General features: G+C 65.1%; 52 protein-coding genes and 1 tRNA gene. 23 read left to right on the plus strand and 30 right to left on the minus strand.

Annotated elements, in window-relative coordinates:
• Window positions 1–185 precede the first annotated feature (185 nt).
• A complete protein-coding gene (locus tag AC1DQQ_RS17060; RefSeq protein WP_478045984.1) occupies window positions 186–965 on the plus strand; it encodes a helix-turn-helix domain-containing protein in 780 nt (259 codons plus the stop codon).
• Between the two features lie 46 nt (window positions 966–1,011).
• On the opposite strand, the gene AC1DQQ_RS17065 is transcribed toward AC1DQQ_RS17060, so the two are convergent.
• The gene (locus tag AC1DQQ_RS17065) at window positions 1,012–2,226 is read right to left on the minus strand and encodes a DUF1501 domain-containing protein (RefSeq protein ID WP_478045985.1); all 1,215 of its coding nucleotides are present in this window, start codon (window positions 2,224–2,226) and stop codon (window positions 1,012–1,014) included.
• An 18-nt stretch (window positions 2,227–2,244) separates the two neighbouring features.
• On the minus strand, window positions 2,245–3,861 hold the full coding sequence (locus AC1DQQ_RS17070) for a DUF1800 domain-containing protein (protein ID WP_478045987.1): 1,617 nt from the start codon (window positions 3,859–3,861) through the stop codon (window positions 2,245–2,247).
• Window positions 3,862–4,111: 250 nt separating this feature from the next.
• Between AC1DQQ_RS17070 and AC1DQQ_RS17075 the strand changes: the two genes are divergently transcribed.
• Genes AC1DQQ_RS17075 through AC1DQQ_RS17090 form a run of 4 tightly spaced genes read left to right on the plus strand, consistent with a single transcriptional unit; the run spans window position 4,112 to window position 5,136 of the window.
• Window positions 4,112–4,330 carry a hypothetical protein gene (locus AC1DQQ_RS17075; protein ID WP_478031943.1) on the plus strand — a complete coding sequence of 73 codons (219 nt, stop codon included), beginning with the start codon at window positions 4,112–4,114 and terminating at the stop codon, window positions 4,328–4,330.
• Between the two features lie 57 nt (window positions 4,331–4,387).
• A complete protein-coding gene (locus AC1DQQ_RS17080) occupies window positions 4,388–4,513 on the plus strand; it encodes a hypothetical protein (RefSeq protein ID WP_478031941.1) in 126 nt (41 codons plus the stop codon).
• The gene (locus tag AC1DQQ_RS17085) at window positions 4,513–4,824 is read left to right on the plus strand and encodes a hypothetical protein (protein WP_478045989.1); all 312 of its coding nucleotides are present in this window, start codon (window positions 4,513–4,515) and stop codon (window positions 4,822–4,824) included. The genes AC1DQQ_RS17080 and AC1DQQ_RS17085 overlap by 1 nt, the downstream gene beginning before the upstream one ends.
• A gap of 3 nt (window positions 4,825–4,827) precedes the next feature.
• Window positions 4,828–5,136, plus strand: a complete 309-nt coding sequence (locus tag AC1DQQ_RS17090) for a hypothetical protein (protein ID WP_478045991.1) — start codon at window positions 4,828–4,830, stop codon at window positions 5,134–5,136.
• Window positions 5,137–5,190: 54 nt separating this feature from the next.
• Here AC1DQQ_RS17090 and AC1DQQ_RS17095 read toward each other — a convergent pair whose 3' ends face one another.
• Window positions 5,191–5,916, minus strand: coding sequence for a DUF6629 family protein (locus AC1DQQ_RS17095; RefSeq protein WP_478045993.1), 726 nt, complete (start codon window positions 5,914–5,916; stop codon window positions 5,191–5,193).
• A 195-nt stretch (window positions 5,917–6,111) separates the two neighbouring features.
• On the opposite strand from AC1DQQ_RS17095, the gene AC1DQQ_RS17100 reads away from it, so the two are divergent.
• Complete coding sequence (locus AC1DQQ_RS17100; RefSeq protein WP_478031935.1) at window positions 6,112–7,908, plus strand: retropepsin-like aspartic protease; 1,797 nt, start codon at window positions 6,112–6,114, stop codon at window positions 7,906–7,908.
• A gap of 114 nt (window positions 7,909–8,022) precedes the next feature.
• On the opposite strand, the gene AC1DQQ_RS17105 is transcribed toward AC1DQQ_RS17100, so the two are convergent.
• The 8 genes from AC1DQQ_RS17105 to ptsP form a co-directional block, all read right to left on the minus strand.
• Window positions 8,023–8,823 (minus strand): DNA adenine methylase, encoded by an 801-nt coding sequence (locus AC1DQQ_RS17105; RefSeq protein WP_478045994.1) that lies wholly within the window; start codon window positions 8,821–8,823, stop codon window positions 8,023–8,025.
• A gap of 8 nt (window positions 8,824–8,831) precedes the next feature.
• Window positions 8,832–10,112 carry a hypothetical protein gene (locus AC1DQQ_RS17110; RefSeq protein WP_478045995.1) on the minus strand — a complete coding sequence of 427 codons (1,281 nt, stop codon included), beginning with the start codon at window positions 10,110–10,112 and terminating at the stop codon, window positions 8,832–8,834.
• A 1-nt stretch (window position 10,113) separates the two neighbouring features.
• Window positions 10,114–11,607 (minus strand): DGQHR domain-containing protein, encoded by a 1,494-nt coding sequence (locus tag AC1DQQ_RS17115; protein WP_478045997.1) that lies wholly within the window; start codon window positions 11,605–11,607, stop codon window positions 10,114–10,116.
• Between the two features lie 403 nt (window positions 11,608–12,010).
• Window positions 12,011–13,972, minus strand: a complete 1,962-nt coding sequence (ftsH, locus tag AC1DQQ_RS17120; RefSeq protein ID WP_478042708.1) for an ATP-dependent zinc metalloprotease FtsH — start codon at window positions 13,970–13,972, stop codon at window positions 12,011–12,013.
• A 69-nt stretch (window positions 13,973–14,041) separates the two neighbouring features.
• Entirely contained in the window at window positions 14,042–15,031 is a 990-nt protein-coding gene (gene tilS, locus AC1DQQ_RS17125; RefSeq protein ID WP_478045999.1) for a tRNA lysidine(34) synthetase TilS, read from the minus strand.
• A complete protein-coding gene (locus AC1DQQ_RS17130) occupies window positions 15,009–15,965 on the minus strand; it encodes a tetratricopeptide repeat protein (RefSeq protein ID WP_478046001.1) in 957 nt (318 codons plus the stop codon). The genes tilS and AC1DQQ_RS17130 overlap by 23 nt, the downstream gene beginning before the upstream one ends.
• 121 nt (window positions 15,966–16,086) lie before the next feature.
• Complete coding sequence (locus tag AC1DQQ_RS17135; protein WP_478046002.1) at window positions 16,087–17,073, minus strand: helix-turn-helix domain-containing protein; 987 nt, start codon at window positions 17,071–17,073, stop codon at window positions 16,087–16,089.
• A 113-nt stretch (window positions 17,074–17,186) separates the two neighbouring features.
• Window positions 17,187–19,463, minus strand: coding sequence for a phosphoenolpyruvate--protein phosphotransferase (ptsP, locus tag AC1DQQ_RS17140; protein ID WP_478046004.1), 2,277 nt, complete (start codon window positions 19,461–19,463; stop codon window positions 17,187–17,189).
• A 224-nt stretch (window positions 19,464–19,687) separates the two neighbouring features.
• Between ptsP and AC1DQQ_RS17145 the strand changes: the two genes are divergently transcribed.
• From AC1DQQ_RS17145 to xth, 3 genes are read left to right on the plus strand one after another with little or no spacing between them, the layout of a single operon-like run.
• On the plus strand, window positions 19,688–20,941 hold the full coding sequence (locus AC1DQQ_RS17145) for an NRAMP family divalent metal transporter (protein ID WP_478046005.1): 1,254 nt from the start codon (window positions 19,688–19,690) through the stop codon (window positions 20,939–20,941).
• Window positions 20,942–20,958: 17 nt separating this feature from the next.
• Entirely contained in the window at window positions 20,959–21,153 is a 195-nt protein-coding gene (locus AC1DQQ_RS17150; RefSeq protein WP_478031921.1) for a hypothetical protein, read from the plus strand.
• Window positions 21,153–21,929, plus strand: coding sequence for an exodeoxyribonuclease III (gene xth / locus AC1DQQ_RS17155; protein ID WP_478031919.1), 777 nt, complete (start codon window positions 21,153–21,155; stop codon window positions 21,927–21,929). The genes AC1DQQ_RS17150 and xth overlap by 1 nt, the downstream gene beginning before the upstream one ends.
• An 18-nt stretch (window positions 21,930–21,947) precedes the next feature.
• On the opposite strand, the gene AC1DQQ_RS17160 is transcribed toward xth, so the two are convergent.
• The 3 genes from AC1DQQ_RS17160 to hrpB are packed head-to-tail and all read right to left on the minus strand — an operon-like array spanning window position 21,948 to window position 25,175.
• Window positions 21,948–22,328, minus strand: a complete 381-nt coding sequence (locus AC1DQQ_RS17160; protein WP_478046006.1) for a nuclear transport factor 2 family protein — start codon at window positions 22,326–22,328, stop codon at window positions 21,948–21,950.
• Window positions 22,325–22,606, minus strand: a complete 282-nt coding sequence (locus AC1DQQ_RS17165; protein WP_478031917.1) for an NADH dehydrogenase ubiquinone Fe-S protein 4 — start codon at window positions 22,604–22,606, stop codon at window positions 22,325–22,327. The genes AC1DQQ_RS17160 and AC1DQQ_RS17165 overlap by 4 nt, the downstream gene beginning before the upstream one ends.
• Window positions 22,607–22,616: 10 nt before the next feature.
• Complete coding sequence (hrpB, locus tag AC1DQQ_RS17170) at window positions 22,617–25,175, minus strand: ATP-dependent helicase HrpB (protein WP_478046008.1); 2,559 nt, start codon at window positions 25,173–25,175, stop codon at window positions 22,617–22,619.
• A 90-nt stretch (window positions 25,176–25,265) separates the two neighbouring features.
• Here hrpB and AC1DQQ_RS17175 point away from each other — a divergent pair, with 90 nt between their 5' ends.
• A complete protein-coding gene (locus tag AC1DQQ_RS17175) occupies window positions 25,266–26,264 on the plus strand; it encodes a cation diffusion facilitator family transporter (protein ID WP_478046010.1) in 999 nt (332 codons plus the stop codon).
• A 211-nt stretch (window positions 26,265–26,475) separates the two neighbouring features.
• Here the strand turns inward: AC1DQQ_RS17175 and AC1DQQ_RS17180 are convergent, their stop codons facing one another.
• A complete protein-coding gene (locus AC1DQQ_RS17180; RefSeq protein ID WP_478031912.1) occupies window positions 26,476–26,748 on the minus strand; it encodes a hypothetical protein in 273 nt (90 codons plus the stop codon).
• 266 nt (window positions 26,749–27,014) lie between these two features.
• On the opposite strand from AC1DQQ_RS17180, the gene AC1DQQ_RS17185 reads away from it, so the two are divergent.
• Complete coding sequence (locus tag AC1DQQ_RS17185) at window positions 27,015–27,233, plus strand: hypothetical protein (RefSeq protein WP_478031911.1); 219 nt, start codon at window positions 27,015–27,017, stop codon at window positions 27,231–27,233.
• A 248-nt stretch (window positions 27,234–27,481) separates the two neighbouring features.
• Here AC1DQQ_RS17185 and AC1DQQ_RS17190 read toward each other — a convergent pair whose 3' ends face one another.
• Window positions 27,482–28,498, minus strand: a complete 1,017-nt coding sequence (locus tag AC1DQQ_RS17190) for a polyprenyl synthetase family protein (protein ID WP_478031910.1) — start codon at window positions 28,496–28,498, stop codon at window positions 27,482–27,484.
• Between the two features lie 102 nt (window positions 28,499–28,600).
• On the opposite strand from AC1DQQ_RS17190, the gene AC1DQQ_RS17195 reads away from it, so the two are divergent.
• Window positions 28,601–28,885: a chorismate mutase gene (locus AC1DQQ_RS17195; protein WP_478031909.1), complete on the plus strand. Its 285-nt coding sequence runs from the start codon at window positions 28,601–28,603 to the stop codon at window positions 28,883–28,885.
• 240 nt (window positions 28,886–29,125) lie between these two features.
• Here the strand turns inward: AC1DQQ_RS17195 and AC1DQQ_RS17200 are convergent, their stop codons facing one another.
• The 6 genes from AC1DQQ_RS17200 to AC1DQQ_RS17225 all read right to left on the minus strand — a co-directional run bounded on the left by AC1DQQ_RS17200 (window position 29,126) and on the right by AC1DQQ_RS17225 (window position 36,151).
• Window positions 29,126–30,133, minus strand: coding sequence for an aldo/keto reductase (locus AC1DQQ_RS17200; protein ID WP_478046012.1), 1,008 nt, complete (start codon window positions 30,131–30,133; stop codon window positions 29,126–29,128).
• Window positions 30,130–31,467, minus strand: a complete 1,338-nt coding sequence (locus tag AC1DQQ_RS17205; protein ID WP_478046014.1) for an MFS transporter — start codon at window positions 31,465–31,467, stop codon at window positions 30,130–30,132. The genes AC1DQQ_RS17200 and AC1DQQ_RS17205 overlap by 4 nt, the downstream gene beginning before the upstream one ends.
• Before the next feature lie 121 nt (window positions 31,468–31,588).
• The gene (locus AC1DQQ_RS17210) at window positions 31,589–31,984 is read right to left on the minus strand and encodes a Zn-ribbon domain-containing OB-fold protein (protein ID WP_478046016.1); all 396 of its coding nucleotides are present in this window, start codon (window positions 31,982–31,984) and stop codon (window positions 31,589–31,591) included.
• Window positions 31,984–33,138, minus strand: a complete 1,155-nt coding sequence (locus AC1DQQ_RS17215; RefSeq protein ID WP_478046018.1) for a thiolase domain-containing protein — start codon at window positions 33,136–33,138, stop codon at window positions 31,984–31,986. Before AC1DQQ_RS17215 ends, AC1DQQ_RS17210 begins: the two co-directional genes overlap by 1 nt.
• The gene (locus AC1DQQ_RS17220) at window positions 33,135–34,787 is read right to left on the minus strand and encodes an AMP-binding protein (protein ID WP_478046020.1); all 1,653 of its coding nucleotides are present in this window, start codon (window positions 34,785–34,787) and stop codon (window positions 33,135–33,137) included. The genes AC1DQQ_RS17215 and AC1DQQ_RS17220 overlap by 4 nt, the downstream gene beginning before the upstream one ends.
• A gap of 209 nt (window positions 34,788–34,996) precedes the next feature.
• The gene (locus AC1DQQ_RS17225; RefSeq protein WP_478042690.1) at window positions 34,997–36,151 is read right to left on the minus strand and encodes an acyl-CoA dehydrogenase family protein; all 1,155 of its coding nucleotides are present in this window, start codon (window positions 36,149–36,151) and stop codon (window positions 34,997–34,999) included.
• 168 nt (window positions 36,152–36,319) lie between these two features.
• On the opposite strand from AC1DQQ_RS17225, the gene AC1DQQ_RS17230 reads away from it, so the two are divergent.
• From AC1DQQ_RS17230 to AC1DQQ_RS17250, 5 genes are all read left to right on the plus strand, one after another.
• Window positions 36,320–37,321 (plus strand): fumarylacetoacetate hydrolase family protein, encoded by a 1,002-nt coding sequence (locus AC1DQQ_RS17230; RefSeq protein WP_478046022.1) that lies wholly within the window; start codon window positions 36,320–36,322, stop codon window positions 37,319–37,321.
• A gap of 285 nt (window positions 37,322–37,606) precedes the next feature.
• Window positions 37,607–38,893 (plus strand): thiamine pyrophosphate-dependent enzyme, encoded by a 1,287-nt coding sequence (locus AC1DQQ_RS17235; RefSeq protein ID WP_478046024.1) that lies wholly within the window; start codon window positions 37,607–37,609, stop codon window positions 38,891–38,893.
• Window positions 38,894–39,062: 169 nt separating this feature from the next.
• Window positions 39,063–40,067 carry an alpha-ketoacid dehydrogenase subunit beta gene (locus AC1DQQ_RS17240; RefSeq protein ID WP_478032034.1) on the plus strand — a complete coding sequence of 335 codons (1,005 nt, stop codon included), beginning with the start codon at window positions 39,063–39,065 and terminating at the stop codon, window positions 40,065–40,067.
• Window positions 40,068–40,072: 5 nt separating this feature from the next.
• Window positions 40,073–41,437 carry a dihydrolipoamide acetyltransferase family protein gene (locus AC1DQQ_RS17245; RefSeq protein WP_478042688.1) on the plus strand — a complete coding sequence of 455 codons (1,365 nt, stop codon included), beginning with the start codon at window positions 40,073–40,075 and terminating at the stop codon, window positions 41,435–41,437.
• 101 nt (window positions 41,438–41,538) lie between these two features.
• On the plus strand, window positions 41,539–42,375 hold the full coding sequence (locus AC1DQQ_RS17250) for an EF-hand domain-containing protein (RefSeq protein ID WP_478046026.1): 837 nt from the start codon (window positions 41,539–41,541) through the stop codon (window positions 42,373–42,375).
• An 18-nt stretch (window positions 42,376–42,393) separates the two neighbouring features.
• On the opposite strand, the gene AC1DQQ_RS17255 is transcribed toward AC1DQQ_RS17250, so the two are convergent.
• Window positions 42,394–43,368: a hypothetical protein gene (locus tag AC1DQQ_RS17255; RefSeq protein WP_478046027.1), complete on the minus strand. Its 975-nt coding sequence runs from the start codon at window positions 43,366–43,368 to the stop codon at window positions 42,394–42,396.
• Window positions 43,369–43,490: 122 nt separating this feature from the next.
• Here AC1DQQ_RS17255 and dapF point away from each other — a divergent pair, with 122 nt between their 5' ends.
• On the plus strand, window positions 43,491–44,450 hold the full coding sequence (gene dapF, locus AC1DQQ_RS17260) for a diaminopimelate epimerase (RefSeq protein ID WP_478046028.1): 960 nt from the start codon (window positions 43,491–43,493) through the stop codon (window positions 44,448–44,450).
• Window positions 44,451–44,468: 18 nt separating this feature from the next.
• Here dapF and AC1DQQ_RS17265 read toward each other — a convergent pair whose 3' ends face one another.
• Window positions 44,469–45,305 (minus strand): J domain-containing protein, encoded by an 837-nt coding sequence (locus AC1DQQ_RS17265; protein ID WP_478046030.1) that lies wholly within the window; start codon window positions 45,303–45,305, stop codon window positions 44,469–44,471.
• Between the two features lie 288 nt (window positions 45,306–45,593).
• Here AC1DQQ_RS17265 and AC1DQQ_RS17270 point away from each other — a divergent pair, with 288 nt between their 5' ends.
• Both AC1DQQ_RS17270 and AC1DQQ_RS17275 read left to right on the plus strand, forming a co-directional pair.
• On the plus strand, window positions 45,594–46,724 hold the full coding sequence (locus AC1DQQ_RS17270; protein ID WP_478031889.1) for an OmpA family protein: 1,131 nt from the start codon (window positions 45,594–45,596) through the stop codon (window positions 46,722–46,724).
• Window positions 46,725–47,158: 434 nt separating this feature from the next.
• Entirely contained in the window at window positions 47,159–48,460 is a 1,302-nt protein-coding gene (locus AC1DQQ_RS17275; protein ID WP_478031887.1) for a UDP-glucose dehydrogenase family protein, read from the plus strand.
• Window positions 48,461–48,510: 50 nt separating this feature from the next.
• On the opposite strand, the gene ygfZ is transcribed toward AC1DQQ_RS17275, so the two are convergent.
• Window positions 48,511–49,227 (minus strand): CAF17-like 4Fe-4S cluster assembly/insertion protein YgfZ, encoded by a 717-nt coding sequence (ygfZ, locus tag AC1DQQ_RS17280; RefSeq protein WP_478031885.1) that lies wholly within the window; start codon window positions 49,225–49,227, stop codon window positions 48,511–48,513.
• A 77-nt stretch (window positions 49,228–49,304) separates the two neighbouring features.
• Here ygfZ and pyrC point away from each other — a divergent pair, with 77 nt between their 5' ends.
• Window positions 49,305–50,330, plus strand: coding sequence for a dihydroorotase (pyrC, locus tag AC1DQQ_RS17285; RefSeq protein WP_478031884.1), 1,026 nt, complete (start codon window positions 49,305–49,307; stop codon window positions 50,328–50,330).
• A gap of 173 nt (window positions 50,331–50,503) precedes the next feature.
• Here pyrC and AC1DQQ_RS17290 read toward each other — a convergent pair whose 3' ends face one another.
• Window positions 50,504–51,247: a DUF1134 domain-containing protein gene (locus AC1DQQ_RS17290; RefSeq protein ID WP_478031883.1), complete on the minus strand. Its 744-nt coding sequence runs from the start codon at window positions 51,245–51,247 to the stop codon at window positions 50,504–50,506.
• 162 nt (window positions 51,248–51,409) lie between these two features.
• On the opposite strand from AC1DQQ_RS17290, the gene AC1DQQ_RS17295 reads away from it, so the two are divergent.
• Together AC1DQQ_RS17295 and AC1DQQ_RS17300 are read left to right on the plus strand one after the other, a co-directional pair.
• Window positions 51,410–51,499, plus strand: a tRNA-Ser gene (locus tag AC1DQQ_RS17295).
• A 169-nt stretch (window positions 51,500–51,668) separates the two neighbouring features.
• Entirely contained in the window at window positions 51,669–53,147 is a 1,479-nt protein-coding gene (locus tag AC1DQQ_RS17300) for a tyrosine-type recombinase/integrase (protein ID WP_478046032.1), read from the plus strand.
• Here AC1DQQ_RS17300 and AC1DQQ_RS17305 read toward each other — a convergent pair.
• Genes AC1DQQ_RS17305 through AC1DQQ_RS17320 form a run of 4 tightly spaced genes read right to left on the minus strand, consistent with a single transcriptional unit; the run spans window position 53,122 to window position 54,688 of the window.
• The gene (locus tag AC1DQQ_RS17305) at window positions 53,122–53,784 is read right to left on the minus strand and encodes a hypothetical protein (RefSeq protein WP_478046034.1); all 663 of its coding nucleotides are present in this window, start codon (window positions 53,782–53,784) and stop codon (window positions 53,122–53,124) included. The two genes, AC1DQQ_RS17300 and AC1DQQ_RS17305, sit on opposite strands and share 26 nt — an antisense overlap.
• On the minus strand, window positions 53,784–54,233 hold the full coding sequence (locus AC1DQQ_RS17310; RefSeq protein WP_478046035.1) for a hypothetical protein: 450 nt from the start codon (window positions 54,231–54,233) through the stop codon (window positions 53,784–53,786). Before AC1DQQ_RS17310 ends, AC1DQQ_RS17305 begins: the two co-directional genes overlap by 1 nt.
• Window positions 54,234–54,284: 51 nt before the next feature.
• Entirely contained in the window at window positions 54,285–54,491 is a 207-nt protein-coding gene (locus AC1DQQ_RS17315) for a helix-turn-helix transcriptional regulator (protein WP_478046036.1), read from the minus strand.
• An 8-nt stretch (window positions 54,492–54,499) separates the two neighbouring features.
• Window positions 54,500–54,688 carry a hypothetical protein gene (locus AC1DQQ_RS17320; protein ID WP_478046037.1) on the minus strand — a complete coding sequence of 63 codons (189 nt, stop codon included), beginning with the start codon at window positions 54,686–54,688 and terminating at the stop codon, window positions 54,500–54,502.
• Between the last annotated feature and the right edge of the window lie 15 nt (window positions 54,689–54,703).

The raw sequence follows: 54,703 nt of genomic DNA on the forward strand, positions 1-54,703 counted from the left end.
GCCCGCCCTCTCCCCCACCCGACCTCCCAATCAGGGTATTCTATGGGAGGCCGGGTGGGGGAGAGGGCCGGCACCGATTCAGCGAAGCTGAAAAAGGACTCTAGGCGATTGCCGGACTGGCGTCGCTGAAGGTACGAATTTTTCGGGGTAGCTGCGACCCTATACCCGGCTTAGGCCGGTGAGATATGAACATGGCGGTGAAAGACGGCTTTGGCGCCCTGACCGAGAAGGAAAAGCAGACCCTTCGCCTGATCGTCCGCGGTCACGACGCCAAATCGGTTGCGCGCAGCCTTGGCCTGTCGGTCCACACGATCAACGAACGACTACGCGACGCGCGCCGCAAGATGGCGGTGTCCAGCAGCCGCGAAGCCGCGCGCTTGTTGTTCGAATCCGAGGGCGGCGCGTCCGCCTCACCGACCCCCGATTTGTTGGGGGACGCAAGAATCGGGGAAGCCACGAGCCGCGTTGGCGTGGATCAGGAAGGGGCGCCGAACAGCGGCGCGGGGCGGGTCACCCGCCATCCCTGGATCGTCATCGGAGTGCTGCTCATGACCTTTGCTCTCGGACTATTGGCGTTTGTCGCTTTGCCTCAGGCCGCGTCGCCCCCGCTGGCGCCAATTGCCGCCGACACGAAGTCCAATGCGGACGTCATGGACGCGACGCGGCAATGGCTGGCGCTGGTCGATCAGGACCGCTGGGCCGACAGTTATCGGATAACCGGCGCCTCCTTCCGCAAGATGAACACCGTGCAAGTCTGGACCGACGTGTCCGAAAAGATGCGCGCCTCCCTCGGCGCGGTGATGTCGCGGACGTTTCTCAGCGAGGAGAATCTTCCCGCGCCACCTTATGGCTATGAGGTCGTGAAGTTCCGAGCCCGCTATGCGAACAAGGCCGACGCGGTGGAGACCGTCACACTCGTGCGCGAGGACGGCGCCTGGCACGTGGTGGGCATGATCATCGAGTGAGGGAGAGGCGGCGCCCAAAAGCCGCGCCGCCGAACCCGCCCCGATTTCAGATGAGCAGCAAGTCGACCGGTTTGGCCGCTGGAAACACCGTGCCGAGCCGGTCGCCGGCCAGGCCATATTGCCGCGCCGCGAGCCCGCCGATCATCGAGCGGTAATCGGTCAGGACGGGAAGGTCGCGGCCCTGGTTGAGTGTCGCTTGCGACAGCGCGACCTGGGGCCCCGCCATGCGCCCGCCATTCACGCCGCCGCCCATCACCCAATAGATGCTGCCATGACCGTGATCGGTGCCTTTATCGCCATTCTCGTGAAAGGTGCGGCCGAATTCGGATACGACCACGACCGTCGTGTTTCGCCAGGCATCGGGGCCAATCTCATCGGCAAAGCCGGCAAGGCCGCGCCCCAATTCGCCGATATGCGTCGCCAGATAGCCTTGTGCGCCGCCCTGATTGACATGCGTATCCCACCCGCCGACATCGACAAAGGCGAGGTTGAACTGGTCGCGCATCAGCCGCCCGATCCGCCGCGCCGACAATTCGAAGCCCTTGGGACTGACCGCGCCGCGGCTCGCCTGTTTCATTTCCTCGTCGACCGTCTTGAACACGGTGTCGCGCACCTGAAACCCCTCGGCGACCGAGCTGCCCAGGTCGTTCGTCCCGCTATGCTGGCCCTTGTACATCGCGGTGATCAAAGCGGCGTCCTTGGGCGGCACGGCGGGCCTCGATCCGACCGCCGCCAGGGCAACGTTCGGAATCACCGGCCCGCCGCGAAAGCATAATGGCAGTTGATCGGTGAACGAGATCGGCTTGTCCTGGCCGAGCGCCGAGGCGAGCCGCGCCATGAAGCCCGAATTATAGTTGCGATGGCCGCCGATCGGCTGGCCGAGCTCGATCGTGTCCTGGGTCTCGAAATGGCTGCGGCTCATATCGTCGGTGCCGACAAAGGGCACGAAGGCGATCTGCTTCTTTTGCCACAGCGGATAGATCGAGTCCTTGAGTGCCGGATGCAGGCTCCAATCGGCGTCGAGCGCGATCGGCGCGTTGGCGTCGGCCGGATCGGGCTTGCCGAGCGCGATCGTCGGGCGCGAGGCGTGATAGAAATCACTCCCGGTCGGCGCGATGACATTGGCGGCGTCATAGGCGCCGCGCAGGAACACGACGAGCATCCGGCTGCCGGCTTGCGGTGCGGCGAAAGCGCGCCCGGCGACGATCAACGGCGCCAGCGCGGCGGCACCGGCGATAAGGTCACGGCGATCGAGCAACATAAGCCTTCTCCGTTCGCGTCAGCGATGCATGAATTCGGGCGACGACAGGAACAGCGCATTCCATTCCTGCGGCGAACTTGCCTGGGTCAGCGCCGTCCTGGTCTGCCCGGCCAGCGCCGGTGCGATGGCGCTGTAATAAGCGGCGTTCTGCAGCTTGGGCAGCGCCGGTATCGAAACAGCCGGCGGCGCCGGCGGCGCCGGTGGAGCGGCGGCGGTCGGCGTCCCGGGCGCCATCATCTCCGATGCCATCGGACTGGCCATCGCTGGCGCCCCGCCCATCCCCACGGCAGCCACGGCGGCGGGCGGAGCGGGGGGCTTGAACAATCCCGCCGCGCCGCCGCCGATCTGGCGCGCGATCTCGAACCGCACCGACATCTGGCCGGGCCCGGTCCAGGCGGCCGAGGTCATCGGATAGCCATCGGGCGTTTCGCGCGCATACAGGCCCTGGCCCATGCGGTTGAGCCAGTTGATGATCGGCTGCGCGTTCACGATCACCTTGTCGCCGTACATCAGGCGCACCGACGAAATCGCATAATGGACCGGGTCCTTGAACACGGTGCCGAGCGATTGCCTGAATTCGGGCGCGCGGATCATCGTGCGCAGTACTTGCGCGATATCGCCATCGCTCTTTTGCCAGGTCGCGGTCATGCGGTCGACCACGGCAGCAGGCGGATTGTCGCCCATGAAATAGGTCGCGAGTTGCTCGGAGACATGGCGTGCGGTCGCCGGCGACCGCGCGATCAGGTCGAGCGCTTCCTCCACCTCGCCAAAACCGCTCCCTTTGATCGTGTGGCCAAGGAATTGCTTGTCGCCGAAATCGTGGCGATTGGGATTGAACTCGAACAGCCCGGCGCGGACGTAGAGCGGCTGGCGTTGCGGGCTGAGCTTGGGCGCATTGGGGCTGAGATCGACGCCGACGCCGGTCAGGATCCGCGCCAGTTCCTGCACGTCCTTTTGCGTATAGCCCGACCCCACGCCCATCGAGTGAAGCTCCATGATCTCGCGCGCATAATTCTCGTTGATATGGTTGGCTGCGTTCTGATCGTTGTCGAGATAGCGCAACATCGCCGGATGCTTCAGCGTCGCCTCCAGCAGATCGCGGAACTTGCCCAGCGAATGGTCGCGGATCGTGTCCTCGTAATCGCCCACCATCGCGCGGATGTCGCGCTTCTGCGCCTGGACGTTGAAATGGTTGAACCAGAACCAGGTCAGCTGCTCGCGCAATTGGTCGGGCGCGTAGAGATCGCGCAGCAAGGATCGCGTCGCCGCTTCGTTGGCGAGCGCGTTCATGTCCTGCTGATACGCCTTGCGCGCCGCGTCGCGCTGCGCGGGGTCGGTGAGCTTGTTGGCGTAACGGCTCGCCGCGTCCTGCTCGACCACCAAAGCCGCCAGCGGCTTGCGGCTGATCCGCATCGCCGCGATCTGCGCGGCGGCCTCGGGCGGCAAAGTATCGTCGGGATGTTTGAGTTGGGCGTCGAGCCAGCGGCTGCTGCCGGCCTTTTCGCGCGCGCCGTCCGCCGCGGACGCGCCCCAGGTCAGGCGGTTCACCCAGGCGGCCGACTCTTGCGCCGGCGGGGCGGCCAGCGCGGGCGTGGCGAGCGTTGCGACCAGCAGAACGGAGACGGGTGCGCGCATATCGGCCATCCTTTGAGAGTCCTCTACGCTTCAGATCCTGAACCGCTCCTGTCATGGACGAATAATCGTCGTTTTTAATCGACTTGCCATGATTGGCTGAGGGAGGGCGCGGCCAAGCTGCGGCGGCCGCGACAGCTGCGTCATTGCGCCTGCCGCTCATCGCCCCCATATAAAGGCTATCGCATCGACGCTCCGGGCACGGTGTCGACTGAGAGACGAGACGCTCCCGCTCAACCGCCGAGGAGGTCACATGTCCCGCGCCATCAATCTCAACGTTCCTTTGGCTGAGGTGACTGCCTTGTGCGGCCGCCGCAAGGTACCGATCAGCGCGATCGAGAGCCTGTTGGACGGCGGCACCCGCGTGGTGCTGATGAACATGGACGACACCGCGATCATCGCCCGCGCCTTCAAATCGAAAATCATCAACAAAACGGCACGGCGCGTGCCCGTTTTCTCGCGTCACCGCTGATCGATCGCTACCGCGCCCGCGCCGCGGGCCGGCATCATTATCAAGAAGGAATATTTCATGGCCAAGGCCCAGAAACGCAGCAATCGCGAAATCCGCAAACCCAAAAAGGTTGAGGCCAAGCCCGCCACGCCGCTCGCGGTCGACAAGAACGCGGTCAAGGTGACCCTGGGCAAGAGCTCCTGATGGCAAAGGCCGCCGCGCCCCAGCAGCCTGTGGTCGCGGCGGACGAAGCGCCGCAGTCCGAGCAAGCGCCGAAAAAGCCCTTCTTTCGCAGCCGCCGTGATCGACCGCGCCTGACGCCCGAACAAATCGCGCGTCAGGGGCGCGTCGTCTCGTTCGCGCTGCAATCCTTCACGGGGCCCGCCGCCGCGATGGAGTATCTCAACAGCGATCAGGCCGGGCTCGGCCGGCCGCTCGATTTGGCGATCGAAAGCGCCGAGGGCCTCGCCGCGGTCGAACAGGCGCTGGCGCTTCGCGCGCGGACGCCGGACTGACCGATGATGGATCGCCTCGTCCCTTCCGAAATCGTCGAGCAGTGGATGACGCATTTGCGGCTGCAACGCTCGCGCGCCAACGACATGATCTGGCTGATCGAACAGGGTGCCACCCTGCATGACGGCAGGAATGGCGAGCCGCTCCACGACGCGACCGACCGCTGGCTGACCGAACAGCGCGAGGTGGTGGCCGACGTCAACCGGCTCGAGGAATTGTACAAGGATATCAACGAGCGCGGGGCGTTTTTCGGCCGGGGGGAGACATCCGACGGCGCGGGCGGTCCGGGGAAGAAGAAGCCGTCGCGGCATTAACGGGGCGGTTTCCGGCGGGTTGAAGGCGATATCGGCCCCTCCCGCCATGGGCAGTCAGTCAGCCCTCGCCCCACCCGCCTTCGTCAGGCGCAGGATGGGGAAGAGCAAGGCTCTACGAATCGGCGACATGCCATTGGGCGTCTCGACATCGATCTTCAGCCGCCTGAATTGCCAATAGATGATCACGCTCATGATCGCGGCGTAGAAACACCAGACCGAGGCAAAGGCATATTGCTTGACGATCTCCGCGATCGTCAGCGCGACGACATTGATCGCGCCATACCATCTGACGACGCGATGGGTCGACAAGAGCAACGCGCCGCACGTGGCGAGGACATACAGGCAGGATATCCAGAAATTGCCCGTCATGTGGTTGCGATAGGCGATCGAATCCTGCTCGATGAAGCACCGGCTGGGCAGGAAGATCAGCCCGGTAACATCCCACACGCAGACGACCGCGCCGATGCCCGTCAGCGCCAGAATGGCGCCGCGACGCCAGCCGGGCGGCTCCATCAGCGCGACCGCGGCCGGCATCAGCAGCGGCAGGATGCCCTGGGCATAGAGCATGAACAGGAAGGCGACATGGTCGAGCGCAAGCTTGCCGATCCGCCCGTCAAGGCCGAGCCAGACCCATCCTTCGGTAAATTGATGGAGCGCGAACAGCATCGGCACGGACGCGAACAGCAGGGCACGCGGCTCGCGCACGTGGCGAAGCGTCGCAACGCCGATCGCCCCGATCACGCCAGAGGCGATGAAGCTGGACGTGGCCGAAAAGCACATGCGATTTTCTCCGGCCAATGGACGAGAAACCGTGTGGAGCTATTCCCCGCATATAGCCAGCCTGTTGGCGAGCAGGGGTTCGGGGCGCGGCCAGTCGCTCGCATCGACCGGCAGGCCCGGCACCGTAAGTCACGTTAATCCCGTTCAAGACCGGAGGGGTGAGCCCGCGCTATCGCGTCTGCCAAGGAGACGAACATGGTGCGGATGAATTGGATGATCGCCGGCGCGGCATTGCTGCTGATCGGGAGCGCGCCGGCGGCGAAGTGGCAACCCCACGAGACGCTGGTCGCGACCGGGACGATCGCCGCCGAAGGACTGAACGGCGATTGGCGATCGGTCAACGACCTGGGCGACGGCCGCTTCGCCACGCGCACCGACCTGAAAGCGTTCAAGACCGCCGACATTTACGACGGCCGCACGCATTGGCGGATCGGACGATCGGGCGGCAGCCACAAGCTCAACAGCCCGTTCGCTGAGCGGCGGACGCGGACCAGCGCCTGGCTCGCCCGGTTCGGCTGGATGCAGGCCGGGTTCGGCGGCGCACAACGCGCGGCGGCGGTGACGCGGACCGACAAGGGACGGCTTTATTCGGTGCTCACCGCCACCCCGCGCGGCGGCGAGCCGGTCGAATTGTGGTTCGATGCCGCGACCGGCGAGCTGGCGCGCGCGGTCGAGCAGGACTGGTTCTACAAGGTAGAGACGCGCTACGCCGATTACCGCGCGGTCGCGGGGCGGCGGCTGCCCTTCTCGATCGTGCACTCCGACGGCAATAACGAAGAGCGGATCACCATCGACGCCTATCGCCTGCTTCCCCGGGCGCCGGCGGACAGCTATGCGGCGCCGCGCCAGCCCGACGATCACACGATCCCGGCCGCGGGCACGACGGTCGCCGCGACGGTCTTTCCCCAGCTCGAAATCGCGGCCAGCGTCAACGGCCGGCCGATGCACTTCCTGTTCGACACCGGCGGACACAGCATCCTGTCGCCCGATGCGGCGCGCGCGCTCGGGCTCACGCCGGTCGGCGGGACGCGCAGCGGCGGCAGCGGCGCGGGGACGCTCGCGGAGCAATTCACCCGCGTGAAGGAAGTCCGCATCGGCGACGCGGTGATGCGCGATCAATTCTTCTCGATCCTCGATCTCGGCTATTCGACGTTCGAGCGCGGCGCGCAACCGCCGCTCGACGGCCTGCTCGGGCTGGAAGTGGTCGAGCGCTTCATCGTCCGGATCGACTATCGCGCCGGCACGATGACCCTGCTGCCGCGCGACCAGACGCCGACCTGCCCCAGCGGATGGGTGGCGGCTCGGTTCACCAGCGACATGCCGACGATCGAGGGACAGCTCGACGGCATCCGCGCGCCGTTCACGATCGATACCGGCAATAACGGATCGCTGCAGCTCTATGCCCATTGGCTGCAGCAAGCGGGCGTCACCGCGCGCTACAATCGCGGGGTAGAGGCGGTGTCCTATGGTGCCGGCGGGCCGTCGCGAAACTGGGTGAATTACGCGCAGACCTTCGCCGTCGGCGGCGGAACGGTGCGCTATCCGATGATCCGCACGACCGACGACAAGGGCGGGGTCGCTCTGTCGATCAGCGAGGCCGGCAACCTCGGCACCAATATATTGGCGAACTACACGATCACGTTGGATTACGGCCGCTCGCGCGTCTGCATGGACTATGTGCCGGGCTATGCGCCGGTGCCGTTCAGCCGCGCCGGGCTGCGCGCGCTCAAGACCGACCCGGAGACGATCCTGGTGAGCTTCGTCAACGACGGCGGACCGGCGGCGCAAGCGGGCCTGCGCAAGAACGACAAGCTGCTCAGCGTCGATGGCCGCAGCGCGCACGAGCTCGGCGGCGGCGACCTCACGCGGGCGTTCACGCAGGCGCCGGGGACGCGCGTGCGGGTGCGCTATGCCAGGGATGGGCAGGAGCGCGATGCGGAGATTGTGTTGCGGGAGATGTTGGTGGTGCCGGGTGGGGGAAGGGGTGGGTGAGGGTTGGGGTAGCAGGCTCCTCAGCAGCCGACTTTGCGCGCCCAATCGCGCCAGGTTTCGATCGATTTGACGCCTCGGCGAATTTATTAAGCTGTTACCGCAACTCTGCTTCACTCAGATATTAGCTGTAAACATCGCTTCGGTTGTTGGTCCCCGGCCGGTCGACGAACCAGACAATACACTGCTTCTCGACAGGCTAAGATAGGCGAAGTCCCTCGCATAGAGTTCGCGCAGGCTTTCGTGATCGGCATTGGTGACGATGACGGCTACGCCTCGCCTCGCGGCACGGGTAACTGCATCTTTCAATCGAACCTGATCCGCCCACGTGAAGATCGTCTCATTGTATTTTACGAAGCCGTTCATGTTGTGCTTCACGGTATAGGGAGGATCGACAAACAAGAAGTCACCCGTCATAGCCTCTTCGATCGTTTCGGCGAAATCACACTTACGCAATTCCGCGCCTTCCAGAGCGCGCGCTATCCTAAAAAAGTCGTCTGCTTCAGAAATGACAGTGGTTTTAGTGCCAATTGGCACATTGAACTCGCCCTTCCGATTTACCCGGTAAAGCCCATTCCAACAGGTGCGATTGAGATAGAGCGTCCGGGCGGCCTTCTCGATTAGTGTTTCGGGTATTTCGGCCCGTACCGTATAATAATAATCGCGGTCATGTCTTGATTGATGTGCCTCTAGCTTCTGTCGAAGCGCTTCGGGTTGGTCGCGGACCATGCGATAGAGATCAATTATATCGCCATTGATGTCGGAGAGTAGAGCGTCTTTGGGCTCTAGCTTGAAGAATACTGCGCCACCACCGAGAAATGGCTCGAAATAACGACGAAACGTGCTCGGATTTGGCAGTGACGCTGAACCAGTTAGCCACCGTTTCCCGCCGGCCCATTTGAGGAATGGCTCAATCATGAGGTCCCCTAAACCGCTAAACTCCACAACGCGACTCTCTCTAGCTCAGAAAGTCGCGGAAGCGCGTAGCTCGCATCATTAGCTGCCGTCCACCGCGTAAAGATTTGCGCGTGCTGCGCGGCATCCTCTTGCAAAGATCGAACGCGATCGATCGCCTCCTCTATGTCTTGCCAGAGCTCGGACGCTATGTCCGGTAGTTCGTCACTGGCGATTGCTCGGTCAGTCGCATATTGGTTCAGCCAAGGACGGGTGGTTTGGGTGTCAAGGAGTCCTGCCTTGCGAAGCGAAGCTCGAGTTACCGAGGTCGCGGTTCGAAGCAGGAGTGTCGCGCGGGAAATCATTGAGAACGGGCTCGCAGGACTAGCGTTGTCTCGAGCGAACGCGATCAAAATATGTTCGTCGACGCCGCCGGCCGCAGTTAGAAACTCGAACGTGGCGACCGACTTCAGCGCCTCAGGAAGACCATTGTAGTCCTCCCGATTGATCGTATGCCCGTTGTTAAAATAGTGCTGCAACGCTGTCCGCAGGATGTGTCGATCGATATTGTCGAAACGATCGAGACCAAAGGGTTCGAACCCCTGCCAGAGCGTCGCAGTAAAATTAAATGCCTCGTCGGCGGAGTTAGCGATCGGGAACAGAACGTGTGGATCGTAAGAAGATATTTCGCGGGTATGCTTGTCCGTTCTGGCCTGCATCAGGTCTAAACCCCAGTCATGAACTAGGCTGTTCAAGCTATAGGCCGCGCCGCCCCCTGCTCGCGGTAGCAGTAGATCGAGGCAATCTGTCAGCGACGTTCCTGCAATCGACATGCTGCCGGCCATGAGTTGAGCGGCTGCGCCGGTTTGGAGCCAGGCATCAAGCGCCTCCCAGACCGCGACATGCGTACCCTCCGGTTGAAGAGTTTCGAGCGTGCCGCCATGGATAGCTACGATGTTCGATCGATTGAAAATGCCGATCCCGCCTGCGCTCAACAGAGACATTCCGGCGCGAAGCTCGGCATAATACGCGAAATGGCGTGCGGCATGGTTATCGCCAGCCAGCAACGCTGCGATTGAACGCGCTAAAAAAGACCATCCGTCAATGCAATGGTTGGGCATGCCGACAGCCATCAGTTCGCAGATGCTGTCAGTCTCGTCTGCTGTGTATGGTGGCGGGTGCGCAATGCGGTAACCACCAAATGCGTTGGTAATGCTAAGCGCGCCCAGCGACGGCAGCGAGCCGAGCGCTACTTCGACTGCTCCGGCATTCGCATTTCTTATATGGGCTTTGTCGGCATTGCTAAGGGACATGTTAGCGCCGAGCAAATTCGGCGAATGTGTCCCCGATCTCGCCGGGTTGCTGAGATAGATAAGCATAGAGGTCTTGCCGAAGGACACTGTAGCCGCCGCTTCCCCGATAAGCCTGTTTCTGGCGCTTAGTCAGGTCGTTGAGATTGTCGGCATCGGACGACCGCCAGTCAAATCCAGCAGTTGCCTCTAATAGCGTGCGCAGTTCGAGAGCGATCGAGGAGGTTTTAAGTGAGTCAATCGCACTCGAAATCGCTTCGGCAGAAGACTCCTTGCCCTGTTCAGTTGCCCAAGACGCCAAGCGCAGCCGATCAGCATTCCGATAAAAATAGTCGTTGATGACCGTCAGCAGGCCGCGGACGCCTTGCTCTTGATTGACTAATGTGTGGGGGCCGCTGAACGCGGGGTCATCGATTGGGCTCATCTCCGGAAGAAGGCGATTGCCGCGCAGATCGGTCGCCCACGGAGCCTGACTACGGTGGATGGCATCCAGAAATTCTGACCACGCCTCGATCAGAAAGGCAGCCTGCTGGGTCCGCGACCATGGTAGCGGCATATTATCATAGCCCACATTCTCCCCAAATAGCCCGGCGGCGGTTTTCGACCGGCGAGCCAACAGGGTGCTGATCAGTGCGCGCACCCAACCTGCCTGGCTTACGCGGCCTTGTTCACGGCCCACGCCCAACATGTTGATTCGACCATTCCAAACGCTCGAAGGGTGGCTGAACAGGCTCTCAGTAAGCTCTTGCGCACGCGCTTCCCTATAGACCACCGCCTCGTCGAATTTCTCGAGCCATTCTTGGGTGCGCAACAGCGGGTAAAGGTCGAAAGCATGGCTTCGGCTGATTTTTTTGGGTGAGATGTTGATCGTCCAGAACAGATAGGCTTGCCAAGCGATGTCTAAGCCATGGAACGCTACGACCGGGAGTTCGAAATCACCGGGAATGTCGCTTTCAGCATCGAACGCATATAGACGGTGCTGGCCATCGATAACTTCGAAGGGTGGCAAATCGTCGGGGAGCCATCCCGATTGAACATCAAAGCCTTCGGGCAGCCTGAGTTCACAACGCTTCCCCTCGCCCTCTACCGTGACGAGGTCATCCACATGAATCCTGCGCCCACGCCGCTCGGCATCCCGAGGAAGGATGTTAACTATGATTGCGGTCGGTAACCATCCGGGGTTCCGCAAGTCAGCAAGATTGTAGCGCTTGCGACGACCGGCGCTCATTTCGGAATAAGGAAATCCATTTTTGACGTAGTCTTGGATCAGCCGCGCGCGCTCTTCATCGAGATTGCGCTGAATGCCGGTTGCCTCTGCAGAGGCGTCATCCCGCCGTCGGCGAAAAGGCTCACTCAATGCGCGGAGCTCATTTGCAGGCATTGAAAACATGTAGAGATCTTGCTCAGGCAAGGCGCGGTTGCCTGCCGCCGCGAATTCCACCTGGTCCCAAGCTCCGAGCCATTGCCTGAAACGCAACGCTTCTACCGTGGGCCGCACTTTTTTCCCCTCGACTCAATCTTCGCGGCACCGACCAAGTTACATGGTAATCTTGGGCGCCTGAAATCCGTTATACAGGCCGTAGATGCTTATCATGCAACATTATACTAAACTTAAAACGATCCGATATGGTGCTATTCAAGTGGTGTTCCAAGCACCTATCCTTGCCGCGCTGCCGGAGCGCGGACGTTGGGGCCGCTGAAGATGGAAGAGGCTCGCGGATTGCGAAAATCGCTCGTCAAGTCGACAGGCTTCGTTGGAAGGAAAACTAATGCAAACCAACGTTTTTTAGTGCAACATAGCAACGTAGCAGCGCCGCACTAAGCTCGTTACAAGCGAAAAAAGCCCTCCCCGCTCACACGGGAAGGGCCTCTCGCATCACAACAATCGTTGAACCCTTACCTTACGCCCCAGCCGGCGCCGGATTCCCGAACGGCCCCGACGGGCGCCGCGTCTTCGGGATCGACGTCCCGCCGCTCGGCAAGGTCGACGCCGTCGCACCAGCGTCGGGCCGGTTGATGTCCTCGCCCGCGGCGATCTGCTTGATCTCGTCGCCGGTCAGCGTCTCATATTCGAGCAGCGCGCCCGCGATGCGGTGGAGCTGGTCGACATTCTCGCTCAGCACCTGGGTCGCGCGCTTGTGGCCGCCGTCGATCAGCGATTTGATCTCGCTGTCGATCATCAGCGCGGTCTCGTTTGACATATTGTGCCGCTGGGTCTGCGAATAGCCCAGGAACGTCTCGCCCTGCTCTTCCTCATATTCCAGCGGGCCGAGCTTGTCGGACATGCCCCAGCGCATCACCATCGCGCGCGCCAGCTTGGTCGCCTGCTTGATGTCGCCGCTCGCGCCCGACGAGACCTTGTCATAGCCGAAGATGATCTCCTCGGCCGCGCGCCCGCCCATCACGGTGGCGAGGTCGGCGTACATCTTGTCGCGATGGTACGAATAATTGTCGCGCTCGGGCATCGACACGACCATGCCCAGGGCCCCGCCGCGCGGGATGATCGTCGCCTTGTGGATCGGGTCGGACGCCGGCTCATGGATGCGGACCAGGGCATGGCCCGCCTCATGATAGGCGGTCATCTTCTTTTCCTCGGGCGTCATGACGAGCGATTTCCACTCGGTGCCCATGATCACGCGGTCCTTGGCGAGCTCGAACTGCGCCATCGCGACCAGCCGCTTGCCCAGCCGCGCCGCCATCAACGCGGCTTCGTTGACCAGATTGGCGAGGTCGGCGCCCGACATGCCCGGCGTACCGCGCGCGAGCGTGCGCGCATCGACGTCGGGGGCCAGCGGCACCTTCTTCATATGGACCTGGAGGATCTGCACGCGGCCTTCGATATCGGGCAGCGGCACCGTCACGCGGCGGTCGAACCGGCCCGGGCGCAGCAAGGCGGGGTCGAGCACGTCCGGCCGGTTGGTCGCGGCGATGATGATGATGCCTTCGTTCGCCTCGAACCCGTCCATCTCGACCAGCAACTGGTTGAGCGTCTGTTCGCGTTCGTCATTGCCGTTGCCCAGCCCGGCGCCGCGATGGCGCCCGACCGCGTCGATTTCGTCGATGAAGACGATGCACGGCGCCGATTTCTTGGCCTGTTCGAACATGTCGCGCACGCGGCTGGCGCCGACGCCGACGAACATCTCGACAAAGTCCGAGCCCGAGATGGTGAAGAACGGCACGCCCGCTTCGCCCGCGATCGCGCGCGCCAGCAGCGTCTTGCCGGTGCCGGGCGATCCGACCAGCAGCGCGCCCTTGGGGATCTTGCCGCCCAGCCGGGCGAACTTGGTCGGGTCCTTCAGGAACTCGACGATCTCCTGCAATTCCTCGCGTGCCTCATCGATGCCGGCGACATCATCGAACGTCACTTTGCCCTGTTTCTCGGTCAGCATCCGGGCGCGGCTCTTGCCGAATCCCATCGCGCCGGATCCGGACGATTTCTGCATCTGGCGGATCACGAAGAACGCGATCGCCAGCATCAGCACGAACGGCAGCGACTGGACGAGCAGATATTGCCAGATCGACGGCGTCTCCTCGGGCTTGGCGACGACTTCGACATTGTTGTCGATCAGGCGCTGGACCAGATTGGGATCGGGCACGCCGGCATTGGTGCGGAAGGTGGTATTATCCTTCAGCGTGCCGTTGATCGCGGTGCCGGCGATCTCGACCTTCTTGACCGATCCGTCCTTCACCTTGGCGACGAAGCCCGAATAGGACAATTGCTGGCCCGCGGGCGTCGACGCGTTATTGCCCAGCATGGCCACCAGCACTGCCAGCGCAACCGCGATCCCTACCCAGAGCAACAGGTTCCGGGCCCAGTTGTTGTTGCCGCCGTCGGGGCCGGGCTGCTTGTCGTTGTCGTTCATCGTCGCAAGATACCTTTCGTGCCCTTAAAGATAAGGCACCAAGCCTTAATGGCAATGGAACAACGTCGATCAGAGCAATCGACGCGGTGGGGCTTTGCGAAAACGCCACGCCGCGGGCAACTTCGGCGTCGCGGCAACGTCGCCCAGCATCGCAGTCTCGCCCGATTCCAGCGCCTTGACCATCCGTACCAATGCGGAGCCGCGGATTTCGGCGGTGGCGTCGATCTGGCGGACGCAGAGCTCGACCAGGCGGCGGACGAGTTCGAAGGGCAGGTCGCTGGGGTCGAGCAGCAGCGAATCGCCCTCGGCCGCGATGCGATCCGTCCCAAGCTGACGCACCATCCAGCCGATCGCCTCCTCGGCATCGGCCAGGGCCGCCGCGCTCGCCGCGACTCGCGAGGGGTCGATCCAGTCGATCGCGGCGAGGTGCTTGCGCAGCCGCGCGCGGTCGAAGCGGTCGCTGACATTGCTCGGATCCTCGACCGCGACGATCCCCGCCGCCGTGACGACCGCCGCGAGTTCGGCGCGGCGCCAGCCGAGCAGGGGCCGGATGACGCGTCCGCTGGTCGCGCGCACCCCCGCTAGCCCGCCGACCCCGGCGCCGCGGTTGAGCCGCATGATCAGCGTCTCGACCTGGTCGTCGGCATGGTGCGCGGTGGCGATCTGCGTCGCGCCGACGGCATCGGCATGCGCTTGCAGCAGCTCGTAGCGCAGCGCCCGCGCCCGTGCCGAGAGATTGGCGGTATGGCCCGTCCGCTCGGGCAGGGGGCCACGCAGCACGGCATGATCGATCCCGCGCGCCGCACAGAGATCGGCCACCCATGCCGCTTCCTCCGCCGCTTCGGGGCGCAGTCCGTGGTCGACCGTCGCCGCGACGCAGCGCTCGCCGAGCAAGGCGTGGGTCAGCAGCAGCAGTGCCAGGCTGTCTGGGCCGCCCGATACCGCGACCAGCACACGGGCCTCGGCCGGATCGCACAGCAGCGCCAGATCGTCGGCGAACCGCGCGAGTGCTACCGAGTCGACCGCGCGCGTCAGCTCAGGTGCATTTGTTGGCGGCACGGCCCTTGTCCGCGTCGGCCTTTTGCGCGGCGGTCAGCTTGGCGCCATAGACGTCGCCCAGCTCGGTATAGACGCGGCAAATGTCGGTGCGCGGCTTCTTGAGCACGGTCAGCGCCTTGGCCAGGTTGAGCAGGCTGTCGGCGGCGCGCTCGCCATCGGGCAGCTTCGAATAATTCTCGTAATAGATCTGCGCCGCCAGATTGGGCTTGGCGTCGTCCATATAGATCGTGCCGAGCAGATTCTGCGCGCGGCTGACCAGGCGGTGGCCGGGATATTTGCCAGCATAGCCCTGCAATTGCGCCTCGGCCTCGGGATAGAATTGTGCCTGCCACAGGCGATAGGCGTAATTGTACGCGTACATCGCCTTATCGACCGCGTCCTTGCCGGCGGGTTTGGGAATCGCGGCGACCGCCTTGGCGCGATCGGGGTCATTGGCGGCGGCGGCAGGCTTGGGTGCGGGGCCGGCAGGCTTTGGGCCGGCCTTGACCGGACCTGGCGCCGGACCATCGGTGACCGCTGCGGGATCGGCATCGCCCGGCGGCGGCGCGGCGCGATCCTCCAGCGCCTTCAGCCGCGCATCGGTCGCGCGCTTATAGGCGGCGAAATCGGCCTCGAGCTGCTGCATCTTGTGCTCGTCGGTCTCCAGCCGTCCGGTGAAGCCGGTCAATTCGCTCTCGATCGAGCTCACCCGCTGTTCGAGATCGGCGAGCGGCGCGCTCGCCGGTGTGCCCGCAGCGGTGACCGGCGTATTGTCCGGACCGATTTCGGGCTGCACCAGCGGCCCCGACGTGCGCGACACCACGCGCTCGACCGTGTTCATCCGCTTTTCCAGCTGGCCCAGCCGCGCATCGACCGACCGGTCCTGCGCGTGCGCCGGCGCTGTGATCGCCAGGCTCGCCGCCGCGATCATGACCGTCGTCAACAAACTACGCATACTCATCCCCAGATTGTCCCGCTGTGGTTAACCTACCCCGGAACGCCTGTCCGCGCCACTAGATGTGGTTGGCGTCATTGCCCGATTTGAATCCCCGCGGTCGGGGATTCATCCGGCCGGCCTAAGGCGCCGATGTTGGCGCCGCGGCGGGCAAGGATACCGGATCGGGCGTCGCTACCGGTCGCGGCGTCGAGGACGTAGTCGGCTTGTCGCTGGGCTGGCGGAAGAAGTCGGGGACTTCGTTCGATCCTGCACGCTTGCCCGGCTTCGCTTCGGTCGTCGGGGCAGCGGCGGCCGGAGTCGGCACGGCGGCAGGCGCCGCGGCGTTCCCGCGCGCCTGCAACGCCGCGGCGCTGATCGGCACGTCCTTGATCGCGCGCTTGCCGTCGCCCAGCGCCGGCACCGCCGATCCGTTGATCGTCACCTGCAATTTGTCGGGCCGGCCGATATTGATCATCGGGTTGGCGGCGTCGTTCGGCAGCGAATATTGCTCGCCGGGCTGCATCGTCTTCTGGATCAACGTCTTGCCGGTCGCGTCATAGACGCGCAGCCACACCGCATCGGTCGCGGTCAGCACGACCTGGCCGCCGGCAACCGGGGCGGGAGTCGGTTCGGGCGCGGCAGCGATGCTGGGCGACGCATCGGGCGTGGCGAGCGCCGCGGGCTCCTCGCCGGTACCGCGCAGCCAGGTCGTCCCGTACCAGATGCCGACGCCGACCAGCAGCACCACGGCGATGATCGCGGCGATCCCGGCGATCCCGCTCGACGGCACGCGGCGCGGATCGGTCGGCTCATATTCCTCAAACCGCGTCGTCGGCGACAGCGGCATTTGCGGGCTCTGGCGCAACTCCGCGGCGATCGCGCGGTCGTCGAGGCCGACGGCGCGGGCATAGGTCTTGGTGAAGCCGATCGCATAAGCCGGCGACGCCATCCCCTCCATCCGGTTATTCTCGATCGCTTCCAGGTGACGCATCGGCACGCGCGTCTTGTTGGCGATGTCGGCCAGGGTCAGTCCCAGTCCCTCACGCGCCTCACGCAGCTTGTCGCCCACGGTCTTGGGGAATAGCGACGCCTGATCGGGTGCGCCCGTCGCTTCGTCCTCGTCCATTACCTTCTCCGGCGAATAGGGGGTTGCGACCTTGAATCGCCATCCGCCGGTGACGGCTGTCGGCCAAAGCGGGTAAGACTGTCAACGGCTCGTTAGCGCGTTTTCGCCCCGGCTCAGGCCAGCTCGACATGGTTTTTGGCTGCCCAGTCGGTCAGCACCCCGCGAATGTCGCGCGGCGGCTTGGCCAGCAGTCCGTCCATGAAGCGCATCGCCTTGCCGCGATCGAGGCTGCGCACCATCGCCTTGATCGGCCCGACTGCCGCCGGGGTGATCGATAGCCGGTCGATTCCCAGCGCGATCAACGCCATCGCCTCGAGCGGCCGCCCGCCCATCTCGCCGCACACGGTCAGCGCGACTCCGGCGGCGTCGCACGGCGCCACCACGCGCTTGAGGAAGCGCAGGATCGAGGGCGACAGCCAGTCGTAGCGCTCGGCCAATTTGGGATTGGCGCGGTCGGCGGCGAACAGGAACTGGGTCAAATCGTTGGTCCCGACCGACAGGAACTGGATATTGGGCAGCAACAGGTCGAGCTGCTCGGCCAAGGCCGGCACTTCGAGCATCGCGCCATAGCGGATCTCGCTCGGCAGCCGCTTGCCGCGCTTGCCCAGCCACTCGCGCTGCGCCTCGAACAAGGCCTTGGCCTCGTCCAGCTCCCAGGCTTCGCTGACCATCGGGAACATGACGTTGAGCTGCCGACCCCCGGCCGCCTCGATCAACGCGCGGGCCTGTGCCTTCATCAACCCGCCGCGTTCGAGCGCGAGCCTGAGCGCGCGCCAGCCCATCGCCGGATTCTCCTCATCCTCGTCGTGATGATTGAGATAGGGCAGCGCCTTGTCGCCGCCGATATCGACCGTGCGGAACACCACCGGCTTGTCGCCCGCCGCTTCGAGCACGTCCTTGTACAGCCGCAATTGCCGCTCGCGCCGCGGCAGGGTCGCCGACACCAGGAACTGGAATTCGGTGCGGAACAGGCCGATCCCATCAGCGCCGGTGACGTCGAGCGCGGCGACATCGTCGCGCAGGCCGGCATTGACCATCACCGTCATCCGCTCGCCGTCGAGCGTAATCGGCGCTTCCGACTTCAGCGCCGCGAACACCGCGCGGCGTTTCTGGCGGACCAGCAATTTGGCGTCGAACGCCTCTTCCATCGCCTGGGACGGACGGACCAGCACCGATCCCGCCTCGGTCACGTCGAGCAACAGCAGGTCACCGTCGGCGATCGTCTGGCGGACATTGCGCACGCGCCCCAGCACCGGCACGCCCATCGCGCGCGCGACGATGGTGACGTGCGCGGTCAGCGACCCTTCCTCGAGCACCACGCCTTTCAGCCGCCGCCGGTCGTATTCGAGCAATTCGGCCGGGCCCAGGTTGCGCGCGATCAGGATCGTATCCTGCCGCAATCCCAATTGCGCCGCGGTCCCCATCTGCCCCGACACGATGCGGAGCAGCCGGTTGGCGAGATCCTCGAGATCGTGCATCCGGTCCTGGAGCAAGGGATCGCCGATCTGGCGCATCCGCATCCGCGTGCGCTGCTGGACGCGCTCGATCGCCGCTTCGGCGGTCAGGCCGGAATCGATCGCCTCGTTGATCCGCCGCGACCAGCCTTCGTCATAGGCGAACATCTTGTAGGTCGCGAGAACCTCTTCATGCTCGCCGTCGACGCCGAATTCGGCCTGTTGCGCCATGCGGTCGATCTGTTCGCGCATCTTGTCGAACGCGGCATAGACACGGTGGCGCTCGGCCTCGGTATCCTCGGCGACGGTGTGTTCGATGGTGATGCGCGGCTGGTGATAGACGGCATGGCCGATCGCCATGCCCTCGACCAGCTTGAGACCCTCCAGCCGCGTCGCCGCGGTCGATTGCGGCCGCGTCGCCGCGTCGCCGCGCTGGTCGATCAGGCCGGCATTGGCGATCAGCTCGCTCAGCACCATCGCCACCGTCTGCAGCGCCTCGATCTCGACATCGTCATATTTGCGCGGTTCGGCATGCTGCACCGCCAGTACGCCGACCGCTTGTTCGCGGCGGATGATCGGCACGCCGGCGAAAGAGTGGAACTCGTCCTCGCCGGTTTCCGGACGATAGGCGAAGTCGGGATGCGACGCCGCTTCGTCCAGGTTCAGCGTCTCGACATTCTGCGCGATCGTGCCGACCAGGCCCTCGCCCAGCGCCATCTTGGTGACGTGGACCGCCGCCTGGTCGAGCCCGCGCGTGGAATAGAGTTCGAGCAGCCCTTCGCGCAGCAGATAGATCGAGCAGACCTCGCTATCCAGCGCCTCGCCGATGATCCGCGCGACCGCGTCGAGCTTTGCCTGCGCGGACGATCGCGCCGCCATCACATCATGCAGGCGGACCAGGATTTCACGAGCGGACGCAGCGGCGGTAAGCGGCATGTCGAAGCGCTAGCAGGTTGGCGGGGGCGGCGCCATGACCCGACATTCGAAGAATTTGTAATGCGCGGCCAAGTATCAAAGCTGCCATGCCGCGCTCCTCCCGGCGTTCCGGGTGCAGCAAGCGCTGCATTCGCCGTCGTCAGCCCCGCCAGCACCGATCGATCATCATCGCGGAACCGGATGCGCCGTCAAATGCTGTGCTGCTGATACAAATGGGGATTGGTATGGACTTGAAGGGCTTCCTCAAAAAGCTTGGTCCCGGCCTGGTCACCGGCGCGGCCGACGACGATCCGAGCGGTATCGCCACGTATTCGCAGGCCGGCGCCGCTTTCGGTCCGGTGCTGCTATGGACGATGGTGCTGACCTATCCGTTGATGAGCGCGGTGCAATTGATCAGCGCGCGGGTCGGTCGCGTGACGGGACACGGGCTCGCCTGGAATCTCCGCCGCGTCATGCCGCGATGGATCGTGATGGCGCTGGTCGGGCTGCTGTTCGTGGCCAATACGATCAATATCGGCGCCGACCTTGCCGCGATGGGCGACGCCGCCCAATTGGTCGCCGGCGGCGGTGGCCATCTCTTCACCATCAGCTTCGCGGCCGTCTCGCTGCTGCTCCAGCTCTTCATTCCCTACCGCAAATATTCGTCCTTCCTGAAATGGCTGACGATGGTGCTGCTCGCTTACGTGGCGCTGATCTTCATCGTGAAGGTCGATTGGGCGGCGGCGCTGCACGGGATGGTCGTCCCGACGATCCCCGGCGCAGCGGCGGTGACCGTTGTCGTCGCCATCTTCGGCACCACGATCAGCCCGTATCTGTTCTTCTGGCAGGCGTCGCAGGAAGTCGAGGAGATCGACGTCGTCGAGGAGCGCGAGCCGCTCAAGAAATCCCCCGATCAGGCGGCGGACGCCGAAGTTCGGATGCGCTATGACACATTCGTCGGCATGGCGATTTCGAACCTCGTCGCCATCGCCATCATGCTGGGCACCGCCGCTACCCTCCACGCCTCGGGCAAGACCGACATCCAGACCGCCGCCGATGCGGCCAAGGCGCTCGAGCCGATCGCCGGCCAGTTCGCCTTCGCGCTGTTCAGTCTCGGCATCATCGGCACAGGGATGCTGGCGGTGCCGGTACTCGCCGGATCGACCGCTTATGCGATCGGCGAGACCGCCGGCTGGAAAACCGGCCTCGAGCACAAGCCGCGCAAGGCCAAGCTATTCTATGCCGTGATCGGCGTCGCGATGGCGCTCGGCGTCGGCATCGACTGGTCGCCGATCAGCCCGATCAAGGCATTGTTCTGGAGCGCGGTGATCAATGGCGTCGTCGCGGTGCCGATCCTGATCGGAACGATGCTGGTCGTCTCCCGGCGATCGACCATGGGCGACTTCACCGCGTCGACAATGTTGAAGCTATTCGGCTGGGCGAGCACCGCCGTCATGGCGGCGGCCGTCATAGGAATGGCCGTCTTGCCGTCCAGCTAGCGAGGAAGGAGGAAGTGATGGATTGGCTGACCGCTCTGATCGGGCCCGATGACGGCAGTGCCGCGACATGGCAATTCTGCGTCCGGGCGGTGCTGCTGCTGCCTTATGGCATCCTCTGCATTCGCATCGCCAGGCGGCGGACCTTCTCGAACCTCACGCCGCTCGACAATTTCGTGGCGATCGTGATGGGGTCGAAGGCGCGCGAGGCTTGATGCGGATCGCGACCTACAATGTGAACGGCGTCAATGGGCGCCTCCCCGTCCTCCAGCGCTGGCTGTCCGAGGACCTTCCGGACGTGGTTTGCCTCCAGGAATTGAAGGCGCCGGACGAGCGTTTCCCGGAAACGGCGTTGAACGACTTGGGTTACACCGCGATCTGGCACGGCCAGAAAAGCTGGAACGGTGTCGCGATCCTCAGCCGAGTGGGCGAGATCCACGAAACCCGTCGCGGGTTGCCCGGCGACCGCGCGGACGATCAGAGCCGCTATCTCGAGGCCGCGATCAACGGCGTCATCGTCGCCTGCCTCTATCTGCCCAACGGCAACCCGCGGCCCGGACCCAAGTTCGAGTTCAAGCTTCGCTGGTTCGAGCGGCTGACGCGGCATGCGCAGTCGCTGCGCGACGCTGGCGTGCCGGTCGTCATCGCCGGCGACTTCAACGTCATGCCGACCGAGCTCGACGTCTACAAACCCGAAAGATGGCTCGACGACGCGCTGTTCGCGCCCGAGGTCAGACGGGCTTATGCTGGCTTATTGGAACAAGGCTGGACCGACGCGCTTCGGTCGCGCCGCCCCGGCGAGCACATCTATACCTTCTGGAAGTATTTTCGCGGCGCGTTCGAACGCGACGCCGGCCTCAGGATCGATCACATCCTGCTCAGCCCCGATCTGGCGCCGCGGCTAATTGATGCGCGGGTCGAGAAGCGGGTGCGGGGTTGGGAGAAGACGAGCGATCATGCGCCCGTCTGGATCGAACTCGCGAACCCGTGAACGGGTAAAGCCGCCCGGTCAGGCCTTCGGCTTGGCGGCCGTCTTTTTCACCGGCGTGGCAAACGTCGCGCTGTCCCAATAGCCGCGCTGGAGCGCGATGCGGCCGTCGATCACGTGGAAGAAGCCGCAGCCGAGCCGATCCTGCGGATCCTTCCATTCGAGGATCGCCCATTCGCCGTCCTCGAACAGGTTGACCGGCAGGCATTCCATAGCCGCCGCGGCGAATTCTTTAGCGAAGCGCTCGCGGATCGCTGATCGGCCCTGGATCGGACCGATCGCGACCTGATGGCTGATGGCGTCGTCATGATAGAGCGCGGCGAGCGCATCGGGATCGGCGGCATTGAACGCCGCGATCCAGCGCCGCACCACGCCCTTGGGCGTAGCAATGGGAAGGCTCATCGGAAGTTGTCGGCGTAGCTCTGCAGCTTGAGCGTGCGCGCGGGCGCCGGCACGATGTGGAAGGCGAGCCCGACCTTCTCGGCATAGGCCTGCGCGGCTTCCGCGGTGGCAAAGGTCAGCCGGACCTGTTCGCGCGTGTCGCCCGATCCGGCCCAGCCGGTGAGCGGATCGGGGCGCTTGGCCTCGGCGGGTTCGAATTCGAGAATCCAGCGATCGGTCCGGTAACGTCCGGACTGCATCGCGTTCTTGGGACGCTGATAGATACGGGCGGTGGGCATGATCTTTCCCTTATCCTGACTTTCCGAACCTTGCATCGGCTTTTTTGGTTCGCAGCGTCGGGTTTGCGGCGGCGGGGTCGTCGGGCCAGGGATGTTTGGGATAACGGCCACGCATTTCCTTGGCGACCGCGGACCAGCTTCCGGCCCAGAAACCGGGCAGATCGCGCGTCGTCTGGATCGGGCGACCGGCCGGGGAGGTCAGGCTGAGCACGAGCGGGACGCCATTGGCGATGGTCGGATGTGTCGCGAGCCCGAACAATGCCTGGGGGCGGAGCTCGACGGTGGGGCCGGCTTCGGCGGAATAATCGATCGCGTGACTCGATCCCGCCGGCGTGTCGAGCCGGACGGGGGCGATACGGTCGAGCGCGCGCATCGCGTCCCAACCGATGAGGTTGCGGAGGGCCTCGGCGAGATCGGCGTCGGAAAGCTGCGACAGGCGGCGCTTGCCGTCGAGCAAGGGGGCAAGCCAGTCGTCGAGCCGGGCGGCGAGCGTTTCGCCGTCGAGCGCCCCGTCCCAGCCATGCGCGGCGGCGAATGTCGCGCGCTCGCGAAGCGCGGTCGACGCCTCGCCCCAGGGCAGCAGGTGCAGGCCATGGTAGCGGACGCCCTCGACCAACGCGGCCGCGATCGCGACCGGATCGGCGTTGGTATCGGGCCCGCGCGACAAAGCGATCGCGCCCAGGCGACGTTCGCGCACGGCTTCGACGCCGCCGGTCGCGGGATCGAACGCGAATGTGCGGCGCGTTTCGATCTTGTCGGCGAACAAGGCTTCGACAGTCGCCTGATCGATCGCTGCCGCCGACAGGATGCGCGCGCCGGCCGCGACACCCTGTGTCTCCGCGACGGCGAGCCATTGCGCGGTGGCGAGGGAGTCGGCCGCATCGAGCTTGAACCCTCGGCCGCCGACCGAGGCCCAACGTTCGCCGGAAGCGTCGCGGCGCCGGGAAACGCGGTCGGGGAAGGCGAGGGCGATGGCGATGGCCACTGCAGCTCCCCTCCCTTTCAGGGAGGGGCTGGGGGTGGGTGGCGTCCGGGCAAGGCGCGGACCGGAAACTTGAGGATTGTGTGTCGGAATACTTCGACCCACCCCTAACCCCTCCCTTGCAGGGAGGGGAACGGACTTGGCCCATCGCTCGGCTAGCTTGCGCGCACTCTCCACTCGACGACCACGTTCAGTGCGGAACCTCCGCGCGCGGGTTTCGAGATCGGTTCCCGGCCCGCCCAGCCCTCGCTCTCCCAACAACACCGCGACCTCGGCCGCTTCCGTTGCCAGCCCCATCTCCCCCGCCCGCACCAGCATATGCGCGAGCCGCGGCGGCATCGGCAGCTTCGCGATCGCGCGGCCGTGTGCGGTTGGCCGGCCATCGGCGTCGAGCGCCTCGAGCGTTGCCAACCGTGCGCGTCCTTCCGCCACCGCGGCTTCGGGTGGTGGATCGAGCCATGCCAGCGTGCGCGGATCGGCGACTCCCCAGATCGCGCAATCGAGCACCAGGCCTGATAGATCGGCTTCGAGGATTTCGGGCGGGTCGAAGCGCGACAACCCTGCCGTCCCCGCTTCTTCCCACAACCGATAAGCGACACCCGGCCCTTGCCGAGCCGCTCGCCCGGCGCGCTGCGTCGCGGCGGCCTGGCTGGCACGTTCGGTGACCAGCCGCGTCATCCCCGCCGCGCGATCGTAGCGCGGGCGGCGCGCGAGCCCCGAATCGACCACCACCCGGATGCCGTCGAGCGTCAGGCTGGTCTCGGCGATGCTGGTCGCCAGCACGAGCTTGCGCATGCCGTCGGGCTCGCCGGCGATCGCCGCACGCTGATCCGCCGGCGCGATCGTGCCGTGAAGGCGATGCAGGCGCACGCCGGGCAGGTCGCCGAGCCGCTCGGCGGCGCGCTCGATTTCGGCGACGCCGGGCAGGAAGGCGAGCACGCCGCCTTGTTCTTCGCGCAGCGCCAGCCGGATCGCGGCGGTGACCTCGTCCTCGATCCGTGCCTCGCCGCGACGGCCGAGATAGCGGAGGTCGAGCGTGTGACTGCGGCCTTCGCTCTCGATCACCGGCGCGTCGCCGAGCAGCTTGGCGAAGCGCGCGCCGTCGAGCGTCGCCGACATGGCGACAAGCCGGAGGTCGGGGCGCAGCGATCCTTGCGCGTCGAGCGCCAGGGCGAGGCCGAAATCGCTGTCGAGATTGCGTTCGTGGACCTCGTCGAACAGCACTGCCGAGATACCGGCGAGCTCGGGATCGGCCTGGATCCGCGCGACGAAAATGCCTTCGGTCACTACCGTTATGCGGGTCGCGGCGGAGCGCTTGCTGTCCATCCGCGTCGCATAGCCGAACGTCTTGCCGACCGGCTCGCCCGCGAGCATCGCCATCCGCTCGGCCGCGGCGCGCGCCGCGATCCGGCGCGGGCTGAGCAGCAGGATTTCGCCGTCGCACCAATTTTGGCCGAGCAACGCGGGCGCGACCGCGGTGGTCTTGCCCGCACCGGGCGGCGCGACCAGCACCGCATTGGGCTCGGCGTCCAGTGCCGCGAGCAACTGCGGAAGGACGGTTTCGACGGGAAGGCTGGGCGGTTGCATCGGCGATCGCGACACGTGGCAGAAACTTTCCACTGATGACAGCCCAGTGTCCTAGTATCTCCCCTATTTGCAGTGCTAGGCAGGTCCAGCATGCACGACCATAGCCACGACCACGCGCACGATCATGAGCATGATCACGCGCACGACCATAAGCACGGTCATGGCCACAAACATGGACACGGCCATAAACATGGTCATGGGCACGGCCATGGCGGCCACTATCACGGCCCGCTGACCTTCGATCGCGCCTTCGCGATCGGCATCACACTCAACATCCTGTTCGTCGTCGTCGAGTTCGGTCTGGGATTCGTTGCCCATTCGGTCGCGCTGATGGCGGATGCCGGACACAATCTGTCCGACGTGTTCGGGCTATGCGTCGCCTGGGGCGGCGCCACGCTGGCGCGGCGCGGTCCGTCGAAACGCTTCACTTATGGGCTCAAGGCTTCGACCATCCTGGCCGCGTTGATCAACGCATTGCTGCTGATGATGGCGATGGGCGCGGTCGTATTCGAGGCGGTGACGCGGATCGGCGATCCCGCGCCGGTCAAGGGCGCGGTCGTCGTGGTGGTCGCCGCCGCCGGGATCCTGGTCAATGCGGCGTCAGCCTGGCTGTTCGCGCGCGGGCAGAAATCGGACATCAACCTGCGCGGCGCCTATCTGCACATGGCGGCCGACGCGACGGTTTCGGCCGGGGTGATGCTGGCCGGCGTCGTGATCTGGTTCACCGGCGTGGAATGGATCGACCCGGTGGTATCGATCATCGTGTCGGCGATCATCTTCTGGCAAACCTGGGGCCTGCTCCGCGAGACGATCGAGATGTCGCTGAACGCGGTGCCGCGCGGGATCGACTATGACGAGGTCAAGGCCGCACTCGCGGCGATGCCCGGCGTCAGCGCGACGCACGACCTCCATATCTGGCCGATGTCGACCACCGAGACGGTGCTGACCGCGCATTTGGTGATGACCGAGGAAACCGGGCCGGCATTCCTGGGCAATGCCGCGGCGATGCTGCAGAAGCGGTTCGGCATCGCGCACACGACGATCCAGGTCGAGCGCGCCGCCGATGCCGATTGTGGGACCGATTGCTGACCCGGAACTCGGTACCGGATATCTAAAACCGATCAGACAGGCTGCTTGACCGGCGTGCCTTTCGCCGTCGGGTTGGAAGCGTTGAGCTTGGGCGGCTCCGGCTTCTTGGGCTTGCGGACTTCCTTGTTGCTCTTGCGCTGGCCTTTTGCCACGTCATTTCTCCTCGAACGGGTGCACGGTACGATGGTGGCGGCGCGTATACCGCCAGGGTTCACCGCACCACGCGCGCCCAATGCTCGCGCGTCACCGTGCCGGTCAGGATCTTGTTGCCGAACACGCGGCGCATCGCCTCGGCATCGTCGCCATTCATCATCACGACGCGCGTCCCGCCCTTGGGCAGCTTTTCGATCGCGCTGATCTTGGTCTGATGCTTCACGCACAGAGCTTCGACCGCGGCGCGATCGAGCGAGACGTTGATCGCGCGACCGGGACCCGGATTGCTCCAGCTGTCATGGCCATTGGTAGCGGGAATAGTCGGCATCATCGGTTTGCTCTCCTTGGATTAGCGGGAGCACGAACCTCTCTCAGTCGCGCCGATGCTGGGGCGGGCAGCGCGATAGGGAGCCTTTAGGCTGTATACCGCCGAAAAGCCATGTATTTCGCCCCGACACTGTCTGTTGCCGCATAGATCGGCGAATTGATGCGAGGCGGCCGGCAAAGTGTGCTATTAGAAATCATCACCTGACCGATTTCGCAGGCATCTTGTGACCGTGAGCGCTTGCGCTTTCGCCTGCTGACGAGGCGTGCCCTTTGGACACCAATTACCTTCTGCACCGCGAGCAGATCTCGCTGATGATGGCTCGCAAAGCCGGCTGTTCCTCATCGCGCCTGGCGCATGCCGGGCTCGCACGGGCTTATGGCAAGCTGCTCGCCGCCGGGACGTTTCCGCACCGCAATTTCAACCTCATCCCGGCCAATGACGCTCTCGACCCGAGCGAATCTCCCGATCGCGGCCGCGCCGACGCGTGAACGACCGGTCCGGGGAGCAGTTATCGACCGTCGAGCGCGCGTTTGAACTGGCGCGGTCGGGCAGTTGCGCCACGGTCGATGATATTCGGCGCGTGTTGACGGCCGAGCGATATCCGTCGGTTCAACCGCATCTGGCGGGGCCGTCGATCCGGCGCGCCTTGCTCGCTCTATGCAAGGCAGCAAGGGCCGCGAACGACCCCGACGCCGGTTGACGCTGGCACGTCCGCCTTTGGGCGGACATCCTCCCTTTAATACGCTCTCGCCACCGCGAATTCGACCGCTTCGGTCATCGCATCGCGCGCCTGGCCGGAGGAGAAGCCGGCGATCGCATCGATCGCGCGCTGGCCATAATGGCGCGCCCGCGCCAGCGTGTCGTCGATCGCGCGCGTCGTGCGGACCAACTCGACCGCATGCGCGAAATCCTCGTCTGAGGCGCGATGGCCCAGGATCGCGTCCTTCCAGAACTTGCGGTCCTCTTCATTGCCGCGCGCATAGGCCAGGATCACCGGCAGGGTGACCTTGCCTTCACGGAAATCGTCGCCGGTATCCTTGCCCATCGTCCCGGCGTCGGACACGTAATCGATCGCATCGTCGACGAGCTGGAACGCGACGCCGAGGTTGCGGCCGAACGCGTCGAGCGCCTGCTCCTCGCTTTCGGGCCGTTCGGCGACCACTGCGGCGATCCGGCAGGCGGCAGCGAACAAGGCGGCGGTCTTGGCGCCGATGATATCGAGATAGCGTTCCTCACCCAGGTCGACGCGGCGCGCGGCAGTCAATTGATCGACCTCGCCTTCCGCGATCACGGCGCTGGCGTTGCTCAGGATCTTGAGCACCTTGAGGCTGCCGTCCTCAACCATCAATTCGAACGCGCGGCTGAACAGGAAGTCGCCGACCAGGATCGACGCGGGATTGCCCCAGATCAAATTCGCCGTGCGCTTGCCGCGGCGCAGGTCGCTGCCATCGACCACGTCGTCGTGGAGCAGGGTCGCGGTGTGAATGAACTCGACCGCCGCCGCCAGGCGATGGTGGCGGTTGCCGGTATAGCCGAGCAATCGCGCGCTCGCGAGCGTCAGCATCGGGCGCATGCGCTTGCCGCCGCCCGCGATCAGATGGCCGGCAAGCTCGGGGATCAGCGGAATGTCCGACTGCATGCGGTCCAGGATCACCGCATTGACCATGTTCATGTCCGACGCGACGAGTTGCATCATCGGCTCGAGGCTGGGCTGCGGCCGGGTCGGATCGAGGCGATAGATCGTGGCGCTCATCTCAGCGGAGCCTCTGGCCGAGAGGGGCGCGGAAGGCAAGCACGGGTTGCGCATCCCGGCACGGATGCGCAGAAGGCCGCCACGAATCGAGGGAGCCGCTAGATGAGCGACGACGTGCTGGACGCCTATCGCAGCAGCATCGACAATATCGATGCTGCGCTGATCCACATGCTCGCCGAGCGGTTCAAGGTGACCCAGGCGGTTGGCCGCTACAAGGCGCAGGCCGGCCTGCCGCCGGCCGATCCGAGCCGCGAGGAACGCCAGATAGCGCGGCTGCGGCATTTGGCCGAGGAAGCGCGTCTCGACCCTGAATTCTCGGAGAAGTTCCTGCGCTTCATCATCGACGAAGTCATCCGCCACCACGAACGGCTGCGCGACGAAGCTTAGCGTTTTCCTTGACTTCGCCGACCGACGTCAAACTGGCCAAAGCGCGCGAAAAGAGTTAAAAATACCGAAGGCGCGATCCCATGCCGGAAGCAGAGCAAAGGCGCGCCAGGGAGAGGTGCGATGCATGGCTTCCACGCGTCGGAGAGCCAGTGCAATTATGGTCTGACGATGCATCTGGTCAGCTTTGCGCTGGCCGGGATCATCTTGGGTGTCGTGCTGCTGATCGGCTAGCCCGATCGCTCAGGCGGCCAGTTCCTCGCCAGGCAGGATCTCGGTATCGATCTGCGCTTGCATCGGCGCGAGATAGCGCGGGCCGCGGATCGTGCCGTCGAACACGGCGTCGACCGCCTTCACCAGATCGTCGGAGACGCTGACCGTCGCGGCGCCGACATTCTCCTCGAGATGCGTGAGGCTGCGCGTGCCGGGAATGGCGACGATATGCGGTCCGCGCGCCAGCACCCAACCAAGCGCGAGCTGCGCCGACGTCATTCCGGCGTCGGCCGCCAGCGCGTCGAACCGTGCGACCACGCCCAGATTGTGCCGCAGATTGTCGCCGAGGAAGCGCGGCATGTGGAGCCGGATGTCGCCCGCTTCATAATTGTCGTCGTGCACGCCCCGCGCCAGCATGCCGCGCGCCACCGGCGAGAAAGCGACAAAGCCGATGCCGAGCTCGCGACAGGTGTCGAGCACGGCGACGTCGGGATTGCGGACCATCGGCGAATATTCGCTCTGCACCGCGGCCACCGGATGGACCGCGTGCGCGCGGCGGATCGTTGCGGTGCCCATTTCCGACAGGCCGATCGTACCGATCTTGCCCGCTTCGACCGCGCGCTTGAGCTCGCCGACCGACTCCTCGACCGGCACCTTCTTGTCGAGCCGGTGGAGGTAATAGAGATCGATATGATCGGTCCCCAGCCGTTCCAACGCCCCGTCTAGCGTGCGGCGGATCGATTCGGGGCGGCCGTCGAGCACGCGCTTGCCGTCGACCGCGTCGAGCACGCATTTCGAGGCCAGCGTGAATTCGGCGCGGCGATGCATCACTGCCTTGCCGACCAGCCGCTCATTGGCGCCCAGGCCGTAAAGCGCCGCGGTATCGAGCAAGGTGACGCCGAGATCGAGCGCGCGGTTGAGCAGCGCCGTCCCCTCTTCATCGCTCGGTCGCGTGCCGTAAGCATGGCTGAGATTCATGCAGCCGAGCCCGATCGCCGAGACGGTGAAGGAGCCGATCTGTCGGGTCGGGAGCGTCATGCCGATTCGCTTTCGGGAAGGAGAAGGTCGTCGCTCACTATCGCCGCGACCTTGCGCTGGCGAGGTTCCCGCACGCGAAAAATCAGCAGCAGGACCGCGAGGCACAGGAACCCGAACGACAGCCACAGCACCGGCGGATAACCGAGCTTCCACGCCATCAGCCCACCGAGCAGCGGGCCGATCGCCGAGATCGTGCCCTCGATCGTGGTCGACAGAGCGAGCCGCATCGCGACATCGGCACGCTCGCCGAATTCGAGCACCATCGTCTGCTGGCTCATCTGATACCCGCAATTGCCAGCGCCGAGGCAACAGAAGGAAGCGAACACCGCCCATGGATGGTGGACCGTCAGCAGCAGCGCGATCCCGCCCGCCCACAGCGCCGCCGCCAGCGTGAAGGTCGATCGATAGCCGGTGCGGTCGCCGAGATGCCCCCAGGCGAGGTTGGAGACGGTATCGGCACCAAGATAGGCCAGCGACAATTCGCCGATAACGATCCCCGACAAGCCGAGTTGGCTACCGGCATAGAGGATGTAGAAGGGCGCGCCGATCCGCGCGCAGACGCAGCACGCTTCGGCCAGGATGAACCAGCGATAGCCGCGATCCTCGAGCAGGGTCGGGAAGGTCTTCACCCGATCGACGAAGCGCATCGGCGAGCGCACCACCGGCGGGATCGGCTCGACCATGCGCAACTGAAGCACGGTCAGCCCCAGGCTGGTCAGCACGAAAGCGAGGAAGAAGGTGGTCGCATAGCCATTGCCGAGCACGTCGTTCTGGATCAGCCAGCGCCCGGCGACATAGGACAAGGCCGCGGCGATCAGCCCGCCGGTGATATTGCGATAAGCCTGCAACCGCCCGCGCCGATGGATCGGAATCACTTTCGACATTAGCATTTGGAAGGCGACGCGCTGGGTGCCGTTGAACGCGCCGAGCAGGAAGAACAGGCCGAGCGTGACGAGCAGCAGCGCCTCGCCGCGCAGGAACCAGCCGGCGAGCGCCAGGCCCAGGATCATGATGCGCATCATCGTGCCGGTGCGGATGGCATAGGGAAGGATGCGCTGCTTGGTTTCGAACCGCGAGGCGGCGAAGATCGGCGAGAGGATCGCGCCGAACTGGAGCAGCGACGTCCCGAGCCCGACCAAGGCGTCGGAGCCGGTCAGGCGGTGGATATAGGTCGGGATGAAGGTCGGTGCGTAGATCAGCCGGAACCCGGTCATGCCGAGCATGCCGTGGATGAAATGCGCAGTGTAGTTGCGGCGGAGATTCGCTTCGACGAATGCGGCGTACTCGGCTTCGCGTTCGGCGAGGGTTTTGGCCTCCGCCCCCTCCGCCGTCATGCCGGGCTCGTCCCGGCATCCACCATGCAGCGAGCGTGGACCTTGAGGGGCGAGGACTCAGCCCGCGGCACAGTGGATCCCGGCACAAGGCCGGGATGACGGAGTAGAGGCGGCACCGGCACTACTCCATATCAGGCGCGAACATCGGGACGGGTGGGCCGCCCTCGGTCGGCGTGAACTGCACCCGCACCCGCTGGCCGATCTTCAACGCATCGTGATCCTCGGTCGCGATGTTGGTCAGCACCGCCGGTCCTTCGTCCAGCGTCACCCACGCCAGCGTGTACGGCGCGCCGGCCCCGCGCCGCATGGTCGACAGCGAATAGATCGCACCTTTCCCCGCACTCTCCACCCAGCGGCTTTCCGCCAGGCAGAACGGACACAAAGCACGCGGATAATAATGCGGTTGGCCGCAGCCGTCGCACTGGCCGATCAGCAGCTTCCCTTGCGCCGCGGCGTCGAAGAAGCGCTGGTTCTCGACATTGGGCTGGGGCGCGGGGATCTTGCGGGGCTCGCTCATCATTGCCGCTCCAGAATTAGCGTGGCGGCGCCATGCCGCGCACCGAGCGCACCGCCGATGCCGGTGGCAACGGCGAGACCGCAATCGGGCACCTGCACCGCCGGATGCGCTTCGCCGCGCAGTTGGCGTACCGCCTCGATCACCTTGGTGATGCCGCCGCGATTGGTCGGGTGGTTGTTGCACAAGCCGCCGCCATCGGTGTTGAACGGCAATCTGCCGCTGCCCGAGATCAGGTTGCCGTCGGCGACGAAACGGCCGCCTTCGCCTTTCTTGCAGAAACCCAGATCCTCGAGCTGGATCAGCACGGTGATGGTGAAGCTGTCGTAGATCGAGGCATATTGGATGTCGGCCGGCGTCACGCCTGCTTCGGCAAACGCTGCCGGCCCCGACACCGCCGCCGCGGACGTCGTGAGGTCGAGGTTCATCCCGCCGCGCGGGCCCTTCACATGTTCGCCCGCGCCGCGCACCGCGACCAGCGGTCGCTTGAGCGACTTCGCCACCTCGGGCGACACCACCAGCAAGGCGCCACCGCCGTCCGATACCACGCAGCAATCGAGCCGGTGGAGCGGGTCCGAGATCATCGGCGAATTGACCACATCCTCGACCGTGACGACGTCGCGCAGCATCGCATGCGGATTATGTTGCGCGTGGGTGCTGGCGGCGACCTTGATCCAGGCAAGCTGTTCCGACGTGGTGCCGTACTCGTGCATGTGGCGCGCCGCGCACATGCCGTAGCTATTGTGGGTCGATTGTCCGACCCAGCCTTCGAACGGCGCTTCGGGGGCATTGCCCAGCTGACGCCCGAACGGCTCCGATCTCGGGCGCCCGGCGAGCGTGATCAATGCAACCGAGCATTTGCCCGCCGCGATCGCCTGCGCGGCATGGCTGACATGGAGGATGTAGGACGAGCCGCCGGTTTCGGTCGAATCGACATGGCGGACGTCGAGGCCGAGATAATCGACCATCGACATGCCGCCAAAACCCGGCGCGTCGCCCGCGCAGAAATAGCCGTCGATATCTTTGAGGCTGAGCCCGGCATCGGCGAGCGCCCCGGTAGTGCATTCGGCGTGGAGCTGCGGCGTCGACTTGTCCGGCGCCAGGCGTGTGGGATGTTCGTACGCGCCGGAAATATAGGCTTTGTTCCTGATGCTCACGCCGCCCCCTGTATCTCGCCCGATGTTGTCCCAAATGCCGCCAGCGCGCGCTCCTTGACCGCCTTGTAATCGAGCTTGCCGTTGGGCGCGCGGGCCACGCTGTCGACCACCAGCACATGGCGCGGAGCCTTGTAGATCGCGAGTTGCCCCTTCACATGGTCGCGCAACTCGCCCTCGTCGGCCGCTGCGCCCGAATGCGGCTCGACCAATGCGACGATGCGCTCGCCGAAGCGGATATCGGGCACGCCGGTCACCGCCGCGTCGCGCACCGCCGGGTGGCGTTTCAACGCTTCCTCGACTTCCTCAGGGAAAACCTTCTCGCCGCCGGTATTGATGCATTGCGAGCCGCGGCCGAGGATCCGGACAATGCCATCGGCATCGACCGTCGCCCAGTCGCCCGGCATCGACCAGCGCTTGCCTTCATAGGTCGGGAAGGTCGATTCGGTCTTGGCCGGGTCCTTGTAATAGCCGAGCGGGATATGTCCGCCGACCGCGAGCCGGCCGCTTTCGCCCGAGCCCGGCTCGATCCGCCGTCCATCTTCGGTGAAGATCGCGCAATCAGGGCCGAGCGCGAAGCTCGCCGTGGCGATCTCGCCGCTGGCGTTGGTGGTGGAGATGCCCATGCCGAACGCCTCGGACGAAGAATAGCTATCCATCAGTTGGACCTGGAGAATGTGGCGGATCAGCCCGAGCTTGTTCTCGCGGTTCCACATCGCGCCCGATGAGCCGATCACGAACACCGATGACAGGTCCCAACGGCCCGGATTGGCGTCGAGCGCTTCGAGCAACGGTTGGGCGAAGGGCTGGCCGACGATCGTGATCCGCGTCGCGCGCCACTGTTCGACCGAATCCCACATCGCCTCGGGATCGAACTTGCCATGGGGCAGCAGGATCACCGTGCCGCCAAAGCCGAGCGCGCCGAACGCGGCGATCAGCCCGGTCGCGTGCATCAGTGGCGGCGCGATCAGCGAGCGCGGCTTGATCGGCGTGACGAGTGCGCGCGGCCCGGCATCCTCGGGTCGGTCGAGCGGCGGGATGCCGAGCAGGGGATTCGCACCGTAGCCACCCTTGGCGAACAGGTCGCCTTGCCGCCACATCACCGCTTTGGGCATGCCGGTGGTGCCGCCGGTGAAGATCAGCAGCAGATCCTCGTCATGGCGTCCCCAAGGTGCGACGACCGGACACTGGTCCGGAACGGCGGCGGCGAGGGTGGCGAAATCCTGCGCCCAATCGGGCACCGCCTCACCGGCGCGCGCGACGGCGATCCAGCTCTTCACGCCTGGCATCTGTCCGCGCACGCGGTCGAGCAACGGCGCGAACCCCGCCTCGAACACCACCGCCTCGGCATCGCCATTGTCGAGCAGATAGCGGACCTCCTCGGGCCCGTAGCGGTAATTGACGTTGAACGGCGCCAGCCCTGCCTTGAACGCGGCGAAGCAGGCGATGAGATATTCGGGGCAATTGGTCGTGTAGACCGCGACCTTCGACTGATGCGTCAGCCCGGCGGCAAGGAAGTGCGCGGCGAGCGCATCGGCGGCGGTATCGAATGCGGCGAAGCTAACGACGCGGTCGCCCTGGACGATCGCGGGCTCGTCGGGGATCGCCGCGGCAACCGCTTCCCAGACATTGGCATAGGTCCAAGCGGTCACTGCTCGGAACCTCGGGTACGGAAGGCTGGCATCCGACTCTCCCAGTTACCGCGCTTCTTTCCTGACGCTACGGCTTCTTGGGAATGCGATTGGAAGATCGGGTATGGAGCGTCAAGGGGGCAGGGCGAAATAATCGCCGTTCCTGTCGAAGCGGGAATTTCGGCAAAGCCGAGGTGCGGCTCGTAACCCTCGGAGCGCGGACGGTCGCTTTACAGCGATCGCCCGATCAGCTCCTTCATGATCTCGTTGGTCCCGCCATAGATGCGCGACACCCGCGCCGCGCGCCACATCCGCGCGATCGGATATTCGTTCATATAGCCCGCACCGCCATGCAGCTGGAGGCACTTGTCCATGACCTCCCATTGCAGCTCGGTGTGCCAGAGTTTGGCCGCCGCGCCTTCGGTCGGAGTCAGTTCGCCCTTGAGATGCCGCTGGATCGCCCAATCGAGATGCGCCCAGCCGACCTGGAGCTTGGCCTTGAGGTCGGCGAGCACGAACCGCGTATTCTGGAAATCGAACACCATCCCGGCGAACGCCTTGCGCGTCTTGGTGAACTCGACCGTTTCGTCGAACGCCTTTTGCGCCGATGCCTGCGTCCCGATCGCGATCGACAGCCGTTCCTGCGGCAGCTGGCTCATCAGGTAGATGAAGCCCTTGCCTTCCTCGCCCAGGCAATTGGTCATCGGCACGCGCACATCCTCGAAGAACAACTCGGAGGTGTCGGCGGCGTCCTGGCCGATCTTGTCGAGCTTGCGCCCGCGCTTGAAGCCTTCGCGATCGGCCTCGATCAGGATGATCGACATGCCTTTATAGGCCGGCTGGATGTCCGGATCGGTTTTGGCGACGACCAATACCAGGTCGGCATTCTGGCCGTTGGTGATGTAGGTCTTGCTGCCGTTGACGACATAATGGTTGCCGTCCTTCTTGGCCGAGGTGCGGATCGCCTGGAGATCGCTGCCGGTGCCCGGCTCGGTCATCGCGATCGCGGTGATCGTCTCGCCCGACACGAGGCGCGGCAGCCACTGCGCCTTCTGCTCCTCCGAACCATAAGCTTCGAGATAGCCGCACACGATGTCGGATTGCAGCGAGAAGCCGGCGGGAACGCCGATATAGGACATCTCCTCATCGACGATCGCGTTATAGCCGAAATCGAGTCCCAGCCCGCCATAAGCCTCGGGAACGGTCGGGCACAGCATCCCGATCTCGCCGGCCTTGCGCCAGAAGGCCTTCGGGACCAGCCGGTTCTGCTCCCACTCGTTGACGTGCGGCACGCCTTCCTTCTGCAGGAAAGAACGGACGGTCTGGCGGAACGCCTCATGATCCTCGTTATAGGCGAAGCGGCCGGGCACCGAATCCGGGGTCATGATACGTCCTCTCCTGCAACCTTTTGGGCAAGGTGCGGGCAGTTTACGCGGGCGTCAACCGTCGCCGTTCGTGTCGAACGACGCCGAGACACCGTTGAGGGGAGCAAAGGCTTCTCGACTTCGCTCGAAGCGAACGGGTAAGGATGGGCAAAGTTTTCAGGAGAGCGCATGAAACTCGCCAGCCTCAAGCACGGCCGTGACGGCAAACTGGTCGTCGTGTCGACCGACCTCGCCTGGTATGCCGATGCCGGGCATATCGCGCCGACCTTGCAAGCCGCGCTCGACGATTGGGATCGGCTATCGCCCGATCTGCAGAATCTTCAGACTGACCTCGATCACGAAGTCATCCCGCGCCAGCGCTTCCACGAGCACGACGCTGCCTCGCCGCTGCCGCGCGCCTACCAATGGGCGGACGGCTCGGCCTATGTGAACCATGTTGCATTGGTTCGACAGGCACGAAACGCCGAGATGCCGGAGACCTTCTGGCACGATCCCTTGATGTACCAGGGCGGTTCGGACGGTTTTCTCGGCCCGCGCGATCCGATCCCGCTCGCCGACGAAGCCTGGGGCTGCGACCTCGAGGCCGAGGTCGTGGTGGTGACCGGCGACGTGCCACTGGGCGCCACGCGCGACCAGGCGCTCGACGCGATCCTGCTGGTCGGGCTGACCAACGACGTGTCACTGCGTAACCTCATCCCGGGCGAACTCGCCAAGGGCTTCGGCTTCTTCCAGTCGAAACCGGCCAGCGCTTTCTCCCCGGTGTTCGTCACGCCCGATTCGCTCGGCGATTGGTGGCAGGACGGCAAGCTCCATCGCAAATTGATGGTCGACCTCAACGGCCAGCCCTTCGGCAGTGCCGAGGCGGGCGAGGACATGACGTTCGATTTCGGTACCCTGGTCGCGCACGCCGCCAAGACGCGGCGCCTCGGGGCGGGGACGATCATCGGGTCGGGTACCGTCTCCAACCGCGACGCGGATGGCGGTCCGGGCAAACCGATCGCCGATGGCGGGGTCGGTTATTCGTGCCTAGCCGAGGTGCGCACCGTCGAGACGATACAGACCGGCGCGGCCAAAACGCCGTTCCTCAAGAAAGGCGATACCGTCCGCATCTGGGCAGAGGATGACCGCCATCATCCGATCTTCGGGGTGATCGAACAGACGGTGGAATAACTCCGTCACCCGAGCGAGATTCCGTCGCCCCAGCGAAATTCCCGTCACCCCAGCGAAAGCTGGGGTCTCCAGCCTCATCGCGCCACCGCTTGAGACCCCAGCTTTCGCTGGGGTGACGGTAGTTTGTACTAGTGACGAGCATCTAATCCGCTCGGCACAGCTTGGTCGCCGAGCGGACCATCGACCCGCGCCACGCAAGACTCGCCAAGTCCGTTGAAATTTTATAACAACGCGCCAAAGGCCGCGCCCGAGCGTTGCGGCTGGTGAGTCGAACCTGGAGAGAGCATGGCCAGCGATCATCCGCGCGCCAATTTGAAGCCCCTGTCGCTGCACGTGCCGGAACCCAAATTCCGCCCCGGCGACACGGTCGATTTCGGCGAAGTCGACGTGCCTCCCGCGGGATCGGTGCGGCGGCCTGATACCGCCGACAAGGCGCAGGATTTCACCGACCTCGCCTACACCATGGTCCGCGTGCTCGATGAGGATAATCGCGCGGTCGGTCCCTGGGACCCCAAGCTTTCGCCCGACGCGCTGCGCCGCATGCTCCGCAACATGGCATTGGTCCGCGCGTTCGACGAGCGCATGTTCCGCGCCCAGCGCCAGGGCAAGACCAGCTTCTACATGAAGAGCTTGGGCGAGGAAGCGGTGTCGATCGGCGCCGCCGCGGCGCTCGCCGATGACGACATGTGCTTCCCGAGCTACCGCCAACAGGGCATCCTGATCTCGCGCGGTTGTCCGCTGGTCGACATGATGAACCAGATCTATTCGAACAATGGCGACAAGCTGCAGGGCAAGCAGCTGCCGATCATGTATTCGGAGCGGCGGTTCAGCTTCTTCTCGATCTCCGGCAATCTCACCACGCAATATCCGCAAGCGGTCGGCTGGGCGATGGCCTCGGCGTCGCGCGGCGACACGCGGATCGCCTCGACCTGGTGCGGCGAAGGGTCGACCGCGGAAGGCGACTTCCACTCGGCGCTGACCTTCGCGACGGTCTATCGCGCGCCGGTCATCTTCAACGTCGTCAACAACCAATGGGCGATCAGCTCGTTCTCGGGATTCGCCGGGGCGGAAGCGACCACCTTCGCCGCGCGCGCGATCGGCTATGGCATTGCCGGCCTGCGCGTCGACGGCAACGATGCGCTCGCGGTCTATGCCGCGATGTCCTGGGCAGCGGAGCGCGCGCGGACCAACCAGGGCCCGACCTTGATCGAGCATTTCACCTATCGTGCCGAAGGCCATTCGACCTCGGACGACCCGACGCAATATCGCTCGGCAGGCGAGCCGACGGCCTGGCCGCTCGGCGATCCCGTCACGCGGCTCAAGGACCATCTCATCGCGATCGGCGAATGGGACGAGGAGCGCCATGTCGCGCAGGACAAGGAGCTCGCCGAAATGGTGCGCGACGCGCAAAAGGAGGCCGAGAAGAACGGCATCCTCGGCCACGGCCTGCACCAGCCGCTCGATACCTTGTTCGACGGCGTGTTCGAGGAAATGCCATGGCATCTGCGCGAGCAGCAGCAGCAGATGATGAGCGAAGAAGAAGCATCGGGGCGGCCATGGGCACGCAAGTGATCTGCTTCAGCAGCAACGCCGTCATCCCTGCGAAAGCAGGGATCTCGTGCGGCATGCGCACGCTCTATTTTCACGAGACCCCAGCGTTCGCTGGGGTGACGGAGTTGGTCTGGTGAGCGACGTCATCGAAACCGAAGCGGGCGCGGCCGATACCGGCACCACCTCGCGCATGAACATGATCCAGGCGATCAACTCGGCGCTCGACGTGATGATGGCGCGCGACCCCAGCGTGATCGTGATGGGCGAGGATGTCGGCTATTTCGGCGGCGTGTTCCGCGCCACCGCCGGGCTGCAGAAGAAGCACGGCAAGACACGCGTGTTCGACACGCCGATCACCGAATGTGGCATCATCGGCGTCGCGGTCGGGATGGGCGCTTATGGCCTGCGCCCGGTGCCGGAGATCCAGTTCGCCGACTATATCTATCCCGCGCTCGACCAGCTCGTGTCGGAAGCGGCGCGGCTGCGCTATCGCTCGGCGGGCGAGTTCATCGCGCCGATGACGATCCGCTCGCCTTATGGCGGTGGCATCTTCGGTGGGCAGACGCACTCGCAATCGCCCGAGGGCATCTTCACCCACGTCTCGGGCGTGAAGACGGTGATCCCGGCGACGCCGTACGACGCCAAGGGCCTGCTGATCGCGGCGATCGAGGACAATGATCCGACGATCTTCTTCGAGCCCAAGCGTATCTATAACGGCCCGTTCAACGGCCATTGGGATCGTCCGGCGGAGAATTGGTCGAAACATCCCGGCGGCGAGGTGCCCGAAGGCTATTACAAGGTGCCGCTGGGCAAGGCGAACGTCGTCCGCGCTGGCGAGGCGCTGACTATCCTCTGCTACGGCACGATGGTCCATGTTTGCCGGGCCGTGATCGAGGAAGCCGGCGTGGACGCCGAGATTCTCGATCTGCGCACGCTGGTCCCGCTCGACATCGAGGCGATCGAGGAGTCGGTCAAGAAGACCGGCCGCTGCATGATCGTCCACGAAGCGACGCGCACCTCGGGCTTCGGCGCCGAATTGTCGGCGCTGGTCCAGGAACGTTGTTTCTATCATCTCGAGGCACCGATCGAACGCGTCACCGGGTTCGACACGCCTTACCCCCACAGCCTCGAATGGGCCTATTTTCCCGGCCCCGTCCGTATCGGACAGGCGCTCAAAAAGATCATGAAGGACTGATCCGAATGGCCCGGTTTGAATTTCGCTTGCCCGACATCGGTGAAGGCATCGCAGAAGCCGAGATCGTCGCCTGGCACGTCAAGGTCGGCGATGCGGTCGAGGAAGACCAGCAGCTCGCCGACATGATGACCGACAAGGCGACGGTCGAGATGGAGAGCCCGGTCTCGGGGACCGTCGTGTCCTTGGCGGGCGAGGTCGGGGATCAGATCCCGATCGGCTCGACGCTGGTGGTGATCGAGACCGTGGGGGAGGCCAGTGCCCAGCCCGAGACAAAGGCCGAGGAAGTCGCGGAAGAGATCGAGGCGGAGACGCCGGGTCTTGCGGATGCTGAGGGCGAGACGCCGGCCTACGAAACCGAATCTCCCTCTCCCCTTGTGGGAGGGGGAAGGGGCCCGCTCGCGTCAGCGAGTGGGAAGGGTGAGGGGGACTCCGCGTCCGTCTCGCCCAGCACTCCCCCTCACCCTTCCGCCGCCTCCGGCGGCTCCCTCCCTCTCCCACAAGGGGAGAGGGAGAAGGTCCTCGCCACCCCCGCGGTCCGCCAGCGCGCCAAAGACCTCGGCGTCGACCTTTCCCAGGTAAAAACCGACGGCGACCGCATCCGCCACGCCGATCTCGACGCCTTCCTGCGCTACGGCTCGGGCCAGGGCTATCATGCCCCGCACGCGAGCCGCGCGCGCGAGGACGAGGTGATCAAGGTCATCGGCATGCGCCGCCGCATTGCCGAGAACATGCAGGCGGCCAAGCGCAACATCCCGCATTTCACGTATGTCGACGAGATCGACGTGACCGCGCTCGAGGACATGCGCGCCGACCTCAACGCCAATCGCGGGGGGCGGCCCAAGCTCACCATGCTGCCGTTCCTGATCGTCGCCATTTGCCGCACCCTACCCGATTTCCCGATGCTCAATGCGCGCTACGACGACGAAGCCGGCGTGGTGACGCGCTCGGGCCGGGTCCATCTCGGCATGGCGACGCAAACCGATGCCGGGCTCACCGTTCCCGTCATCCGCGATGCGCAGGACAGGAACGTGTGGCAGCTCGCGACCGAGATCACGCGGCTGGCCGAGGCCGCGCGCGCCAACAAGCTCAAGCCTGACGAAATGGGCGGCGGCACGATCACCGTGACCTCGCTCGGGCCGTTGGGCGGCATCGCGACGACGCCGGTGATCAACCGACCCGAAGTGGCGATCATCGGTCCCAACAAGATCGTCGAGCGCCCGGTATTCCGTGGCGACGACATCGTCCGCGCCAAGCTGATGAACCTGTCGATCAGCTGCGACCACCGTGTCGTCGATGGCTGGGATGCGGCGAGCTACGTCCAGGCGGTGCGCAAATATCTCGAGACGCCGGTCCTGCTGTTTGCCGACTGACCAGCTGCGCCGGCGCCGGCGCGGCCGTTGCGGCCCGACATAGTTGTGCGACAAAGCGCGCCTAGCGTCCCGCCCTTGAGGGTCGGGGCGGAGTATCGGCGATGGGTTTCTGGTTGGGATTGATGTTGATGGCGGGCGGGCAGGCGGTGCCACCGATACCGCCTTTGGCCGGTAAGCTGCCGGACGACGACAAGCCTGCCGCCGCCCCGCAGGACCGCCCGCGCGGCCGGCTGTTCATCAGCCCGATGGGCGAGCCGTTTCGCGGCCCCGATCCTGTGGGAATGTGGTTCGACGGCGCCGACACCAATCATGACGGCGTGGTGACGCTCGCCGAGTTCACCGCCGACGCGGACCGCTTCTTCCTGCGGCTCGATCGCGGGCATGACGGCGAGATCGATCCCGACGATATCGACTATTACGAGACCGTGCTCGCCCCCGAAATCCGTACCGGCGGTGAAGGCGGCATGGCCGCCGGCCGGCCGAGCGGCGGTGCGCGTCGCGGCGGCGGTGGCGGCCGACATGGCGGTGGTGGTGGGGGTGGAGGCCGCGGCGGCGGTCGCATGGGCGGTGGCGGTGGTGGCGGCGACGCCCAATCGAGCAGCAGCGACGCGCAGCCACGTTATTCCGACGTCAAACGCGGCGCGGCGCGCTTCTCGTTCTTCGATTATCCCGAGCCGGTCACCGTTGCCGACACCAATTTCAACCGTGGGGTCGATCCCAAGGAGTTCCGTGACGCCGCGGCGGATCGCTTCGCGATGCTCGACACCAAGCATGACGGCAAACTCACCCGCGCCGAACTTCCCAAATTGAGCGCGCCGGCGGCGGGCCAGTTCGGCGGCAAGGGCAAGCGGAGAGGCGGCAGAGGTTGGTCGCGCGGCGACGCCACCGGCAACGGCTCGCCCCCGGCGGACAAGGATGGCGGCGACTCCGCGCCCTGAGGCGCCGAAGGGCGCCGGTCAGAAGCGCGACCGGCTGTCGAGCAATCCGGTCTCGGTCATCTTGCGGCGCGCGTTGGCGACCAATGCGGTTTGCTCCCTGACCGCATCGTTCCAATCGGTGATCGTTCGGTTGAACGTGCCGACATCGCCCTGATTGTAGAACATGAACTGGCCGCCGACCGCTTTCCAGCGATGCGTCGCGAGGAACGTGCACAACCGGCCGCCGATCTCGAGTTGCTGGCGCTGCAATTCGCTCGACCGGCGCGAATTGGCCAGATTGCTGTCCAGTCCCTTGTCGAACGCCTTGATCAACTCGCGCCGGGTCGCCTCGTCCTTGACGATCTCGCCCAGCCGCGTGTGGACCCGCGCGATCGCCGCGGTCACGCGGCGATCCGACTGGTCGATTTTCGGTTCGACCCGAACAAATCTCGCGCAATCCTTGAGCATCGCCGGCGTGTTGCTGACCATATAGGCGTCGTGCAGCCGATCCATGCCCATCACCTGGAACATCGCCTCGCGCTGGTGCCGTTCGGAGGTCATGTCGCGGAGGAAATCGAACATCGTCCGCGTGATCGGGCCGACCGCCATGCCCGGTGGCAGGCGGGGCTCGCCGGTCTCGTCGATACGGATTCGCCGGACGTTGGCGGCGTCCATCCGCAGCGCGATCGTGTCAAAGGCGATCGCGGCGGCAACGGTGAGCAGGGCGATGCCCCATAGGACCGCCGCTACGCCGATTTTCCAGCCCGTCGTGGCGTGGCGGAGCGTCAGGAACCAGGCGCCGCCCCAGACCAGTGCCGCCAATATCGTCGCTACCGCGAGCGCGCCCGCGCTATGCGTCGATAGGTCGACCGGCGACAGGTTGATCGCGACGATCGCGATCAGCAGGATCGCGCCGGCCCCCGCCAGCATGGCGATCCACGGACGGCCATCGGATTGCTCGAGTGCGGCTTCCCATTCGTCGAGACCTTCGTCTCGCCATGTCGACGATATCATGCGCGGCCCCCGCTTTCCCCGCCGGCAACATGTCGTGCGCCGTGTCGCGCGGCAAGGGGTGAATGCGCCATGCCGGCACGCGATGGTTTGAACCGCGCGCGAGACGGCGCTACAGCGCGGCGATGCGGTTCGCGTTCGTCAAATGCCATGGTTCGGGCAACGATTTCCCGATGATCGATGCGCGTGCCATCGAATTGCCCGACGCTGCCTGGGCCCAGGTCGCTCGCGCGCTGGCCGATCGGCGCGGGCCGGTCGGCGGCGACGGCTTGCTGCTGCTGACCGCGGGCGATGCGCGGCACGATTTCGGCTTCCGCATGTTCAACAGCGACGGGTCGGAGGCTGAGACTTGTCTCAACGGGCTGCGCTGCGTCGCCCGCGCCGGGTTCGATGCGCTGGGGATCGACCATGCGCACGTCCATCTCAAGACCTCGGTCGTCGAGGTGACGCGCGATCCCGATCTTGCGCCGGGCGTGGTGACGGTTCGCGAACTGGCCGGTCCGGCATCGCTCGATATCGTCGACTGGCCGATGACGATCGACCGGCAACAGAATGTCCAGATGGCGATTCCCGGATTGCCCAGCGATCGGCCGTTCACCGCGGTCTCGATTCCCAACCCGCATCTGATCGCGTTCGTCGACGCGGTCGATGAGCAGGAACTCGTGGCGGTCGGTCAGCTGTGCGAATCGGCGCCCGACTGGCTGCCCAACCGCGCCAATGTCAGCTTCGTCGAAACGCGTCCCGGCGGCCTGTTCGTCCGCACGTTCGAACGCGGTGTCGGGCTGACCGACAGTTGCGGCAGCGCGATGGCGGCCTCGACCTTCGCCGCCTGCCTGACCGAACGCGCGCGCTTCGATACCGAAATCACCGTCTGGAACGCGGGCGGGTTGATCAGGGCCTGTGCCGATCCCGACGGCATGGTCCGGCTATCGGGCAATGCCACTTACGAATGGGAAGGGTCGGCCGACGTCGATCTCGACCGCGCTTTGGCCGGCGAGCTCATCGTGACGCGGCATTTCAACGACGAGATCGCGGCCTGGGCGGGGGTAGCGGACCAGGCGATCGCGGCACCTCGACCGGCCTGATCGCGGGCCGGCTACGGGTTACTGCCGCTTGGGGAACGAGGCTGTTCGGTGAAGCTGGGCGCGGATTTGCCCAAGGCGCGTCGTCGCGGCCGTGGCTGGGATGCCGAGCCGGACGTAGCGCGCCGCCGATGCTGTCGTATCGCGCCCGGCGGCCATGTCGAAGGCAGCGCAGAAATCGTCCGATTCCCACCGTGCCAGGCTGGCCGCGCGCTGGGCGCAGCCGCGGCTATAAGCAGCGATTCCTTGCTGGCCGTCGCGGCGGACGACGCGGCTATATTGGCGGACGGCAAGGCGGATGGTCGCGTGGTCGATCTGCGGCGCGGCGACCGGGGTCGGCGGCGATGTCGCTGCCGACGTCGGGATAGCCGGACTCGCGGCAGCGCTGCCGGCCCCGAATCCGGCGGGCGTGAGCAGGCGCCGCACCTGGCGGAAACTCGACCGCGCGAAGCTCGCGGCCGACCCGCTATCGCCCCCCGGCAGCATCGCCGCGACCTGTCCGGGCACGCCGGGCAGAGTGATCGCGACCGCCGGCAACCCGACAAAGGCGAGGATCAGCACCAGCGTGGTGCCGGCTCCGCGGCGCGGCGGCATCGGATAGGGCGACGCCCAGCCGGGTCGCGTCTCGTCATCGGGCGGTGCCGCGCGTTGCAGGTCATAGGCGATACGGCGGTTGTTATTGCCCAATACCGCCCAGGCCGCGTTGAACGCGCGGGTACGGTCGTCGGCGTCGGGCACGCCATGCGCGGTATCGGGATGGTATTTGCGCAACAGCGCCTTCCACGCGGCGCGGATCACGGCGTGGTCCGCGTCGGGCGTTACGCCGAGCATCGCGTAATAATCGGGCGCTGCCGCCATCGCCAATATTTGCGCCCAAAAGGCGAACTCGGCAAGCGTGGGATGCGCGATCCTGGCCGGGCTGATCGCGCTGTTGGCGCCGTCCGTCGCAGGCGGTTGGCGGACGATGGTCGCACCGCTCTTTCCGCCGTGCCGCCAAGCGGGCGGGAAACCCGAAACCGACGGAAAACCGGGTAAAAGTGTTGCTCCGCCGCCACAGCGGATCAGCTTTGTTTCGCTTGCGTGGAAACGAACCTTTGGGTAGGGAGTTTGCGCTGTCCGTAGTGACAACCGTGAAAGGGGATACAGATGCGCAAGCTTGCCATTGCCGTGGCGCTCGCTTCAACCGCACTTGCGACGCCCGCGCTTGCGCGCGATAAGGCGTGGTATGTTGGCGTCGAAGGCGGCGCGATGATTGTCGAAGACATTCACTTCGACATCGGTGCGGCGCCAGACGCCATGAAGATCGACCATAACTACGGTTATGACGTCGGTGGCCAGGTCGGTTACGACTTCGGTATGTTCCGCGTCGAAACCGAAGTTTCGTACAAGTCCGCCAATGTCGACGCGATCAGCTCGAGCCTTCGCATTCCGGCGTATAACAGCGCTGGCGCTCTGGTTCAGTCGAACGCCGGCAGCTATAGCTATGCCGGGGGCAAGACCACCGCGTTGAGCTTCATGCTGAACGGCATGCTCGACTTCGGCGACGATGATGGCCTGCAGGGCTTCGTCGGCGGCGGTGTCGGTGTCGCTCGCGTCAAGGCCGACAAGTACGCGCTCAACACCTACGGCTCGTTCCTGAACGATTCGGACACGGTGTTCGCGTGGCAGGCGATTGCGGGTATCCGTGCGCCGATCACCAACCATATCGACGCGTCGCTGAAGTATCGCTTCTTCAACGCCGAGAACGTCAAGCTGGTCGACGTGACCGGCCGGACGCTGGACGGACGCTTCCGTACGCACAGCATCCTGGGCGGCTTCACCTACAACTTCGGCGAACCGCCGGCGCCGCCTCCGCCGCCGCCGCCTCCGCCTCCGCCTCCTCCGCCGCCGGAACCGCCGGCGCCGCCGCCTCCGCCGGCCGTGGTCTGCTCGCCGGGACCGTTCATCGTGTTCTTCGAGTGGGACAAGTCGGATATCACGCCGGAAGCGGCGTCGATCCTCGACAACGCGATCAGCCAGTACGCGAACTGCGGCAATGCCCAGGTCATGCTGGCGGGTCACGCGGACCGTTCGGGTTCGGCCAAGTACAATGTCGGCCTCTCGCAGCGTCGTGCCGACGCGGTGAAGGCTTACATGGTCGCCCATTCGGTTCCGGATGGTGTCATCAGCGAGCAGGCGTTCGGCGAGAGCCGTCCGCGTGTCGAGACCGCCGATGGCGTCCGCGAGGTCCAGAACCGTCGCGTGGAGATCACCTACGGCCCGTCTTCGGGTCAGTAAGTCTCCAACGACTGAAAGATTTGGGGAGGTCGGTTCGCCGGCCTCCCTTTTTCTTTGCGTGTGAGCGGAAGGGAATAGCGCAGCTATTTCCACCAGCGAACACGCACGGCCGGCGGGCGTGAGGCGCCCGACCGACGACGCGGCTTTGCCGCGGCGGTTTTCCCGAGCTTAGCCCTCTCCCGTTTAGGGGAGAGGGTTGGGTGAGGGTCTTCTTACTTCTCCTGGCCCGACACTCGCCTTGAAGAAGTAAGAAGACCCTCACCCTCCCACCGCTTCGCGGCGGGCCCCTCCCTCTCCCGCACGCGGGAGAGGGGGCGACGGTTCACGGCTCAGGCTGGCTCACACAGGGATGGCAAAACCCCCTACTTGCGATAGAGCACGCGGGTCACGATCTGGCGGGTCGCCGGACATGCCGTCTGCACCGAGGGACTAGAATGAAAATCACGATGATCGGATCGGGCTATGTCGGCCTGGTGTCGGGAGCCTGCTTTTCCGATTTCGGCCACGACGTGGTCTGCGTCGACAAGGATGCGGCCAAGATCGAGGCGCTCCAGGGCGGTCGCATGCCGATCTACGAACCCGGTCTCGACCAGCTCGTCGCGACCAACGTCGCCGCCGGGCGCCTGACCTTCACCACCGATCTCGCCACCGCGGTCGCGGGCGCCGATGCCATTTTCATCGCGGTGGGCACGCCGTCGCGCCGCGGTGACGGCCATGCCGACCTGACCTATGTGTTCGAGGCGACCAAGGAGATCGCCGCGGCGGTCACCGGGCCCACCGTCGTCGTCACCAAGTCGACCGTGCCGGTCGGCACCGGCGACCGCGTCGAGGAGATTCTGCGCGAAGAACGCCCCGATATCGACATCGCAGTCGTTTCCAATCCCGAATTCCTGCGCGAGGGCGCCGCGATCGGCGACTTCAAGCGGCCCGACCGTATCGTCATCGGCAGCGAGGATGCGCGCGCCCGCGAAGTGATGCGCGAAGTGTATCGCCCGCTCTATCTCAACGAGAGCCCGATCCTGTTCGTCAGCCGCCGCACCTCGGAACTGATCAAATACGCCGCCAATGCCTTCCTCGCGACCAAGATCACCTTCATCAACGAGATCGCCGATTTGTGCGAAGCGGTTGGCGCCAACGTCCAGGACGTGTCACGCGGGATCGGGCTCGACAATCGCATCGGCGCCAAGTTCCTCCATGCCGGACCCGGCTATGGCGGCTCGTGCTTCCCCAAGGACACGCTGGCGCTGCTCAAGACCGCCGAGGATCACGAGAGCCCGGTCCACATCGTCGAGGCGGTGGTGAAGGTCAATGACAGCCGCAAGCGCGCGATGGGCCGCAAGGTACTCCACGCGCTGGGCGACGAGCCCCGCGGCAAGTCGGTCGCGGTGCTGGGGCTGACGTTCAAGCCGAACACCGACGACATGCGCGACGCGCCCAGCCTGGCGGTGGTGCAGAGCCTGCAGGACGCCGGCGTGACGGTGCGCGCGTTCGATCCCGAAGGGATGGAGGCGGCCAAGGCGATGATGCCCGGCGTCATCTTCTGCAAAGATGCCTATGAGGCCGCGACCGGCGCCGACGCGGTAACGATCGTGACCGAATGGGACACGTTCCGCGCGCTCGATCTGCGGCGGCTGGCAAGCGTGATGACCGCGCCCGTGATGGTCGATCTGCGCAACGTCTATCGGCCGGATGACGTTCGCAAACTTGGCTTCGCTTATTCCTCGGTCGGGCGCTGACGATCAGGCGGCGGTTATCTCCCCTCCCGCAAGCGGGAGGGGAATAAGCGTCAGATCAGCGCCGTCGCCAGCCACGGTGCGACGATCGCATCGCCCAGGGCCTCGACCCGGCGTAGTTCGACCATCAGGCCGAGATCGGGATAGACCGCGCGCGTCCGGTCGCCCGCGGGCGCGATCGGCGCGACCACCAGCCGCCGGTTGACCTTGGCGCGATAATGCATCCGCGCGGTATTCTCCTGCCCGACATAACAGCCCTTGGCGAAGCTCACGCCGTTGAGTTCGCTGGCATTCGCCTCCAGCCACAAGGTCTTGTCCTGGCCAAGCTCGGCGACCCCCTCCGTCACGCCGAGCGACAGGCGGTGCGCGCGCCATCCTTGCGCCGGCTCGCTTGGCATGCCCAGCCAACGCCGACCCAGTTCCGGCAAGCGCGGGTCGGGCACGCCCAACGCGCTGTCCCGCGCCCAATGCACTGCGCCCGCGACGCGTTCGATCGTGATCGGCCGTCGCAGCCGGTACATCATCAGCCGCCGCGCCAACGCGTCGGCCTCGGCCGCCTCGCAATCGATCAGCACCGAATCGCCGTCCGCCCAGAGCAGGAAGTCGAACAGCGCCTTGCCTTGCGGGGTCAGTAGCCCCGACCAGCGCGGCGCAGCGGGGTCGAGCGTCAGCACGTCCTGCGTCACCAGCCCTTGCAGGAAATCGCGGACGTCGTCGCCGGCCAGGCGGATCAGTGCGCGGTCGTCCAGCATGGTTCCAGTGTCGCTCATGGTGCCAAACTAGTGCGCGCCCGCCCGAATCCAAGCCATGCTGGCGGATCGCGGCGCACGATTGTAGGGCGATTGTCATGACCGATCGCCTGACCATCCGCCGCCCCGACGACTGGCATGTCCATCTGCGCGACGGCGCGATGCTGGAGGCGGTCGTCGCGCACACCGCGCGCCAGTTCGCGCGCGCCATCGTGATGCCCAACCTCACGCCGCCGGTCACCAACGTCGCCGCGGCCGAAGCTTATCGCACGCGCATCCGCGCCGCCTTGCCCGCCGGCAGCGACTTCACGCCGCTGATGACCTGCTATCTGACCGACGGTGCCGACCCTGCCGAGATTGAGCGCGGGCATGAAGCGGGCGCGTTCACCGCGTGCAAGCTCTACCCCGCGCACGCCACGACCAATTCCGCGCATGGCGTCACCGACATCCGCGCATTGGGCGCGGTGCTCGAAACGATGCAGCGGATCGGCATGCCGCTGCTGATCCACGGCGAGGTCACCGACCGCGATGTCGACATTTTCGACCGCGAGGCGGTGTTCATCGATCGCACGCTGGCGCCGCTGGTGCGCGACTTCCCCGCGCTCAAGATCGTGCTCGAGCACATCACCACCGCCGAAGCCGCTGAATTCGTGGCCGACGCCGGTCCGCTGGTCGCCGCGACGATCACGCCGCAACACCTCCACCTCAACCGCAACGCTTTGTTCGACGGCGGGCTGAGGCCGCATGCTTATTGCCTGCCAGTGATCAAGCGCGAGCGCCATCGTCTCGCGGTGCGTGCGGCGGCGGTGTCGGGTTCGCCCAAATTCTTCCTCGGTACCGACAGCGCGCCGCATGCGGTCGAGCGCAAGGAAATGGATTGCGGCTGTGCCGGCATCTTCAACGCGCCGTTCGCGCTCGAAAGCTATGCCGCGGTGTTCGAGGAAGAAGGCGCGCTCGACAAATTCGAGGGCTTTGCCTCGGAACATGGCCCGCGCTTTTATGGACTGCCGCTCAACGAGGGGACGGTGACGCTGGAGCGCGTGGCGACCGAGGTGCCGGCGCGCGTCGCGGGGCTGGTGTCGTTCCATGCCGGTGAGACGCTGGAGTGGCGGTTAGTGGTATAGCTCCGGAATACCCTCTCCCGCTTGCGGGAGAGGGAGGGGCCCGCGAAGCGGGAGGGTGAGGGTCTTCTTCAACTTGCGACGCGGGCAGAGCCCGCGTCGTCGGTCGGCGCTGTGCGCCGCCGGCCGGGCCGATGCGAGTCAGCGGGCGAGGGCGCCCGCTGCCGCATTCGGCCTTAAAACGGCATCCACTTCGATTTGTGGGTGAATTTCATATAGCCGGCATTGACCCCGGCGCGCCAGCCGACGCCCAAGCGGATCGGGATCAGCACGATGTTGCCGCGCCGGAGATAGGTCGCCGAGAATCCGCCGACGAAATAGAGTCGTCCTTCGCCGCTCGGGAAGCGCTTGTAGAGATCCTCGGTGTCGTAGAGATTGTACACCAACACGAACACCTTGGTGGCGTCGCCGCCGACATCGAACCCGACCGATGGGCCGGTCCAATAGATCTTCTGGTCGCCCGCCACCTTGTGGCTGAGCGTGCCCGAGCCGTAGCGCAGTCCGACGACGAACGCGCCCGATGCCTCGCGCCCGGCGATATAGGCGTTGGGCCGCCCCTGATTCTTCAGAGTCTTCTCGATGATCCCGGCCAGACCCTTGGCGCCCTTGCCGAATACGCCTTCAGCCGCGTCGAGCACGTCGTCGTCGCCATAAGTCGGGCCGGTGGTCGGCGGGATCGGCGGCGGGGCAGTGGTGGTGGTCGCGGTCTCGTCCTGCGGCGGCGGCGCCTCGTCATAGGCCGGCACGCTCGGATTGGCGGGCGGCGGCGTGTACGGCGCGGGCTGTGGCGGTGGCGGCGGCGATCGTTGCAGGTCGCCATCGATCGCCTTGTTGGGATCGATCGTGGTCATCTGCGCGGCGACCGGCCCGGTGATCGTCAGCATCGCCAACGACAGAATAGTCAATAAACGGCGCATCATCGCCCCCAACCCCAACCCATACATGCCATACGCTAAGCCCGGCGGAGATTGCCCGGCAATGAACGCAGCGGCGATCCGAGTCTATTCCGCGCCCGACCGAGTCGAAACCCCCGGTTGATCACCTAGGGGACGCTCGCTATAGGCCCGCATTCTGCCGCAACCGGAGACGTGGGTGAGTGGCTGAAACCAACGCTTTGCTAAAGCGTCATACGGGAAACCGTATCGAGGGTTCGAATCCCTCCGTCTCCGCCAAGGGCGCGTTCGCAGCGTTCCTTATTCGTTCACTTTCCCCTCGTAGAGCAACCCCATCGGGGGTATGATCCGGGGGTCGGTGTTCACATTTGTTCGCACGCGTTCACCGACCGACATGGTAGCTCGCATGGTATGAAGACCCGGCGGGCATGGTATCTTGGAGGGAACGGTGCTCACCGACGCAAAGGTCAAGGCCGCGAAGGCCCAGGCGAAAGATTACAAGCTCACCGACTCGGGCCAGCTTTATCTGGTCGTGACGACGGCCGGCGGAAAAATCTGGCGCATGAATTACACGTTCGGGAAGAACGCCAAGGGCAAACCGGCGCAGAAAACCTTGACGTTCGGCGCCTATCCGGCCGTTAGCTTGGTCGACGCGCGCGGCCGGCGCGACGAGGCCAAGAAGCTCCTGACCGAGGGACGCGACCCCGCCGTCGAGCGGCGCGTCGCGGCGACCGTCAAGGCGAAGGCTGACGCCAACACCTTCCAACTCGTCGCCGAGCAGTGGTTCACCCTCAAGAGTGGCTGGTCGGTCCCGAAATTCCGCGCCTGGAAAAAGGCGCACAAGGGCAAGTGGAACGCGCGCGACGCGGGCAACTGGATCGACCGCCCGAACGCGGGCTGGTCGACCGTCCATGCCGGCGACGTGCTGCAATCCCTCGACCGCGACGTGTTCCCGAAGATCGGCAATCTCCCGATCGCCAGCATCGAGAGCCCGAAGGTGCTTGAAGTGCTCAACGCGATCGTCAACCGCGGCTCGATCGAGACTGCGCACCGCGTCGGCCAGCGCGTCTCCGACATTTACATCTATGCGATTCCGGCGGGCCTCGCGAAGTCGAACCCGGCGAACGATATGACCAAGGCGCTCCCGAAGGTGCCGCGATCGAAGAAACAGCCGTCGATTATCGACGGAATCCGCGACCTCGACGACCAGATCGCGGCGGTCCGCAAGCTGCTCGCCGACTGCGACGCCCAGCGCTGCCGGGCCCAGACCAAGCTCGCGCTTCGCCTGCTGATGCTGACGGCGGTTCGCCCGAACGAAATTCAGAACGCCGCCTGGACGGAAGTCGAGGATCTCGACGGCGACGCGCCGCTCTGGCGCATCCCGGCGGCGCGCATGAAGGGCGACGAGGACCGCAAGGCCGAGGAAGAGGGCGACCATCTTGTTCCGCTGTCCCCGGCGGCGGTGGCTGTCCTGCGCGTGCTGCGGCCCCTGACCGGTCATCTGCCGGTGATGTTCCCGAGCGAGCGCCACATTCACCGGCCGATCTCGGAGAACACGCTGCGCGCGCTGCTGATCCGCGCCGGCTATTTCCAGCGTCACGTGCCGCACGGTTGCCGCGCGGCCTTCTCCACCATCATGAACGAGCGCGCCGATCGCGAGTGGCGCGCGCACGGTGGCCAAGGTCTATCGCCCGACCGCGCGATCATTGACCTGATGCTGGCGCACGTCCCGTCGAACAAGGTCGAGGGCGCCTATAACCGAGCGGCCTATATGATGCGGCGCCGCGAGCTGGCGATCGAGTGGGCGGTCCTGATCACGGTTGATCTGTGCGAGCCGGCGGAGCATTTGGGCAAACCGATGCGGCATGCCGACAAGTCGCCGAAGCCGCGGGGACCGCGCGTTATTGAGCAGCCGCTCGCTGCTTGATCGCCGCCTCGATCAGATCGCGCATCTTGTCCTGCCCGATTTTCGAGTGCTCGCCGTCGTAAGTGTTTGGAGAACCGTTCCAGAAACTGCCCTGCCCGACAATCGCGAATGAACCCTCGAAGAAGCGGCACACCAGGGTTGCGGTGTCCGGTAGAGACACCTCGTCGCCGTCCTCGTCCCGTTCGCAATATCCTGCGTCCCACACCGCTCGCTCGCGGTAATCGCCGGGGCTAAGCTCAACTAGTTCTTCTTGGCCGCCCTTGATTTTATGATCATAGGTTCCGCTCTGCTTGAGCTTCTTCGTTTCGATGAACACGAACGATTGCTCAGGAGCATCGTCGAAATAGTGGAGCGTCAGCTTGCGCGGCCTGAGGACGTATCGAACCCGATCCTCCACCGAGAGCGCTAGCGTTCCGCGCTCGGTGCCGGTGTCGGCCGCGATCATCGATTGGCCGCCGCCAGTCGGCAGATAGACATGGTGTTGCTGTTTCACGAGTAGGGGTTCGAGCACCGAGACCATATCGTCGAGACCGGTCCATTCCGAACGCACGGCTGGGGTGGGGCCGAGCACCGACCGGACCGACGCAACCCACGCTTTGCGTTGTTCGACCAACCAATCTTCGTGCTTGTCGGCCATCACCTGCCCCCCTTTTTCATCGTTTCTTGCCACTCTTCGAGGGAGTTCCAGCGGCAATCGGCAGGACGAACGACCGTGCCGTCATGCATCTCCATGTCAAAGTTGCTTCCGATCGAACCGTCGTTGATGCCGTCGGCTGTGACCGGATAAAACAGGCCCTCCGTCGTGTAGGCCCAGCCCACAACCGCCGTCCCGAAGAACGAATTATCCCCATCGTCCCAATGGAGCAGGCGAGTGCCGGGCAACGCCGGAATCATTTGCACCGCACGCTCTTTCAAACTGTCCAGTTCGAAAGTCGTGATCTCGGCGGTATCACCACCTTTAAGGTGCACTTGGTGTACCTTGCCCTTGTTGCCCAATGGTTGGAATGTGACCTCCCTTGGGGCACCGATCCGTTCTATCGCGCTGACGGGATAAAGACTTCCGTCGAGTGCTGTGAAGAAATGCATGACTTCCGGTCCTCCGAATTGCGTTCATGGTATCACGGAAGGTTCGACGCGCTAGGCCGCATCTCGCTCTGCCATTACCTGCGCGCGCCAAGCACGCACTTCGCCCGCATCCCAGCGCGAAGATTCGCCGCCCGGCTTGTACGGCTTAGGGAAGGTGCCCTGCTTGATCAGCCGATAGATCATCGTCTTCTTGATGCCCGCGATCGTGATGACCTCTTTGAGAGTCAGGAAACGGTCGACGGTCGCGTCGTCGGTCACGTTTTGAGTCATTGGCCGCCCGCCTTGTCGACCACCATACCGACCACCTTCAGCACCACGAAGTCGGGCCCGTCGCTCTCTTCGGACAGTCGCGAAGCTTCAGCGCCAGCGCGCTCGAATGTCGCATGGACGCGCCCAGGCGAACGCTTCACGACGTAGCCGCCGTCGAATTGAACGGCGGTCTTACCTTGCGACATGGTCTTCTCCCTGAT

It is taken from the genome of Sphingomonas sp. P4_G3 (genome assembly GCF_056401105.1).

Bases quoted from the DNA above. Each gene is read 5' to 3' on its own strand.
- AC1DQQ_RS17245 (WP_478042688.1), top strand. From the start codon at position 40,073: ATGGCCCGGTTTGAATTTCGCTTGCCCGACATCGGTGAAGGCATCGCA.
- AC1DQQ_RS17255 (WP_478046027.1), bottom strand. From the start codon at position 43,368: ATGATATCGTCGACATGGCGAGACGAAGGTCTCGACGAATGGGAAGCC.
- AC1DQQ_RS17160 (WP_478046006.1), bottom strand. From the start codon at position 22,328: ATGAGCCTTCCCATTGCTACGCCCAAGGGCGTGGTGCGGCGCTGGATC.
- AC1DQQ_RS17135 (WP_478046002.1), bottom strand. From the start codon at position 17,073: ATGGACGAGGACGAAGCGACGGGCGCACCCGATCAGGCGTCGCTATTC.
- AC1DQQ_RS17090 (WP_478045991.1), top strand. From the start codon at position 4,828: ATGATGGATCGCCTCGTCCCTTCCGAAATCGTCGAGCAGTGGATGACG.
- AC1DQQ_RS17175 (WP_478046010.1), top strand. From the start codon at position 25,266: ATGCACGACCATAGCCACGACCACGCGCACGATCATGAGCATGATCAC.
- AC1DQQ_RS17230 (WP_478046022.1), top strand. From the start codon at position 36,320: ATGAAACTCGCCAGCCTCAAGCACGGCCGTGACGGCAAACTGGTCGTC.
- AC1DQQ_RS17095 (WP_478045993.1), bottom strand. From the start codon at position 5,916: ATGTGCTTTTCGGCCACGTCCAGCTTCATCGCCTCTGGCGTGATCGGG.
- ftsH (WP_478042708.1), bottom strand. From the start codon at position 13,972: ATGAACGACAACGACAAGCAGCCCGGCCCCGACGGCGGCAACAACAAC.
- AC1DQQ_RS17290 (WP_478031883.1), bottom strand. From the start codon at position 51,247: ATGATGCGCCGTTTATTGACTATTCTGTCGTTGGCGATGCTGACGATC.
- AC1DQQ_RS17265 (WP_478046030.1), bottom strand. From the start codon at position 45,305: ATGGCGGCAGCGCCCGATTATTACGCGATGCTCGGCGTAACGCCCGAC.
- pyrC (WP_478031884.1), top strand. From the start codon at position 49,305: ATGACCGATCGCCTGACCATCCGCCGCCCCGACGACTGGCATGTCCAT.
- AC1DQQ_RS17310 (WP_478046035.1), bottom strand. From the start codon at position 54,233: ATGCATTTCTTCACAGCACTCGACGGAAGTCTTTATCCCGTCAGCGCG.
- AC1DQQ_RS17085 (WP_478045989.1), top strand. From the start codon at position 4,513: ATGGCAAAGGCCGCCGCGCCCCAGCAGCCTGTGGTCGCGGCGGACGAA.
- AC1DQQ_RS17225 (WP_478042690.1), bottom strand. From the start codon at position 36,151: ATGACCCCGGATTCGGTGCCCGGCCGCTTCGCCTATAACGAGGATCAT.
- AC1DQQ_RS17080 (WP_478031941.1), top strand. From the start codon at position 4,388: ATGGCCAAGGCCCAGAAACGCAGCAATCGCGAAATCCGCAAACCCAAA.
- AC1DQQ_RS17205 (WP_478046014.1), bottom strand. From the start codon at position 31,467: ATGACGGCGGAGGGGGCGGAGGCCAAAACCCTCGCCGAACGCGAAGCC.
- AC1DQQ_RS17240 (WP_478032034.1), top strand. From the start codon at position 39,063: ATGAACATGATCCAGGCGATCAACTCGGCGCTCGACGTGATGATGGCG.
- AC1DQQ_RS17250 (WP_478046026.1), top strand. From the start codon at position 41,539: ATGGGTTTCTGGTTGGGATTGATGTTGATGGCGGGCGGGCAGGCGGTG.
- dapF (WP_478046028.1), top strand. From the start codon at position 43,491: ATGCGGTTCGCGTTCGTCAAATGCCATGGTTCGGGCAACGATTTCCCG.
- AC1DQQ_RS17305 (WP_478046034.1), bottom strand. From the start codon at position 53,784: ATGGCCGACAAGCACGAAGATTGGTTGGTCGAACAACGCAAAGCGTGG.
- AC1DQQ_RS17130 (WP_478046001.1), bottom strand. From the start codon at position 15,965: ATGCGTAGTTTGTTGACGACGGTCATGATCGCGGCGGCGAGCCTGGCG.
- AC1DQQ_RS17060 (WP_478045984.1), top strand. From the start codon at position 186: ATGAACATGGCGGTGAAAGACGGCTTTGGCGCCCTGACCGAGAAGGAA.
- AC1DQQ_RS17145 (WP_478046005.1), top strand. From the start codon at position 19,688: ATGGACTTGAAGGGCTTCCTCAAAAAGCTTGGTCCCGGCCTGGTCACC.
- AC1DQQ_RS17275 (WP_478031887.1), top strand. From the start codon at position 47,159: ATGAAAATCACGATGATCGGATCGGGCTATGTCGGCCTGGTGTCGGGA.
- AC1DQQ_RS17320 (WP_478046037.1), bottom strand. From the start codon at position 54,688: ATGTCGCAAGGTAAGACCGCCGTTCAATTCGACGGCGGCTACGTCGTG.
- AC1DQQ_RS17100 (WP_478031935.1), top strand. From the start codon at position 6,112: ATGGTGCGGATGAATTGGATGATCGCCGGCGCGGCATTGCTGCTGATC.
- ptsP (WP_478046004.1), bottom strand. From the start codon at position 19,463: ATGCCGCTTACCGCCGCTGCGTCCGCTCGTGAAATCCTGGTCCGCCTG.
- AC1DQQ_RS17070 (WP_478045987.1), bottom strand. From the start codon at position 3,861: ATGCGCGCACCCGTCTCCGTTCTGCTGGTCGCAACGCTCGCCACGCCC.
- AC1DQQ_RS17270 (WP_478031889.1), top strand. From the start codon at position 45,594: ATGCGCAAGCTTGCCATTGCCGTGGCGCTCGCTTCAACCGCACTTGCG.
- AC1DQQ_RS17150 (WP_478031921.1), top strand. From the start codon at position 20,959: ATGGATTGGCTGACCGCTCTGATCGGGCCCGATGACGGCAGTGCCGCG.
- AC1DQQ_RS17190 (WP_478031910.1), bottom strand. From the start codon at position 28,498: ATGAGCGCCACGATCTATCGCCTCGATCCGACCCGGCCGCAGCCCAGC.
- ygfZ (WP_478031885.1), bottom strand. From the start codon at position 49,227: ATGAGCGACACTGGAACCATGCTGGACGACCGCGCACTGATCCGCCTG.
- AC1DQQ_RS17200 (WP_478046012.1), bottom strand. From the start codon at position 30,133: ATGACGCTCCCGACCCGACAGATCGGCTCCTTCACCGTCTCGGCGATC.
- AC1DQQ_RS17180 (WP_478031912.1), bottom strand. From the start codon at position 26,748: ATGATGCCGACTATTCCCGCTACCAATGGCCATGACAGCTGGAGCAAT.
- AC1DQQ_RS17195 (WP_478031909.1), top strand. From the start codon at position 28,601: ATGAGCGACGACGTGCTGGACGCCTATCGCAGCAGCATCGACAATATC.
- AC1DQQ_RS17110 (WP_478045995.1), bottom strand. From the start codon at position 10,112: ATGTCCCTTAGCAATGCCGACAAAGCCCATATAAGAAATGCGAATGCC.
- AC1DQQ_RS17210 (WP_478046016.1), bottom strand. From the start codon at position 31,984: ATGAGCGAGCCCCGCAAGATCCCCGCGCCCCAGCCCAATGTCGAGAAC.
- AC1DQQ_RS17075 (WP_478031943.1), top strand. From the start codon at position 4,112: ATGTCCCGCGCCATCAATCTCAACGTTCCTTTGGCTGAGGTGACTGCC.
- AC1DQQ_RS17165 (WP_478031917.1), bottom strand. From the start codon at position 22,606: ATGCCCACCGCCCGTATCTATCAGCGTCCCAAGAACGCGATGCAGTCC.
- AC1DQQ_RS17065 (WP_478045985.1), bottom strand. From the start codon at position 2,226: ATGTTGCTCGATCGCCGTGACCTTATCGCCGGTGCCGCCGCGCTGGCG.
- AC1DQQ_RS17105 (WP_478045994.1), bottom strand. From the start codon at position 8,823: ATGATTGAGCCATTCCTCAAATGGGCCGGCGGGAAACGGTGGCTAACT.
- hrpB (WP_478046008.1), bottom strand. From the start codon at position 25,175: ATGCAACCGCCCAGCCTTCCCGTCGAAACCGTCCTTCCGCAGTTGCTC.
- AC1DQQ_RS17235 (WP_478046024.1), top strand. From the start codon at position 37,607: ATGGCCAGCGATCATCCGCGCGCCAATTTGAAGCCCCTGTCGCTGCAC.
- xth (WP_478031919.1), top strand. From the start codon at position 21,153: ATGCGGATCGCGACCTACAATGTGAACGGCGTCAATGGGCGCCTCCCC.